Raw genomic sequence first — 55899 nt, 5'->3', positions numbered from 1 at the left:
AAGAGACTGGATACAGCAGGTCGTTGGGGACAGAAACGGTAGGGATGTTATTCTCCTGACCCATCATAATCCAATCAGTTTTGATGGCCTGAAAAGAGATCACAAGTGGGGTGTGCTCGTTTGAAGCGGGCCAGATGAATATGTAGGTGCTGCGGTACCAGATACTCTGCAAACCCGACGCGCAGCATGCTTTGCTCCTTGGGCGCAGAAACGCTCAACACAGCCTCATCAGCCAACTCCAAAATCTTTCGAGCATAGCCGATAAAAATCTCACCTTCGCTGGTTTGGGAAAGAGAACGGCTCGTACGCTCAAATAGTTTCACATCCAACCGCTCTTCCAGCTTGGCAATTTGCAGGCTGATCGCCGATTGCGTCCGCCCCACTTTTTCTGCTGCAGCGGAAAAACTACCCTCCTCAATGACAGCGATCAAAGAGCGAAGCACAGTCAGGTCCGTATCAAGTCGGAAGGGAGATCTATTGGCGTTGCTCATAGGACCTGTTTATTTTTCTAGTTTTACTAATCGATCGTGTTTAGCCATATGTCTCATAGAACGCCAATAATCAATAAGGAAATCTTATTCATGCTAAAATCTGTGCTGGCAGCCTCTGCTCTGTCTTTCCTCTCATTATCTGCTGTAGCTGGCGAGCCGCTCCAGCTGGAAGAAGTGGCAAAATTCTCTGAAACCCGCCCGGGTAACATCACCGTAACGCCAAACGGACGCATGATGGCCCTGTTGCAAATATTGCTTTGAGTTAAATATTTACCTCAGCGCCGTTTATCAAGCGGCCCATGCCTCAATTTCGGCACGGTGATGATCAAAGAGCTCCGAGAACATGTCCGCCCCTAAGCCAAATGTACGCTCGATAAGACGGACCTCGCCCTTGATCCCAGGTTGGATCTGGAACGCTTTGGCTTGGCCCTTTTTGAGGGCACGCATCACCTCAAAACCCTTGATCGTGGCGTAGGCTGTTTTACGTGATTTGAAGCCTAGTGTGGGCTTTATTAGCCGCTTCAACTTGCCATGATCGGCCTCAATCACGTTGTTGAGATACTTAACTTGGCGGTGTTCTGTGTCCGCTGGACATTTGCCCTCGGCTTTTAATGCCCCTATCGCCGGTCCGTATGTCGGGGCTTTGTCGGTATTGATCACGCGTGGTTTTTCGTAATCCTTCAAACCCCTTAATRCTTTACCCAAAAAGGTTTTTGCGGCCTTTGTGTTGCGCGTTAGAGAGAGGTAGAAGTCGATTGTATCGCCCTGTTTTGTAACCGCGCGATAAAGATACATCCATTTTCCTTTAATCTTGATGTAAGTTTCGTCGACTTGCCAACTGCCATTCCAAGATGGCCGCCGCCAATGCCAACGAAGCCGCTTTTCCATCTCGGGTGCATAGTGCTGAACCCAGCGATAAATCGTAGTGTGATCGACATCAACACCGCGCTCTTCAAGCATGTCTTCCAAATCACGGTAGSTAATCCCGTAGCGACAATACCACCGCACAGCTCACAGGATGACTTCCCCACGATAATGCCGCCATTTGAAATCACCGCTCACTGGAATACCTCTTGCTTTACCCAAACATCCGGCATCCGAATAGTATTTGCAACAGGGCCGGCCACACCTGCTCCGCCTCTTTTTACCAGTGAATAGAGCACGGGATAGGTGCCTAAACTGGAAATCAAGATCGGCTGCTCTAAATTTGAAGTAGAGGGTCGCGTCAGCTCGCTCACATTAAATAAAGTTTACGTAAACGTAATTTGACTTTAAGTGATTTTCTGAAAAATTTCTCACAATTTCAGCAAATTAAAATATGACTACAAAACTCAAGATAATAAACTACCAGATTCTTGTTACTTGATCGGGTAGAAACCAACAAAATTTACACCGCAAAATCTAATCATTTCGGCCAATTTTAAGGGCAAACCTAGTAGAAAAAGCATTTAGTCGCATAGGATGCTTTGACGCACCCCGAAACTGAAGGTATTAGAACCTCATACAACGCCTTGTTTTGTTACGTTTACGTAAGCGTAACTGTAACCAGGGACGGGAGAGAGATTTATGGCGAACGCTGACCTCAAGGCCAACCGGCCATTATCGCCCCATCTTCAGATCTATAAGCCGATCGTGACGATGGTGATGTCCATTCTACATCGCATCACCGGGGCGGCGCTTTATTTTGGAACGATTTTGATGGCGTTCTGGCTCATCTGCGCAGCAGCAGGTCCTGAGTCCTATCAATTCGCAATGGACGTTTTCGGTTCCTTCCTGGGCCGTCTGGTCCTCTTCGGCTTCACATGGGCACTTGTGCACCACATGATTGGCGGTTTGCGTCACTTCATCTGGGACATGGGGCATGGCTTTGAATTGTCTGCAGCGAACTGGATGGCTCGCGCGACAATCGTAGGCTCTGTTGCTCTTACCGTGATCCTCTGGATCATCGGTTTCATCGTCGCTTAAGGAGAGATCAATGACCGATATGCGCACTCCGCTCGGGAAAGTTCGCGGCCTTGGCTCAGCTAAGGACGGCACGTCGCATTTCTGGCGCCAGCGTTTGACCGCTGTAGCAAATGTGTTCCTTATTTCCTTCTTTGTTATCCTCGTCATCGCGCTGCAAGGTGCTGATTATGCGAGTTTCACTGAAGCACTTCAAAACCCGATCATCTCCACCTTGCTGCTTTTGGTGATCTTGGTCGGCTGCCTGCACATGAAGCTGGGCATGCAAGTCATCATCGAAGATTACTTCCATTCAGAAGGGCTCAAGCTTCTTCTTCTTATGGGAAACATTTTCTTCGCTTCTTTTATCGCACTCGCTTCCGTGGTTGCAGTGCTTAAAATCAGCTTCGGAGGCTGATCTAGATGGTTGAACAGACCGGTGTATCGACAGCGCCAAGCCAGAGCGGCAAGGCCTATGAGTTTGTAGACCACAAGTTTGACGTTGTGGTTGTAGGTGCTGGTGGTGCTGGCCTTCGGGCAACGCTCGGTATGGCTGAGCAGGGATTGAAAACAGCTTGTATCTCCAAGGTGTTTCCAACTCGCTCCCACACTGTGGCAGCACAGGGTGGTATTGCAGCAAGCTTGAAGAACATGACGCCAGACTGCTGGCAGTGGCATATGTATGACACTGTTAAAGGCTCTGATTGGCTCGGTGACACGGATGCGATGGAATACCTCGCGCGTGAAGCACCAAAGGCAGTTTATGAGCTTGAGCACTACGGTGTGCCTTTCTCCCGTACGGAAGAAGGCAAGATCTATCAGCGCCCATTCGGCGGCCACATGCAGAACTACGGTGAAGGTCCCCCGGTACAGCGCACCTGTGCTGCTGCTGACCGGACTGGTCACGCGATCCTGCATACGCTGTATGGTCAGTCTCTGCGCCACAACGCTGATTTCTTCATCGAGTACTTCGCACTTGATCTGATCATGTCAGAAGAGGGCGTATGTGAGGGCGTGATTGCCTGGAACCTCGATGACGGCACAATCCACCGCTTCTCTGCGAAGATGGTTGTTCTGGCCACTGGTGGTTACGGGCGTTCGTTCTTCTCCGCAACATCTGCCCACACCTGTACAGGTGATGGCGGCGGCATGATCGCTCGTGCGGGTCTGCCTCTGCAGGATATGGAGTTCGTTCAGTTCCACCCAACCGGTATCTACGGCTCAGGCTGTTTGATCACGGAAGGTGCGCGTGGTGAAGGCGGTTACCTCGTAAACTCCGAGGGTGAGCGCTTCATGGAGCGTTATGCTCCTTCCGCGAAAGACCTTGCCTCTCGTGATGTTGTTTCCCGTTGTATGACGATGGAAATTCGCGAAGGTCGTGGCGTTGGCAAAAACAAAGACCACATCTTCCTGCACCTGGATCACCTTGATCCAGATCTGCTGGCAGAACGTCTTCCAGGCATCTCCGAAAGCGCACGCATTTTTGCTGGTGTTGACGTGACTAAGGAGCCTATCCCGGTTCTGCCAACTGTTCACTACAATATGGGTGGTATTCCAACCAACTATTGGGGTGAAGTGCTGAACCCAACCAAAGAAGATCCAAACGCTATCGCGCCGGGTCTGATGGCTGTTGGTGAAGCTGGGTGTGCGTCCGTTCACGGTGCAAACCGCCTCGGTTCAAACTCCCTGATCGATCTTGTTGTGTTTGGTCGTGCGGCTGCTATCCGCGCTGGTGAAGTTGTTGATCGTGAAGCTCCAATTCCAGAGCCTAACGAAGCTTCCAGTCAGAAAATCATGGCTCGCTTCGATAAGCTGCGCTTTGCTAAGGGCTCTACCCCAACTGCTGAGTTGCGCTCCAAGATGCAGAAGACCATGCAGGAAGATGCGGCTGTGTTCCGTACTCAGGAAAGCCTGGAGCAGGGATGTAAGCGCATCTCCGCTATCTGGGATGAAATGAGCGAATTGCACGTTTCTGACAGCTCCATGATTTGGAACTCTGATCTGGTCGAAACGCTTGAGCTTGAAAACCTTATGGCCAATGCAATCACCACTGTTTACGGCGCTGAAGCGCGTAAAGAGAGCCGTGGTGCACATGCTCGTGAAGACTATAAAGATGGTCCTCTCGGTGGTCGTAATGATGACGAGTGGCGCATGCACACCATCTCTCACCTCTCTGAGGATGGTAAGGTGACCTTGAGCTATCGTCCGGTTGTTCTTGAGCCGCTGACTACCTACGATCAAGGTGGCATCGACATGAAGAAGATCGCACCGAAAGCCCGCGTCTACTAAGGCGCCGAAATCTGGAGTAACTGTTATGGCTGAATTTAAACTGCCACAAAACTCCCGGATGGGAGAGGGCAAAGTCTGGCCAAAGCCGGAAGGCGCCACTAACACCCGTGAGTACCGCATCTACCGCTGGTCTCCGGATGACGGACGCAATCCACGCATCGACACCTACTACGTTGATGCGGACGATTGTGGCCCAATGGTGCTGGACGCGCTCATCTACATCAAGGATAAGGTCGATCCAACATTGACCTTCCGCCGGTCTTGTCGTGAAGGGATCTGCGGATCCTGTGCGATGAACATCGACGGAACCAACACACTGGCATGCACAAAGGGTGCTGACGAATGCTCTCACGAGATCGTCAAAATCTACCCTCTGCCACACATGCCTGTTGTGAAGGACCTTGTGCCGGATCTGACACGTTTCTACGCGCAGCATCGCTCTATCGAGCCATGGTTGAAAACCACGACACCTGAGCCTGAAAAAGAATGGCTGCAGTCCTACGAAGACCGCCAGAAACTGGATGGTCTTTATGAGTGCATTCTGTGTGCTTGCTGCTCCACCTCTTGCCCAAGCTACTGGTGGAATGGTGATCGTTACCTCGGCCCTGCAGTCCTTCTGCAGGCTTACCGTTGGTTGATCGACAGCCGCGATGAGGCAACTGGTGAGCGTCTGGACAATCTGGAAGATCCGTTCCGTCTGTACCGCTGCCACACCATCATGAACTGCTCTCAGGCATGTCCAAAGGGTCTGAACCCTGCAAAGGCAATTGCTGAGATCAAGAAGATGATGGTCGAGCGTCGCGTTTAATCAGCGTGTGAGCACGTTATAAAATCAAGAAAAGCCGCCTCACTGAAATGAGGCGGCTTTTTTCATTTGAGGCTAATAGCCTAAAACTTATAGGAAACACCGATCCGGATCGCGTCGCTGTCAATGTCTTCCTTGAAGCGCGTTCCACCAACGGTAAAGCTACGACCGGGAAAGACAATGCGCTCATAGTCCAGGCGTACAATCACTCGCTCGGTGACGAACATCTCAAGGCCAGCACCGCCAACCCAGCCAAGCATGGTATTGCTGTCGGAGCCAGGACCGAAATTCGGGTTAGAGGCACGGAAGGTGGAAACAGCTGCACCACCAGTCACATACGCCATGAACCAATCGTAGGTGATGCCGGCCCGGATCTTTGCGGCAGCGAAGTAATCAGAGCGCAATGACATTTCACCGCGAGAACGCTCACCAAAAGACCAGTAAGCGCCTTCGCCTTCTACGCCGATCAGAATATTCTGATAAGTGTAGTTGTAGCCGCCATATAACCCAACGGTCCCGCCGTTATACTGCGTACCACTGTTGTTGAAGCGGTTCGTGCCATGAAGGCGGGCCCAGCCACCCTGCACACCGAGATAGAAGCCATCCCAGTCATATTGAGGTGGGGTGATCAGCCCATCGACAACTTCTTCCTCGTAAACCTCATAGGGCTCTTCCACCTCTACACCAGGCGGATATTCAACAGCATAGGAATGGCTGCTGAAGCCGAGCAATCCCAATACCGCAAACGCAAATACTCTTAAGCGACTCATTGGTTCCCCCAAAATACGCAAGAGGATGACACGGCTAAATAATCAGACGTGATAGGTAACTTGATACAAATAAGTCTAGAACTGTGATCTTTATAAATGCTTGATTTTAAAAAGGAAAATTTGCGTTAAGGCTAGTTGAAATTGACAAGCGCTGATGTGCTGATTTCTTAGTTTCAAGGGGTAAATATCTGCAATCCCTACGAAACCGTCAATGAGCTCATGGTGGGTTTACAAAAAAGTCAGCAACTCTCTAGCGTCGCTCAACGCCTCGCAGAACCAGCTTGATAACGCCAATGCATTCTTTGCGCTGTATCTCATAGGGTTCGTGGCTGTGCAGTTGAGGAAAGCGGAACTTCATCGTCGCAGCGTGAATGTGTCTTGCCACCTGACTGACTTCTCGCAGGTCAAATTCCTCAGCAAGGTTGCCAGAATGCAGGATGGTGTGCATTGGTTGTCGCACAAGCCGGAACAGTTCTTCAAAGTCTTCCGGGCGCTTCTGTTCCAGCACCTGCAAGCAGTCTGCCAGACCCTTGTTGAGTGCCAGCAGGCGATAAGTCTCTTCAAATTCCATCATGAGAAACTTGCTCAGACGTGCTGAGGCACTGGCGTTGGGGTCAGTCGCTGTTTCAAGGCGCGCAACCAGCTTCACCACCTCTGCAGCGACAACAGCACAGGCAAGGTCTATCTTGCTTGGGTAGAAGTTATAGATGTGTGCCATTGAGATACCTGAGGCATCTGCAATCTCGCTCACCGAGGTTTTCTTGTACCCTTGGGTGAGGAATGCATCACGGGCGGCAGCGAGCAGGTCAGCAGCACGGCCCTTTGCAGTCAGGATTTCTGCGATGGACATATCAATTTCCGAAAATGAAAAAACGAGAGTTCCTTCAGTAATCATAGCTGAGTAGAGATTGCAATGACGTATGCGTCATATTAACGGACAAATTATGTAAAAACACGAATGATATTAATGCGCTAAGCGCAATTTCTTTGATTTTAGTCATTGTTGGATTTTTGCGAATTATTAGTATTAGTAATATCTAATATAAAAGGAGTCGAAGCATGGCTGTAGAAAATTGGCAAGAATTCCTCACCCAAACGGATGGTCGCATCGCTGAACTGCGCCCGGGTATTCCTGGTGTGATGAAGGGATTTGGTGAGATCGCGAAGAGTGCGATTGGAACCGGTGCTCTGGAACCAAAGCAAAAAGAGCTCATCGCGATCTCCATCGGTGTTGCTGCACGCTGTGATGCTTGCCTTGGATACCATGCAAAAGCCTGCATCAAGTATGGTGTAACCCGCGAAGAGTTGATGGAAGCTCTCGGTGTTGCTGTTTACATGGGTGGGGGGCCTTCTCTCATGTACGCAGCAGAAGCGCTCAGTGCATTTGATGCTCTGTCTTCAGAAGCAAAGTAAGAAGTGACGTATCTTCACCCAATCTCTCTGTTTTCCTAAAACTTAGAGAGCAAACTGCTTGCGTGCACTTGCCCTGAATTGCGTTCAAGGGTAAGTGCAACGAGGGGAAGCCTCTTAGATTTCAGGTAGGCAATATTGGTGGGTGCACCTTCACAGGTTGGTTCGGAAAGCTCTTCTGTTTTTATGGAGCTGGAAAAGAACTTTCGTGATTTGGAAAACGAAAGAAATCTGCGTGTTCTGCACGCGGGCGATCTTTCGCACCTGTATCTTCATAAAAAATCTGAAGCTCACTACGCCAATTGTCGGTTCATCTACATTCGATCAATTGAACACTACCTTTCCCTTTTTCCGGTCGATGAGACGGTAGACGTTGATGTGAATGTCCCGGCAAATGTGTCTGGCTGGGACTTGAAAAAAACGCTCATTGCGCTGTTAAAAGGCAATCCTGAACCGCTTGATTGGGTTCAGTTGAAGGATCCATATGCGGGGCATGACGAATTTCCGAAGTCGTTGATCTCCTTTGCCCTTGAGCATTGTGACCCGGTTCGCTTCGCGCTTTATCATTACAATCGGATTGAGCGACAGAAACACCGGTTTGATGGTGTATCACTCGGCGAGATCGTACCTGAACGCTTGTATGACCTCATCCGCTCATCACTGGTGCTGCGCTGGTACAATCAGAACCGCTATCAGGGTGTTCCGCCTTCTCGCCTCTCAGATATTGCCGAGGCGACCTTTATTCGCCCTGTGCTACGTGGTGAGATTGAGGAGTTGGTAGAACGTAGCGAGGCTGGGATGATCAAGGATGTCGTTCGCCCTGCTGGCGCTATCAACGATCTGATCCTGGCTGAATTGGAGGCTGGCCCTGCATTGCTGGCCCGCCGTCGTCGCCAGTTTACTCAGGAAACGGCTGCCCAAGCTGATCGTTTCTTCCTGAAATGGGCGGTCATCCCCAAAAACTAAGGGTCTCACAAGGCCTTCTGTTTACTTCTCTCACCTGTAGTCCTGCAGAAACAGCAGAACCGTGCCAGTTTGCGTGAGAAAGATCTTTACCTTTCTCACAATACCTTGAAATCGCGGGGATTATGACCCCCAGCGCTTGCTGTTATGACCACGCCGGAGACGTGAACAGCGCAACAGCGCAAATCAAACCAACGAACCAGACAAGAGAACGCAGGGTGGCGCGGTTAAGCCAATAGCATGCGACGTACAGCACGCGCATTGCGATGAACAAACCGCACAGTCTTTCAATCCAGTCTGGGTCACCGCCATAGGCGAGGGCAACGAGCACAGATACTGCATAAAGAGGGAAAGCTTCGAGGCCGTTGATCTCTGCGGAGCGCGCGCGCAAGCGAAATCCTTCTTTCCAATATTCTGGGTCTCTTGGGTTTGAGTTGTCGAACTTGCGGGAAAATTTGGCAGGAAGAACAGAAAGCCATGGCATCAGGCCGGCAATCAGTATGGTCCATAAAGGGAAAGACATTGTGCAGCTCCAAATAAACTCAGAAAAATCGGAGCCTTTATACAGGCATAAAGAAGCAAAGTGAACTGAGTTCACTTAGGTTTGAAGCCTCCATTGCGAATATTTCCGCACTTTGGCTTCGCTCGTTCCAATTCTAATCGCAATTATTTTAAGCGCATCGTCTGGTTGTCATCGATCCGAAGAAAAAGGGCACTATGAAGTGCTGGAATCGAGTGACACCGAATGATTGGACATTGTCCGGCGCTCCAGTGGAGACGTGCCTATGACTAAGGCAAATGTACTGTTTGTTTGCGTAGATAATTCATTTCTGAGCCTGGCTGCGGAAGCCTACTTAAACCATACTTCCATGGGAGAGTTGCGTGCCTTCTCTGGTGGCCCCTTGCCACGAGAGGAAATGGTTTCGCTCACCAAGAAAGTTCTTTTCGCCAACGGTATGGATGAGGGAGGATTGCATCCGAAGCCCTGGACGATTTTTTCGCTGCCCCATGCGCCTCAACCTGACTACATAATAAGACTTCAGACGAGTGTGCTTCTTGACAAGCAACCAATGTGGCCTGGTCATCCAGTAAAGTTGAACTGGGATATCTGTCTAGATGAAGATGTTCCACGAAACATAAAAGAGGCAACAGATGCATTCCACAAAATTAAAGAATCTATAGATCTTGCAACCTCCTCTAAGGTTTTTTCTAGTGATTCTCTAAATTGGCGTGCTGCTTGTTAAGGTTGGCTGGCCCAATGCTTTATGAGAGTTGTCAGATTTTCCCATGTTTCCCTTAGGAAATAGGGGTTTCAGTGGGAAACTCACATTTTTTTGAGTGGTAAACCTTTCACCTGCCTTGTTTTAGGGGCAGTTTCTTAAGGTCTTTATGGTTAATACGCCTTAATTCACAAGGCTGGGATGACACCACTATGAATCGTAGTTTGACGATTGCATTTGTTTCTGTAATTGCACTTTCCACAATAGCGTGCCAACGGACGACGTATACCCGTAGCTATGTCTCTCCGTTGCCTGCTTCTCCGATCTCACCAATCGAAGGTCAGACCCTGTCGCCGATCACTCCTGGTCAGCCAGGCTCTGAAGGCCAGATCTTGGTTGACGGTCAGGACGCGAACGCTAATTCGCAGGTTGTTTCTGCACCTCCTGCTCCAAACGTCAATGCAACAGGTGGCTCTGTGGGCCGTACTGATCTGCTTGGCGGCTGGAGCGTTTCTTCAGGTGGCGACAATTGTAAGCTCTTCATGACGCTGACCAAGTGGAGCGGCGGCTACCGTGCGAACACACGCGGCTGTAGCGATGCAACGCTCTCTCAGATCTCTGCATGGAATCTGAATGGCAGTCAGGTTGTCTTGAAAGACGCTGGCGGCGGAAATGTTGCGACGCTCTCTGGTGCTGGAACCAACTTCTCTGGTCAAACAGCGAACGGTGCTCCAATCAACTTCGCCCGCTAATCATCATCTGATGATTCTATAAATTTCGAAGCGTTGCGCCAATATCAGGTGCAGCGCTTTTTGTGTTTGCTTAAGTGCGCCGCAGAAGTTGATCAGATGTGAGACGTTGGTTTTACGAATAAACCCTATTGTACTTGCGTCTGGGTAGCGCTCTCCTTTATGCCATGGGCAAATATAGCCCATCGGATCGGCGTGATTTGCCCTCTGAAATACAGCTTAAGGAATGTGAGCTCCGTGCTTGAGAATACGTCTAACCTAACAACCGTCCTTGCCCACTACGAAGCGATGGTCGCGCGGGGCGACCTGGAAGCCGATCCAGCGCAAATTCAGGTGGCAAAGTCTCTGGATGCTTTGACGGCAGAAATGGCGCAGCGGAAGCCAGAAGAGAAAAAGGGGCTGTTAGGTCGCCTGTTCGGAAAAGGCAAAGAAGAGCCCGACTACATCAAAGGTCTGTATGTTTGGGGTTCTGTAGGGCGTGGCAAAACCATGCTCATGGATTTGTTCTACGATCTAAGCCCTGAACCTAAAAAGCATCGTTCTCACTTCCATGAGTTTATGGAGGAGATCCATGATCGCATATTCATGGTCCGTAAGCAGATCAGTGCTGGAACGATCAAAGACCGCGATCCGATCATCCCGGTTGCTGAGGAGATCATCAGCACAACGCGTCTCCTGTGCTTTGATGAATTCACTGTAACCGACATCGCCGATGCTATGTTGCTCGGACGGCTTTTCGGCAAATTGTTCGAGGCTGGCGTTGTCGTCGTGTGTACCTCAAACGTGGTGCCGGATGAGCTCTATAAAGACGGACTGAATAGAAATCACATTCTTCCATTTATCCGTTCTTTGAATGAGCGAATGAGTGTCATTCACTTGGATGCGCCAACCGATTACCGCCTTGAGAAGCTCTCCGGCTCAGATACGTACCTCGAGCCGCTTGGTCCTGAGAGCCTCCAGAAGATGGAGAAACTTTGGGCCAGCATGACCTACGGCCTTCAATGCCATCTTGTTGAGTTAGAGAACAAAGGCCGGAAAATACCAGTAAGCCGCACTTGTAGTGCGATCGCCTGGTTCACATTTCAGGAATTGTGCTGCACCCCGCTAGGGCCCTCTGATTACCTGCGTATTGCACATGCTTTCAACACAGTTTTCCTCGAAGGTGTGCCCGTACTGGACAAGGCGCGCAGGAACGAAGCAAAGCGATTCATCAACCTGATTGATACGCTTTACGACAATCACGTTCATCTCGTGATTCAGGCAAGCGCAGAGCCGCAGGACCTCTATGTTGCCTCATCTGGAACCGAAGCATTTGAGTTTGATCGAACAGCTTCGCGCCTGATCGAAATGCGTTCGGAAGAGTACCTGATGCGTGAGCATAATACCGAAAACTGAAAAAATTTAAATTTATTCAGAAATGACGTATTGAGAGCTTATCCAAACTGCTAAAAAAACGTCATTTTACGGAAAATAACGCGGATGTGTGTTTCATTTGGGTTGCGCACATCCGTCAAAACCGCTACCCACTGCGACAAATAGGCACCATATATCATGGTTCTATGTTACGTAAAGGGGAGCTCCTCATGGCGCGCAACAAGATTGCTTTGATTGGATCCGGTCAGATTGGTGGCACACTTGCACACCTCGCTGGTCTGAAAGAACTGGGTGATATCGTTCTGTTCGACATCGCTGAAGGTATGCCTCAGGGCAAAGCTTTGGACTTGGCAGAATCTTCTCCAGTTGACGGCTTTGACTCTGGTCTATCTGGCACAAACACCTATGAAGGCATCGCTGGTTCTGATGTCGTCATCGTGACTGCAGGTGTTCCTCGTAAACCTGGCATGAGCCGTGATGATCTGCTTGAAATTAACCTGAAGGTTATGGAGCAGGTTGGCGCTGGTATTAAGAAGTACGCTCCAGACGCATTCGTAATCTGCATCACCAACCCGCTCGACGCGATGGTTTGGGCTTTGCAGAAATTCTCCGGTCTTCCAGCAAACAAAGTTGTTGGCATGGCTGGCGTATTGGATAGCGCTCGCTTCCGTTACTTCCTCGCTGAAGAATTCAAAGTATCCGTAGAAGACGTAACCGCATTCGTTCTTGGCGGTCACGGCGATACAATGGTTCCACTGACACGCTACTCCACTGTTGCTGGCGTTCCACTCACCGATCTGGTGAAAATGGGCTGGCTCACTGCAGAGCGTCTCGAAGAAATCGTTCAGCGCACCCGTGATGGTGGCGCAGAAATCGTTGGTCTTCTGAAAACTGGTTCCGCATTCTACGCACCAGCTGCATCTGCTATCGCAATGGCAGAAAGCTACCTCAAAGACAAAAAGCGCGTTCTTCCATGTGCTGCATACCTTGACGGCCAGTATGGTCAGAAAGACATGTACCTTGGCGTGCCAACTGTTATTGGCGAAAACGGCATCGAACGTATCATTGAAATTGATCTCAATAGCGATGAAAAAGCGATGTTCGACAAATCCGTTTCTTCTGTAAACGGCCTTGTTGACGCTTGTAAGAAAATCCAGCCTGCTCTGGCATAAGCCACGCAAGCTATGATCTGAAAGACTGGCAGCACTAGGCGTTGCCAGTCTAGCTCCCTGCTTCGGCAGGGCCCCTTAGAATGGGAAGGGCAGATGAACATACATGAATACCAGGCCAAACAGGTCCTGAAGGAATACGGCGCACCTGTTGCTGAAGGTGTTGCAATTTTCTCCGCTGATGAAGCTGAAGCTGCTGCAAAAAGCCTTCCAGGCCCGTTGTGGGTTGTGAAGTCTCAGATCCACGCAGGTGGTCGCGGTAAGGGTAAGTTCAAAGAACTCGGCCCGGAAGCAAAAGGCGGCGTTCGTCTTGCATTCAACTTGGATGAAGTAAAGTCCCACGCTGCTGACATGCTCGGCAACACTCTGGTGACTGCACAGACCGGTGATGCTGGTAAAGTCGTAAACCGTCTTTACATCGAAGACGGTGCGGACATTGACCGCGAACTGTACCTCTCTTTGCTCGTCGACCGCACATGTGGTCAGGTTGCTTTCGTAGCATCCACTGAAGGCGGCATGGATATCGAGGAAGTTGCGCACAATACGCCAGAGCTTATCCTCACTCTGCCAATCGATCCGCTTCAGGGCGTGACCGAAGACAAAGCATCTGCTCTTTGTGACACCCTCAAGCTTGAAGGTGAAGCACGCGCGGATGGTATGAAGCTGTTCCCAATCCTCTACAAAGCATTTGTAGAAAAGGATATGGCGCTTCTCGAAATCAACCCATTGATCGTTATGGAAAGTGGTCGCCTGCGCGTTCTGGATGCGAAAGTATCCTTCGACGGCAACGCACTGTTCCGCCACGAAGACATTGTTGCCCTGCGCGATAAGACCGAAGAAGACGAAAAAGAGATCGAAGCTTCCAAGCACGACCTCGCTTACGTTGCTCTCGACGGTAACATCGGCTGCATGGTGAACGGTGCTGGTCTGGCAATGGCGACCATGGACATCATCAAGCTGTATGGTGCTGAACCTGCAAACTTCCTTGATGTTGGTGGCGGCGCTACCAAAGAGAAAGTAACCTCTGCGTTCAAGATCATCACGTCCGATCCAAACGTTCAGGGCATTCTGGTCAACATCTTCGGTGGCATCATGCGCTGTGATGTGATTGCAGAAGGCGTTCTGGCTGCTGTTAAAGAAGTTGGTCTTCAGGTTCCTCTCGTTGTGCGCCTCGAAGGCACCAACGTTGAGCTTGGCAAAAAGATCATTAGCGAAAGCGGCATGAATGTTATTCCTGCTGACGATCTCGACGATGCAGCTCAGAAAATCGTGGCTGCTGTGAAGGAGGTCGCATAATGTCTATCCTCGTCGACAAAGACACCAAAGTCATCGTTCAGGGTCTGACCGGTAAAACCGGCACATTCCACACTGAGCAGGCACTGGCATACTTCGGCACCCAAATGGTTGCTGGCGTACACCCTAAAAAAGGCGGCGAAACCTGGTCTTCCGGACTTGAATCAGCTGCTGAACTGCCAATCTTTGCTTCCGTTAAAGAAGCAAAAGACGCAACCGGTGCAAACGCTTCTGTTGTTTACGTCCCACCAGCAGGTGCAGGCGCAGCAATCATCGAAGCTATCGACGCTGGCATTCCTTTCATCGTTTGTATCACTGAGGGTATCCCGGTTGCAGACATGGTGAAGGTTAAAGCTCGCCTCGACGCATCCGACAGCCGTCTTCTCGGTCCAAACTGCCCAGGCGTTCTGACACCTGAACAGTGTAAGATCGGCATTATGCCAGGCTCCATCTTCCAGAAGGGCTCTGTAGGTATTGTTTCCCGTTCAGGTACACTTACTTATGAAGCAGTCTTCCAGACTTCGCAGGAAGGCCTCGGCCAGTCCACTGCAGTCGGCATCGGTGGTGACCCTGTAAAGGGCACTGAGTTCATCGATATGCTGGACCTGTTCCTGGATGATCCAGAAACAGAATCCATCATTATGATCGGTGAGATCGGTGGTTCTGCAGAAGAAGAAGCAGCTGAATGGCTCAAAGAACAGGCTGCAAAAGGCCGTTCTAAGCCAATGGTTGGCTTTATTGCTGGTCGTACAGCGCCTCCAGGCCGTACCATGGGGCACGCAGGTGCTGTGATCTCTGGCGGTAAAGGCGGAGCGGACGACAAGATTGCTGCAATGGAAGACGCGGGCATCCGTGTATCTCCATCCCCAGCTAAGCTTGGCAAGACCCTTGTTGCTCTTCTCGAAGAGTTGAAGCAGGGTGCTTAAAAATTACACCTCCTATACCATTTAGGAGGCATACTAAATCGACTGTCGGTGAATCACTTTCATCGACAGTCTTGAGAAGGCAGTAAGTCCCCAGGCTTGCTGTCAGTCGCGGGACCCAAGGGTATGTGGTGTGTGACACCCGCCCAAAGAAAGTAGGGCGGATCAACAGTCCGCTTAAAAACGATGGCTCGGCAGGACGCGAACAACGTATTCGCGCTGACGTCGTTTCTTTACGGCGCCAACGCTCCTTATATTGAAGAGCTTTATGCTCAATATCAGGAAAACCCGAATTCACTCGACCCCGAGTGGAAAGAATTCTTTTCTTCGCTTCAGGACAATCCAGAAGACGTAATCAAGGAAGCTCGCGGAGCAACCTGGCAGCGTTCTGATTGGCCAATTCCAGCAAATGGTGAACTGGTTTCAGCTCTTGATGGCGACTGGCCCGCTGAAAAAGAAGTCAGCAAAAAGATCAAGTCCACGGCCAAGAAGAATGGTGTTGAGCTAACCGAAGATCAGGTGCTGCAGGCAACTCGCGATAGTGTTCGTGCGATCATGATGATCCGTGCTTACCGTATGCGCGGCCACTTGCATGCTGATCTTGACCCGCTCCGCCTTGCTGTTCCTGGTGACCATGAAGAGTTGCATCCCGCGACCTATGGCTTCTCTGAAGCGGACTGGGATCGGAAGATCTTCCTGGACAATGTTCTGGGTATGGAATTTGCCACTATCCGTGAGATGCTGGAAATTCTGAAACGGACCTATTGCTCCACCCTTGGTGTTGAGTTCATGCACATCTCTGATCCTGCTGCAAAAGCATGGATCCAGGAGCGCATTGAAGGTCCGGACAAGCATGTTGCCTTCACACCAGAAGGTAAGAAAGCGATCCTCAATAAACTTGTTGAAGCCGAAGGCTTTGAGAAGTTCCTTGATGTAAAATACACCGGTACAAAGCGTTTCGGTCTGGACGGTGGTGAAGCACTGATCCCGGCGCTGGAGCAGATCATCAAACGGGGTGGTGCTCTTGGTGTTAAAGACATCGTTCTGGGCATGGCACACCGTGGCCGTCTGAACGTTCTGTCTCAGGTGATGGGCAAGCCACATCGCGCGATCTTCCATGAGTTCAAGGGCGGTTCATACGCTCCTGATGATGTGGAAGGCTCCGGTGATGTGAAGTACCACCTCGGTGCTTCTTCTGACCGCTCCTTCGACAACAACAACGTTCACCTGTCTTTGACTGCGAATCCGTCTCACCTTGAGATCGTAAACCCGGTTGTTCTGGGTAAGGTTCGTGCCAAGCAGGACCAGCTTTCTGATTGGAAAGAGACATCGGAAATTGATCGCAGTAACGTCCTCCCATTGCTTCTGCATGGCGATGCTGCGTTTGCTGGTCAGGGTGTTGTTGCTGAATGTTTCGGTCTGTCCGCACTTCGTGGTCACCGCACTGGTGGTTCGATCCATGTGATCATCAACAACCAGATCGGCTTTACAACCAACCCACGCTTCTCACGGTCTTCACCTTATCCTTCTGACGCCGCGAAAGTGATCGAAGCGCCGATCTTCCATGCAAATGGTGATGATCCGGAAGCTGTTACTTTTGCTGCAAAGATTGCAACTGAATATCGTCAGAAGTTCGGACGTCCGGTTGTGATTGATATCATCTGTTATCGCCGCTTCGGCCATAACGAAGGTGACGAGCCTGCGTTTACGCAGCCAATCATGTACCGCAAGATCCGCAAGCATGAAACAACCCTTCAGATCTATGCTGACAAGCTGGTCAAAGAAGGTCTGATGTCTGCTGAGGACGTTAATAAAGCAAAAGCTGACTGGCGTTCGCATCTGGATCGTGAATTCGAAACAGGCCAAACCTACAAGCCAAACAAAGCCGACTGGCTTGATGGCCGTTGGTCTAAGATGAAGGTTGCGAAGGAAGTTGACGAGCCGCGTCGTGGTTCTACCGGTCTTCCAATGGATGAACTCAAGGAACTTGGCGGTAAGCTGACCAATGTTCCTGATGATTTCAATGCACACCGCACGATCCGCCGCTTCATGAACAACCGTGCCAAAATGATCGAGACCGGAGAAGGTATCGATTGGGCAATGGGTGAGGCAATGGCATTCGGTGCATTGCTGAAAGAAGGCCATTCCGTTCGCTTGTCCGGTCAGGACTGTGAGCGCGGTACCTTCTCTCAACGTCACTCCGTTCTTTATGATCAGGAAGACGAAGGCCGTTACATCCCGCTGAACCATGTTGGTGAAAAGCAGGGCCGTTACGAAGTCATCAACTCAATGCTTTCTGAAGAAGCAGTGTTGGGCTTTGAATACGGTTACTCGCTGACAGAACCAAATGCGCTGACCATGTGGGAAGCACAGTTCGGTGACTTCGCAAACGGTGCGCAGGTACTGTTCGACCAGTTCATCTCCTCTGGTGAGCGTAAATGGCTGCGTATGTCCGGTCTGGTCTGCTTGCTGCCGCATGGCTACGAAGGTCAGGGTCCTGAGCACTCCTCAGCACGCCTTGAGCGTTTCTTGCAGATGTGCGCGGAAGACAACATGCAGGTAGCCAACTGTTCGACACCGGCTAACTACTTCCACATCCTTCGCCGTCAGTTGAAGCGTGACATTCGTAAGCCACTCGTTCTGATGACGCCAAAGTCTCTGCTCCGCCACAAGCGTGCAGTTTCCAAACTGGAAGACTTCGGCGCAGACGAAAGCTTCCACCGTCTCCTTCACGATGATGCTCAGACGAACCCGGGTTCAACTGTTGAGCTGAAGAAGGATGAAGACATCCGTCGCGTGATCCTGTGTACAGGTAAGGTCTACTATGACCTGCTCGAAGAGCGTGAGAAACGTAACATCAATGATGTTTACATCCTCCGTGTTGAGCAGCTCTACCCGTTCCCGACCAAGTCCTTGTGCGTAGAGATGGGCCGCTTCAAGAATGCAGACGTAGTCTGGTGTCAGGAAGAGCCAAAGAACATGGGCTCATGGTTCTTCATTCAACAGTACATTGAATGGGTTCTGGAGCATGTGAATGCAAAAGTGCATCGCCCGCGTTACGTTGGCCGTCCACCAGCTGCTGCAACAGCAACCGGCTTGATGTCAAAGCACTTGGCTCAGCTACAAGCTTTCCTCGACGATGCATTCGCCGAGTAAGTACCTCGTAATCAGGTAAGTCCGACAGGCCTTTCAGGGGCCCTGAAACGAAAAGAGATAGAGACAATGGCGACGGAAATTCGAGTACCCACTCTGGGTGAATCCGTAACCGAGGCAACAATCGCTCAATGGTTCAAAAAACCGGGCGATGCGGTGAATGCAGATGAGCCACTGGTTGAGCTGGAAACAGACAAGGTAACTGTTGAAGTACCTGCGCCTGTAGCCGGTAAACTGGACAGCATTGATGTGAAAGAAGGCGATACTGTTGAAGTTGGCGCCCTTCTAGGTTCCATCGCAGAGGGCGCAGCTGGTGCTGTGTCCGCTCCTGCTGCCGAAGCTGCACCGGCTGCTAAAGCTGCGCCTGCTGCAGCTGCTGAAACAGTTGAAGTTCTGGTACCACACGCTGGTGAAAGCGTTACCGAAGCTGAAGTTGGCGAATGGTCAGTTAAAGTTGGTGACGTTGTAAAGGCTGACGATATCCTCGTTGAGCTGGAAACAGACAAAGCTGCTCAGGAAGTACCTAGCCCAGTTGCTGGTACCGTGGTTGAAATCGCTCAGGCAACTGGCGCAACTGTTGAGCCGGGTAACCTGCTCTGCAAAATCGCAAAAGGCGACGGCGCAGCTGTTGCTGCTGCTCCGGCAGCTGCCGCTCCTGCACCAACCGTTTCTGGCACAAGCATGCCAGCAGCACCTTCTGCAGCAAAGATGATGGCTGAAAAAGGCCTCTCTGCTGATCAGGTTGCAGGCTCCGGCAAGCGCGGTCAGGTTCTTAAAGGTGACGTTCTCGCAGCTGTTGCTGCTGGCGTTTCGGCTGCTCCGGCAGCTGCTCCGGCTCCTGTTGCAGTGCGCGCCGTTTCAGCTCCGACTGACGAAGTGCGTGAAGAGCGTGTTCGCATGACCAAGCTGCGCCAGACAATTGCGCGCCGCTTGAAAGATGCGCAGAACACTGCGGCTATGCTGACCACTTACAACGAAGTGGACATGAAGCCGATCATGGACCTGCGCAAGCAGTACAAAGATATCTTTGAGAAGAAGCACGGCGTAAAGCTTGGCTTCATGGGTTTCTTCACCAAAGCAATTACCCATGCTCTTAAAGAAATCCCGGCTGTAAACGCTGAGATCGATGGCACTGACATCATCTACAAAAACTACGCTCACATCGGTGTTGCTGTTGGCACGCCTAAAGGGCTCGTGGTTCCTGTTGTTCGTGATGCAGACCAGATGTCTATTGCTGAAATCGAAAAAGAAATCGGCAACCTCGGTCGTAAAGGCCGTGATGGCAAGCTCTCCATGGCAGACATGCAGGGTGGTACCTTCACCGTTTCCAATGGTGGCGTCTACGGTTCCCTGATGTCCTCTCCAATCCTGAATGCACCGCAGTCCGGTATCCTCGGCATGCATAAAATTCAGGAGCGTCCGGTTGCGATCAACGGTCAGGTAGAAATCCGTCCGATGATGTATCTGGCTCTGTCTTACGATCACCGTATCGTTGACGGCAAAGAGGCAGTGACCTTCCTGGTTCGTGTTAAAGAGAGCCTTGAAGATCCACAGCGTCTGATTTTGGACCTCTGATATAAACGTGCCCGGCACTGGCCGGGCACATTTGTTTTAAGGGAAATTGGCGCACTTCTCTTCGTTGCAGCCTTCTCCCGTCTACTTACAGGGATTTGCAAATGTCCTACGATCTCGTCGTCATCGGTACCGGCCCAGGCGGTTATGTTTGTGCAATCAAGGCAGCTCAGCTCGGCATGAAAGTTGCTGTGGTTGAGAAGCGTAAGACCCATGGTGGTACCTGCCTGAACATCGGTTGTATTCCATCCAAAGCTCTGCTGCATGCCTCTGAAATGTTCGAGGAAGCAAACCACAGCTTTGAAGCCCTTGGCATCAAAACTTCCAAGCCAAAAGTGGACTGGAAGGCAATGCTGGCGCACAAAGATAAAGTGATCGACGGCAATGTGACCGGTATCGATTACCTCTTCAAAAAGAACAAGATCGACGTTCACTTTGGTACTGGCCGCGTGCTGGGTGCTGGTCGCGTAGAAGTAAAAGCTGAAGACGGCTCAACTTCCATCGTGGAAACCAAGAACATTGTTATCGCAACAGGTTCTGACGTGATGCCTCTGCCAGGTATCGAGATCGATGAGAAAACTGTCGTCTCTTCAACTGGCGCCCTGTCTCTGGATAAAGTGCCGAACCGTATGACTGTTGTCGGCGCTGGCGTTATTGGTCTTGAGCTTGGTTCCGTCTATGCCCGTCTTGGTGCTGAAGTGACCGTTGTTGAGTTCATGGACAAGATCCTTGGCCCAATGGATGCAGACGTTTCCAAGCAGTTCCTGCGCATGCTGAAAAAGCAAGGCCTCAAGTTCAAGCTGTCCTCCAAGGTAACTGCGGTTCAGAAAAAAGGCCGTGCTCTGGAAGTGACCGTTGAGCCAGCAGCTGGTGAAGCCGCCGCCGCAACTCTGGATGCGGACGTGGTTCTCGTCGCGATCGGTCGCCGTCCATATACGGAAGGTCTTGGTCTGGCTGAAGCAGGTGTTGAGCTGGACGAGCGTGGCCGCGTGAAGACAGACAATCACTACAAAACCAATGTTGACGGTATCTTTGCTATCGGTGATGTGATTGCAGGCCCAATGCTTGCGCACAAAGCTGAAGACGAAGGCGTTGCAGTTGCAGAAATGCTCTCAGGTCAGGCTGGTCACGTAAACTATGACGTCATTCCTGGCGTTGTTTACACCTCTCCTGAAGTGGCCAGCGTCGGCAAAACTGAAGAAGAGCTGAAAGCTGCTGGCATCAAATTCAAGTCCGGCAAGTTCCCGTTTTCCGCAAACGGTCGTGCAAAAGCAATGCTGCACACCGACGGTTTCGTGAAAGTTCTGGCTGACGCTGAAACAGATCGTGTGCTCGGTGTTCATATCGTTGGCTTCGGTGCTGGCGAGATGATCCACGAAGCATGCGTTCTGATGGAATTTGGCGGATCCTCTGAGGATCTGGGTCGCACCTGTCACGCGCACCCAACCATGTCCGAAGCAGTGAAAGAAGCCGCTATGGCAACATTCGCCAAGCCAATTCATATGTAATCTGGAATTTCTGGATTAAGAAAGAGCCGCTTCAGGAAACTGAGGCGGCTTTTTTTGCTACTGGCGAACAAGGATGTAGCTGCGGGTCTTATTGGGAATCGTTGGATCGTGGTTTTCGGTGCGGACATATGCCTGAATGCGCTCACCCATTGGCCGCAGCTCAATATACTGGGCTTTGAAGAAACCACCAAACCGGAACGTGAGTACGCCAGAAAAGCTAAGCTGTCCTGCAGCCCAACCCCATTTGCAATCGCGAGGAGAGCAGCTGGTGAAAGCACGAGCACGCACAATCAGTTGGCCGTCAAGGCATTGCCCTTCAACTTCAATCTGAGAGAGCTCTTTCAAACGTGCTTTGGGATTTTCCCAATCCCCCAGCTCCGCCATTTCTGATTTGCGGACTTCACAGGCGGTTTGCGCTTGAGCTGCTGAAACAAGAAAAGCAAACGTGCAGAAGAACATGCACAAAAATGATGTTTGTCTAAGTTTCATGACTAAAAGCTCCCCGCCTAGTCCTCTCATATATCAATGTAGATGGGCTCTGCGAGGAGTAAATGCGTGTTTTATCCTATCACCCTAGGTCTTTTACGCTTTTGACGATGTCTTGAAGCTTGCGCGTAGCTGCGGATGGACTGGATGCCCCACAGATTGCTGAAATAACTGCAATCCCATCAGCTCCAGCTTTGATCACCTGATCCGCATTAGCAAGTGAAATTCCGCCAATTCCAACCACAGGCAACTGAGATTGAGCCGTTAAACCGGCAAAGCTCTCCATGCCCATATCAGCCGCATCATCCTTACTGTTCGTCGGGAAACAGGCGCCTATGCCAAGGTAATCACAGGCAGAAATATCCGCAGTATCCAGCTCGTCCTGAGTGCTGACCGAAAGACCTAGCAGCTTATCTGAGCCGATCAGCTCCCGGGCTTTCGTGGCATCCATATCATCCTGCCCAACATGAACACCGTCCGCATCAACCGCTAAGGCAACATCTACACGATCATTGATGATTAGCGGCACATTCAGCGGCTTCAACGCTTGCATCAACCGCTCTGCCAGCTCAATTTGCTCGCGCGTGCTGCCAGTCTTGTCACGAAGCTGCACAACAGTAGCACCGTTTTGTGCGGCTGCGATTGCTATGTCGACGGGGTCCTGACCGGGGCAGTCTTGCGGCCCCAGTACCAGATAAACGGAAAGATCAAGCAACGGTTTCATGCATTTTAACCCGTGCTGTTGCGTTGAGGATATCGCTGTTCAGCTGATAGAGGCCGTTAATGATATCCAGCTGCAAGCTTGCTGGTCCTGCTGAATTTTTTGCAGCAATCTCACCAACAACCCCGAGAAAGACCATTGCATCAACAGCAGCATCAAACGGGTCATCGCAAACAGCCAGTGTTGCGCCAGTCAAAGCTGTTGCCGTGCAGCCAAGACCAGTCACATAAGGCATCATCTTATCCCCGTTGGCGACTTCAGCAGTGCGCGCACCATCAGTGATAAAATCAACCGGACCAGAGACGACAACAACAGCGCCTGTCTGCTTCGCCAGTTCTTTCGCTCCTGCCAGTGCAGCCTGAGAGCTATCCGTGCTATCAACGCCTTTTCCACCTGCACCCTGACCAGCAAGTGCCATGATTTCAGAGGCATTGCCACGAATGACGCTCGGCTTGTTCTCCAGCAATTCACCAGCAAGCTTGGTGCGGAAGGTCAGCGCTCCAACAGCCACCGGGTCCAGTACCCAAGGGCGACCAGCTTTGTGGGCAGCAGCAGTTGCCAGCTTCATCGCCTCTGCCTGAGCTGGGGTAACCGTGCCAACGTTGACCACTAATGCACCTGCAACACTTGCAAGTTCAGGGGCTTCTTCCGGGCCATCCACCATGGCAGGGGAGGCGCCAATGGCCAGCAGGGCGTTGGCTGTGGTGTTCGCCACCACGATGTTCGTCATGTTATGGACGAGTGGACTGTTTTCACGAATTGCGGAAAGAGTTGCGCAAGCGCTTTCGACACGACCCATTTTTATCCTCGGTCTTGTTGTGCGAAAGAGAGCTGGTATCAGGGACTTGGCAAACTGCCAGACAATCTATCCCCCAATACGGCGTGAGTGCTCCCTTCGCTGGAATTATCCAGAGCAGGTTCTTCGAGTATGATCTCAGCCACAACACACGTGTCGGGCACCCCGTTTCACATCGACGAACCTAGGGGATCTGCTAAGGGAGATCAAGGTGATGTGAGGGAGGGGGACAACCTATCAACGACGCGGGTGTGCCTTGTCATAAGCGTCCAACAGCTGTGCACTGTTCACTTCCGTATAAATCTGTGTGGTAGAAAGGCTTGCGTGGCCCAGTAGCTCCTGAATGCTCCTCAAATCCCCGCCTTCAGACAGCAAATGAGTCGCAAACGAATGTCGTAAAGCGTGAGGGGTTGCGGTATCTGGCAGCCCAAGAGCACTGCGGATTTTTTGCATGGCCAGCTGGATCATGCGCGCATTCAACGGACCGCCGCGAACGCCGCGAAACAGCGGTGAGCTGCCCGACAGATCGTAAGGACACTGCTTTTTGTAGGCCTCAATAGCTTCTATTACCACTGGCAGAACCGGAACAAGCCGTTCTTTGTTGCCTTTACCGCGAATCTTCAGCGACTTATCCCCCTCCTTCGGTGCTGAGGCCGATGTCAGAGACAGCGCTTCAGAGATACGGAGACCGCAACCGTAGAGCAGTGTGAACACCGCTGCGTTGCGGGATTCAACCCAGGGAGTGTCCTCAAAAGCGAGATCGTTGCTGACAATCGCTTTGGCTTCCTCAACGGGGATAGGCTTGGGCAGGCTGCGGGGAAGTCTCGGCGTACGAACAGCTGCAGCACCAGCCGCATTCACCTCACCGCGCTCCTCCAGAAACGAGAGGAAGGAGCGGATGCCCGCCAGCCCGCGGGCAAGCGTCCGCGTCTGCGCGCCATCCCTCCGACGCGTCGCCAGAAATGCGCGAAAGTCCTTTGGTTTCAAAGACTCCAGATGCCGCAGGGCAACCGGTTCACCTTCATAACTGGTCATGAAGCGCAGGAACTGACGGGTATCGCGCTCATACGCTTCCAGTGTCCGTTCAGCCAGTCGCCGTTCAGAGCCCAGATGATCAATCCAGTCTTCAATCGCTGCGGTAACATCTGGTTTGCAGATGATGAGTAAGTCTTCGCCGCTATCAAGGGAATTTGCCATTCGCAAAGTGTAAGCGCCAAATCTGGCTGAATGGTTACCAAAAGATAAACATACACGCCTTTACGAAAGGCCTGCGCAAATTTAGTTGATGACGATTGGCTGCCCATGATCACTGATGATCCGGTCAATCTCTTGCCGTGCTGCCATCGCAAACCGTTTCTGGTTCTCGGTTGGCACCACAGAATCCCCCAGAACGACGATGTTCTCGTCATTAAACCGGTTCGCTGGTCCTGTGTAATTGAAGCTGCCGACAATCATAATGCTATCATCAATCACCATAAGCTTATGATGAAGCTTACCAATTCGGCTTGAACCGCGAACGAAATGCAAATCAGCGCCAGCTTCTGCTAAAGGCTGAGTGGCTGCCCAGTCCTGTCCGCCTTGCCGGGCATCAAGCGCACCACGCACCTTTCGCCCGGCCTCCATCAGCAGCAACATGGCATCATCAATGCCGGAGCTTTTGGAGAAGGTGAAGATAGCAAAGTCCACCCGTTCCTTAGCTTTTGTCATCTGTTTGGTGACTTCCATCTCTGGTGCGTGGTCTGGTGCAAAGCAAACTTTCACGCGGATGTCGTCAACAATCACTTCTCTCGGTGTGTTCTCGGCTTCGTTCTCATCAACGCTGTATCGGCCAAATCGCCCGCGTTTAATCTCCCTGAATTCCCGTTCAAAGATATCGGCAACCTTCTCATTCTTGATGATGAGAAGATGGTTCAGGTTGCGATGTGTGCCGGTTTCAGTGAAGTTTGTGGAGCCGGTCAGAACAGCACTGCCATCGCGAATGATGAATTTCTGATGGAATATCCGTGGGTTAAAGTCAGTCCGAACCCACACTTTAGAGCGCAGCAACGCCGCATGAAGTTGCCGGTTCACCTCGTTCTCAACACGAGGATCGCTTGAGTGCGGGTCGTCTGCTGGCTCATCAACGCTCAGGTAATCTGCCTCGGATACCACTCGCACCCGCACCCCGCGCCGCTTTGCGTTGATAAGTGCGTTGGTTATGCGTTTATTGTCTATTTCTTGAATTGCTATGTCGAGCGAGCGCTCTGCAGCATCAATAAACCCGATAATCTCGCCCTCAAGATCATCCAGCGGATTATCCGGTAAATGATCGAGGACTGTCTTCGGACCAACAAGGAATTTCAGATTCTCAGTTTCAACTGCCATTGTACCCTCCCACCGTCATAGCACCTTACCCTAGGGTAGATGATGTGTCGGTACACAATTATGACGGTAGGAAGCGAAAAGAGGACCTGGTTAGAAACCAACTGAGATGAGTGGATTGGTGTTACCCTGAATTTCCAGGATGCGCGCATCACGCAGCTGCTCTTCTTCAGAGACCGGATCCTCTGCCATCCACTGGTTGAACATCTCGACCTCAGTCTCTGTCAAAGGCATGCCATAGGTGGTCTGCATGTACAGATAGATCCGCGCAATATCACCACGGGTCTCTGCCATTGGCTCGGCAACTTTCCGGCTGCTATCAATCTCAAAATCACAAGCGCCATAAGTCCGGTCTTCGCCGGTGATAACGGCCATGCGATAATTGGAGCGGTCCCCGTTTAACTCACCAACGGCTGGAACGAGGTTATGGAGATCAGCTTCCATGCGCTTGAAATCTGCATCAACTTTAGAGCAGCACCGGCGGCCCTTATAGGATTTGCCCTTCTTCGTGGTACAGGCGGGGTCACCTTCACTCCAACAGGCGCGTGTTTTGCCAAAACGGGATGCCGGAACAATGTGCTCCCATTCAATCCGCTTGCCGCGCTTGGCGTTTTTGCGCGGGGTATACCCGCAACTGTCCGCATCAACCTGCTTCTTTCCATTGTAGGTGCAACCACAATAGAAAGTCTCGCGATACTCTTCTGATGGATAAATATGCTTCTCCAACAGACGCTTGGCCTGAGAGAAGCTGGTTGGCGGTGCAGAAAAGGCTGCAGTTGTCCAGATGCAAGCCAAAAGGGCAGCAGAGAATACGATGAGGTTACGCATGAAGAAGTCTTTCGCAAGCGTATCCCTGAAAAGTGGTCTCCGGTTTTCAGGTGAGGATACGCATTAATAAAGATCTTGAATGAGGCGCGTGAATGAAATGCACGCGACATATTCAAGATCACCATCAGAAACTGGCGAGGGAGAGTTAAGAAACCCCTGCCAACACTGTTTGACGCGGTGGATACTGGTTTGTGCCGTTCCACTTTGACCGAATGAATGGGTGTGAACCTTGCCAAGAGTGATGAGGGGAGGGGAAAACACAGGCAAACAAAAAAAGCGCTAAGAGGCTTTGTTTGAGGGCACTTTCGGGAAATACTACCTGCTTCTCATTTTGAATAGGGAGCAGTGAGAGCTAAGTGACGAAATACAATGAATTTTTGCAGAGGGTAATTTCAAAGAACAGCTTGTTGACGCTTCCGCAGATTTATCACCACGTGCGAAACATCCCATATGGATCGACGGGGAACCGTGACCCGAGGATTGTCTACACAAGCAATTTAGGGTCCTGCTCGGGGAAGCACATTTTGTTGAGAGACCTGCTCCGAGAGGCTGGATATCGGGCGGAGATCGTCACGATGTTTACATACTTTAATGAAAGCACGCCTATAGATGAAAGCTTCCCGGAAGAGCTTAAAGCAATTGCGACGCATGAACGGGTCCCGGATTTTCATCATTACCTGCGAGTTTTCGAACAGGAAACATGGTTGAATTTGGATGCGACTTGGCACGACGCACTCATGAACTTCGGCTTTAGAGTGAATCATGATTGGGATGGCTCTACCCATACCAAGCTTGCTGCAGTCGCAGAGCAAGAATATCCCGTTACAGAAAACATAATTGATTTGAAGACCCGCCTTGTTGCGAGCCTCTCACAAGACCAGCAAGAATTGCGCGGGAAATATTTCCAGCTTGTGACTGAGTGGATTTCAGAGAACGCAAAGTCGAGCCCATAAAAAAACGCGGACCCAAAGGTCCGCGCTTAATATCATCGCGATATGCGAAAAAACAAAGAGCTTAAACGATGCTCTGACCGGTTGCTGCCCAGTCCTTCATGAATGCTTCCAGACCTTTGTCGGTCAGTGGGTGCTTCACGAGGCCCTTCAGTGTTGAAGGTGGGATAGTTGCAACATCAGCGCCGATAAGAGCGCAGTCTTTTACGTGGTTTGCGCTACGGATAGAAGCTGCAAGAATTTCGGTGGTGAAGCCGTAGTTATCATAGATCTGACGGATTTCAGCAATCAGGTCCAGGCCTTCAATGTTGATGTCGTCCAGACGGCCGATGAATGGAGAGATGAAGGTCGCGCCAGCTTTTGCAGCCAGAAGAGCCTGGTTTGCAGAGAAGCAAAGGGTCACGTTGGTCTGCACGCCTTTGTTCGCCAGAACGCGGCAAGCCTTCAGGCCTTCCAATGTCAAAGGCAGCTTGATGCAGATGTTGTCTGCAATTGCGATCAGCTCTTCAGCTTCTTTCAGCATGCCTTCAGCGTCAGTTGCAACAACTTCAGCAGAAACAGGACCATCCACAAGCTCGCAGATCTCTGCGATGACTTCTTTCATTGGACGGCCAGATTTCATGATAAGAGATGGGTTAGTGGTAACACCATCGAGAAGACCGGTTGCAGCCAGCTCTTTAATGTCGTTGGTGTCAGCAGTATCAACGAAGAATTTCATGCCGGAAAGGCTCCTGATTTCTTAGTAGCCTCTCGTAGGGTACCGGAGGCCTAGGGGGGAATTCCGGTATGTGTTTAGCCCAGAGTGTATAGAAACAACAAGAGTAAAACCCGCTAAAGCGTATTCCCGAAAACTGGATTTCGGTTTTAGGATAAGAATGCGCGGCAAAACCAGCAAGTGCTCAACAGGGAATGGAGTTTCGTGAGTCAGCAAACTGAGTTTTTTGGCAACGGCCAGATGTGTGAACCAGAGGTTATCGTACCTGTGCTGGTTCCTGTCGCTGTCGCAGGTGCATATTCCTATAAAGTACCAGCTGACATGGACGTACGCCCCGGTTCCATCGTGCGTGTGCCTCTTGGCCCGCGTGAGGTGATCGGTGCCGTTTGGGATGGAGAACCGGACACAAAGGTTAATCCCAAAAGGCTGAAAAGCATCCTGCATGTCTACGATACGCCCCCAATCGCTGAAGATCTTAGGAAATACATAGACTGGGTTGCCGCATGGACGCTGGGCGCTCCCGGCATGGTTTTGCGCATGGTGCTGCGTTCTGAGGAGGCTTTGGAACCAGAAACGCTGCTCTCTGGTGTGCGCTACATTGATGGCATGCAGCCGGACCGCATGACACCTGCGCGCTCAAAAGTCATGGAACTCGTCGAAAATGGCATGGCATGGACTCGCCCTGGCTTGGCGGGAGCCGCTGGTGTCAGCTCCTCGGTCATCGACGGCCTTAAAAAGCAAGGCGTGCTGGAAGAAGCAATGCTGCCAGCAACCCCGCCACTGCCTGATCCTGATCCATCTCTTCCGGGCAGAAAGCTGACGGATCTTCAGGAAGGCGCCGCGAATCAGTTGTGCGAATCCATCGGAAAAGGCTTCAAAGCCTTCCTTATCGATGGGGTGACAGGGTCAGGAAAGACCGAAGTTTATTTCGAAGCCGTCGCCGAAGCTCTCAGAAACAACGAGCAGGCTCTGGTTCTCATCCCCGAAATTGCGCTCACCAACCAGTTTTTGGAGCGGTTTGAGCAGCGATTTGGGGTCAGACCAGCCGAATGGCACTCGCAAGTACCTCCAAAACGACGCGCAAGAACGTGGCGGGGAGTCGCAAATGGCGAAGTAAAGGTCGTTGTTGGTGCGCGGTCAGCACTTTTCCTTCCTTTTCACAGGCTAGGTTTGCTGGTCGTGGATGAAGAGCATGATACAGCCTACAAGCAAGATGATCGTGTTCCCTACAACGCTAGGGATATGGCCGTTGTTCGGGGGCATATCTCTGGTTTCCCTGTCGTGCTTGCCAGTGCAACACCATCTGTGGAAAGTCAGGTAAATGCAAAGCTGGGCCGATACACGAAAATCGTGCTTCCAGTGCGTGCTTCCGGTGCGGAAATGCCGACAATCAAAGGCATTGATATGCGCTGCGATGGGCCTGAGCGAGGCAAATGGCTGGCACCTGCACTGGTCAATGAGATTCAGGAAACACTGACCAACGGTAATCAGGTTCTGCTCTTTTTGAACCGTAGGGGTTATGCCCCACTGACCCTGTGCAGAACCTGCGGCCATCGGTTCCATTGTGAAAACTGCTCAGCTTGGCTTGTGGAGCACCGCTTTAAGGGCAAATTAGTGTGCCACCACTGCGGCTATTCACAGCCTATGCCAGATAAATGCCCCGAATGCAGCAAGCCTGATACGCTGGTTGCGTGTGGTCCTGGCGTGGAACGAATTGCTGAAGATGTCTCAGCGTTATTTCCCGAGGCGCGCGTCCTTGTTCTCTCCTCGGATTTGCCGGGCGGAACAGAGCGCATAAATCGCGAAATGAAGCTCGTTGAAACGGGCGAAGTTGACATTGTCATCGGCACGCAATTGGTCGCCAAAGGGCATAACTTTCCATTAATGACCCTTGTAGGGGTGGTTGATGCTGATTTGGGCCTCGCAAATGGCGATCCTAGGGCAGCAGAGCGCACTTTCCAGCTTCTGGCTCAGGTGACGGGACGTGCTGGCCGAATACACGGAAAAGGCAGGGGATTGCTGCAAACTTACAACCCTGACCAGCCCGTTATAAAGGCGCTTCTCTCCGGAAATCCCGAGGAATTTTACGCTGCGGAAATCGAGTCGCGAGAAAACGCCGGCCTGCCTCCATTCGGGAGACTCGCAGCATTGATTATCTCTGGAGCGGATAGAACTCTCACCGAAAAATTTTCCAAAACTCTTGCAGTAAATAGTCCTAGTTCGGAAGGCGTTCAAATCCTCGGTCCGGCAGAGGCTGCAATGGCGCTGGTGAGGGGCCGATATCGGTTCCGTTTGCTCGCAATCGCGCCCCGGAGTGTTGATTTACAAGGCTTTCTGAGAAACTGGTTGTCTGCCGCTCCCAAGCCAACTGGCGGTATCAGAGTGCAGGTTGATGTTGACCCCCAAAGTTTCATGTAGTGCTGCGCAGAAAGTTTGATACCTCAATGTATGCGTTGGAATACCTACGCCATGTTGCAAGGTGTTCAAGCGTGTGCTATGCGAAGCGCGGCTTTATCGGCACGGTTATCTCAGATTGTGCCATTCAAATTGAATTAGACGCGACTTATCAAGGATTTGGATTTCCGGCGAGCCAGCCGCCAGAATCTTGTATGCGCGGGAGAGCACGGATCCAGTGACTGACAACGTATCTCTCATTTCGGGCGTGGCCTTGCGTTATGCTTCTGCGCTGTTGGACCTTGCTGAGGAGCAGGGTGCGACGGCAGAGGTGGAGAAGGGTCTCGACCAGTTTGAGGCACTCTTGAACGAGAGTGCTGATCTTGATCGTCTTATCAAGAGCCCCGTTTTTAGTGCAGACGCTCAATTAAAGGCGATCTCTGCTATTTTGGAAAAGGCCGGAATTTCCGGCCTGACCGCAAATTTTGTGAAGTTGGTTGCCCAAAACAGGCGCCTCTTTGCCGTTCCAGGCATGATTCAGGGTTTCCGTGAGCAGCTTGCTGCAAAGCGTGGAGAAGTTACTGCTCTAGTAACCTCTGCAACGGAATTAAACGCTGAGCATGTCGCAGCTCTTAAAGAAGCACTCAACGCTTCTACGGGCAAGAATGTGAAGATTGTAGTGAAGGTGGACTCATCCATTCTTGGTGGTTTGATCGTGAAGATCGGCAGCCGGATGATTGATACGTCACTGCGAACCAAGCTCAACTCTCTTAAGTTCGCGATGAAAGAGGTCGGCTGATGGATATTCGGGCCGCGGAAATTTCCGCTATCCTCAAGGACCAGATCAAGAACTTCGGCCAAGAAGCTGAAGTGACTGAAGTTGGTCAAGTACTTTCCGTAGGCGACGGCATTGCCCGCGTTTACGGCCTGGACAACGTCCAGGCGGGTGAAATGGTTGAATTCCCAGGTGGTATCCGGGGAATGGCATTGAACCTTGAAACTGACAATGTCGGTGTTGTTATCTTCGGTAACGACCGTGACATTAAAGAAGGCGACACGGTAAAACGTACCGGCGCTATTGTGGAAGTTCCAGTAGGTAAGGGTCTGTTGGGTCGCGTTGTCGATCCACTCGGTAACCCAATCGACGGCAAAGGTCCGATCGAATCTACTGAACGTCGTCGTGTTGACGTGAAGGCACCAGGCATTCTGCCTCGTAAGTCCGTTCACGAGCCAATGTCTACAGGTCTTAAAGCGATTGATGCTTTGATTCCAATCGGACGTGGTCAGCGCGAATTGGTGATTGGTGACCGTCAGACCGGTAAAACCGCTATCATCCTCGACACCTTCCTCAACCAGAAGCCTTTGCACGCATCTGACGACGAACACGAAAAGCTGTACTGCATCTATGTTGCGGTTGGCCAGAAGCGTTCAACTGTTGCTCAGTTCGTGAAAGCTCTGGAAGACGCTGGTGCTCTGGAATACTCCATTGTTATCGCTGCAACCGCATCTGATCCTGCTCCATTGCAGTATCTGGCGCCGTTCGCAGGCACTACAATGGGTGAGTACTTCCGTGACAACTCCATGCACGCTGTGATCGGTTATGATGACCTTTCCAAGCAGGCTGTTGCGTATCGCCAGATGTCCCTGTTGCTCCGTCGTCCACCAGGACGTGAAGCTTACCCAGGTGACGTGTTCTACCTGCACTCCCGTCTGCTCGAGCGTTCTGCGAAGCTGAACGAAGATCACGGCCTCGGTTCTCTGACCGCGCTGCCAGTGATCGAAACTCAGGGTGGTGACGTTTCTGCGTTTATTCCGACCAACGTGATTTCCATCACCGACGGTCAGATCTTCCTTGAAACCGATCTGTTCTTCCAGGGCATTCGTCCAGCGGTTAACGTTGGTCTGTCAGTTTCTCGTGTGGGCTCTTCCGCTCAGATTAAAGCGATGAAGCAGGTTGCTGGCCCGGTTAAGGGTGAGCTGGCTCAGTACCGTGAAATGGCTGCGTTCGCGCAGTTTGGTTCTGATCTGGATGCAACCACTCAGAAGCTTCTGAACCGTGGTGCACGCCTGACCGAATTGCTGAAACAGCCGCAGTTCTCTCCGCTTAAAACGGAAGAACAGGTTGCAGTGATCTTCGCTGGTGTGAACGGCTACCTGGACGATCGTCCGGTTGGCGAGGTTCGCGACTTTGAAGCTGGCCTGCTGCGCTTCCTGCGTGCAGAACATGCAGACCTTCTCTCCGCTATCTGGGAGAAGAAGGCACTCGACGCCGATTTGACAGACAAGCTGAAAGCTGCAGTGGAAGCTTACGTCAAGACCCTCGGTTAATTCGAAGCAACGGGATAAGGAACGAGAGCGCCCATGGCGAGCCTCAAGGACCTAAAAAACCGCATCGCTTCGGTCAAAGCGACGCAGAAAATCACCAAGGCCATGAAAATGGTGGCCGCGGCGAAACTGCGTCGTGCCCAGGATGCTGCAGAAGCAGGTCGTCCCTATGCTGAACGCATGGGGACAGTACTTGGCAATCTTGCAGCTGGGTTCGAAGGTCGGGATGATGCGCCGAAGCTGATGACGGGTACAGGACGGGATCAGACACATCTGCTCCTCGTCTGCACAGCAGAGCGTGGCCTCTGTGGTGGTTTCAACTCGTCGATAGCACGTCTGGCACGTGAGCACGCAGACAAACTTCTTTCCGAAGGTAAGACGGTCAAGATCGTCACCGTTGGTAAGAAGGGGCATGACGCCCTGAAGCGTGGCTACGGTCAGTACATTGTAGAGAATATCGAACTACGCGGCCTGAAATCTGTTGAATTCAGCGACACAAAGCACATCGGCGATCTCGTCATGGAAATGTTCCAGGATGAGAAATACGATGTTTGCACACTGTTTTACGCGCAGTTCCAATCGGTAATCAGTCAGGTTCCGACCGCCAAGCAGCTCATCCCAGCTCAGTTTGAAGCGAAAGATGAAGCTCAGGACGGTTCCTCTGAGGACGCGCTTTATGAATACGAACCAGGTGAACAGGAGATCCTTGAGACTCTTCTGCCACGTAACGTCGCTATTCAGATTTACAGCGCAATCCTTGAAAACGGTGCCTCCGAGCAGGGCGCGCGCATGGCCGCTATGGACAGTGCAACGCGTAATGCCGGCGAGATGATCGACAAACTGACAACGACGTACAACCGTCAGCGTCAGGCACAGATCACGACGGAACTGATTGAAATTATTGCGGGCGCGGAAGCGCTCTGACCGAGTTGAGACGAGGATTTAAGTGATGGCTGACACGAAAGTCGGACAGATCACGCAGGTAATCGGCGCTGTTGTCGACGTTCACTTTCCAGGTGAACTCCCTGCAATTCTGAACGCTCTGGAAACTGACAACGGCGGTAACCGTCTGGTTCTCGAAGTTGCTCAGCATCTGGGCGAAAATACAGTACGTACAATCTGCATGGACGCGTCCGAAGGTCTCGTTCGTGGTCAGGAAGTACGCGACACTGGCGAACCTATCGCAGTTCCTGTTGGTGACGGAACTCTGGGCCGCATCATGAACGTGATTGGTGAGCCTGTTGATGAAGCTGGTCCAATTGAACATGATGCCAAACGCGGTATCCACCAGGAAGCTCCGGCATTTGTAGAACAGTCTACAGAAGCTGAGATCCTTCCAACCGGCATTAAGGTTGTTGACCTTATCGCTCCTTACGCAAAGGGTGGTAAGATCGGCCTGTTCGGTGGTGCGGGCGTTGGTAAAACCGTTCTCATCATGGAATTGATCAACAACGTTGCTAAAGCACACGGCGGTTACTCCGTATTCGCTGGTGTTGGTGAGCGTACTCGTGAAGGTAACGACCTTTACTGGGAAATGATCGAATCCGGCGTGAACAAGGAAAAAGGCGGCGAAGGTTCTAAAGCTGCTCTTGTTTACGGTCAGATGAACGAACCTCCAGGAGCACGTGCACGTGTTGCTCTGACAGGTCTGACCATCGCGGAAGACTTCCGTGATAAAGGCCAGGACGTTCTGTTCTTCGTGGACAACATCTTCCGCTTTACGCAGGCTGGTGCTGAAGTGTCCGCACTTCTCGGCCGTATTCCTTCTGCTGTGGGCTACCAGCCTACACTTGCTACCGATATGGGCGGCATGCAGGAGCGTATTACGACCACATCTAAAGGTTCTATCACTTCCGTACAGGCCGTTTACGTTCCTGCGGATGACTTGACTGACCCTGCACCTGCTTCCACATTTGCTCACTTGGACGCGACTACGGTTCTTAACCGTGCGATCGCTGAAAAAGGCATCTATCCTGCAGTGGATCCACTGGATTCCTCCTCTCGTATGCTTGACCCGCGCATCATCGGTGACGAGCACTACGAAGTTGCGACCCAGGTCCAGGAAACACTTCAGCGCTACAAAGCACTTCAGGACATCATCGCCATCCTTGGCATGGATGAACTTTCTGAAGAAGATAAGCTGGTTGTTGCTCGCGCACGTAAGATCGAGCGCTTCATGTCCCAGCCGTTCTTTGTTGCTGAGGTCTTCACTGGTTCCCCAGGTAAGCTGGTTGCGCTCGAAGACACCATCAAAGGCTTTAAAGGCCTTGTTGCTGGTGAATACGACCACCTGCCAGAAGCTGCATTCTACATGGTTGGCTCTATGGAAGAGGCAATCGAGAAAGCGGCTAAGCTGGCTGAGGACGCTGCTTAATCTCGGTTCTTTTGAACCGGTGACTTCTTTGGGTGACGCTTTTGGCGTCACTCTTAGAAACGGATAGAGGATGAGCTAAATGGCTGAAGCATTTCAGTTTGAGCTGGTTTCACCAGAGCGCCTTCTGCTCTCGGCAAAGGTTACTGATGTAATCGTGCCAGGCACTGAAGGTGAATTTGGTGTTGGCGCTGGTCACTCGCCGTTCTTGTCAACCATGCGTCCGGGTGTTGTTAAAGCGCTCAGCGAAGATGGTTCCAAGCACGAATACTTCGTGCGGGGTGGTTTTGCTGACGTTTCCGCGTCTGGCATGACTGTTCTGGCGGAACAGGCGATCCCGATGGCCGATCTTGATGCAGGTTACATCGCACAGCAGATTCAAGATGCGAGTGAAGATGTAGCTGATGCTAAGGACGAAGATGCACGTCAGGCTGCACGGCTGGTACTTTCCCAGCTGCAAGAGCTGCAGGCAGCTATCAAAGCTTCCTGATTGCAACTTCGATGCCAAGAAAAACAAAAGCCTCGGCAGTGCCGAGGCTTTTTTGTATCTGCCTATGCAGAAAGCAGGCTCTTTAAACCGTTAGTGGGAGAAAAGAGCACAGGATGAACGAGCAGCCCAGTCGATTAGGCTGCAAGTCTCTTTTTATTTGCTGCTGCGTTTGCAGCGCGCATTTCCTCAGCACGCGCTTTGCGCTGCTCAGGTGTCTCGTAAACTATCGTGCGATGGTGGTCGCAATAAGAGCCATTTTCAGCGCGGTTCTTGCAAGGGAATGTATAGCTCCCGCTGTCACCTTCAGTCCACTTACACTGGCCCGCCTTAGGCATAACTGGTGCTTTCATTTACCTACCCTTGTTCTTTGGAGCCAGTCGATCAACACTTGCATGCACGCGGGAGGAGCGTGAATACCATGCTCGCCGTTGGATCGTTGGAACCATTTTTGATTATGGGATCACCGGAATTTTCTTTTGCTACATTAAAAGCAAACAAATTTACCGGACGGGAAAAAGATTATCTCTCCCCTTTCCAAATTGCTAGATATTTTTAGCTGTGTAAAAATGCTTACACAAGAAAATCTGGATAAAATATTTTTCTGATTTTTAATTGTGTAAGTAAAACAAATAGATAACAGAGTGGATGTGTATGCACCAATATTAACCACCACGTGAATTCTGCTGAATTGTTGTGGTTACTGCACCAAATTGATTCATCAATTGTGGCGAATTATGGTTTTTCAGAGTGCCTTCCCAGCACACCGCCGGCATTGTGAAGTGCTTCGGGATCATCCAAATCACGTCGCGCCGCTTCTCCAAGCTCCACGGTGTAAACCACCGAAGGGTTCTGCTGAATGATTGGTTTGCCGCCAATATCACCTCGCAGACTAAGGAGATCATCAAAAAACGCACGATCCCAAAGCACTGGATTGCCTCGTTTGCCATGCGTTGTGGAGACGCCGATCAGCTGATCCTGCATGGAGTCGTGATTCTCCAAAAGCTTGTTGATGTCATCCGTGGATACGAAAGGCATGTCACCGAGCAGAATGAGTGCAGCCTGTGATTGGTCGTTGACGCTCTCGATTCCCTTTTTGACGGAGGATGAAATACCTTCATCGTACTCAGCATTATGTCTGAACCGGATCGGCAACCCGGAAAGCGCCTCTTCCACCTTAGAGGCCATCGCTCCTGTGACGACAATCAGCTCATTCAACTCACTCGCAAGCGCATGCTCGGCAACGAGCCGGACGACAGGCTTCCCATCAATAAGCGCCAGCAGTTTGTTGTGGTCTCCCATGCGAGAGGAGTTACCTGCGGCAAGTAGAATACCGCTGCAGGTGGCTTTGTCAGCCTCCTCAGAGAGAGGATGGTCTCGGGGCTGAGGACGACTATGGATTTCTTTCAAAAGCCCGCCAACCCCCATCGACATGATGTCTCTGCTGGTAACGCGGATATTGGCCAGCAAGCGCTGCAGGATCCAGTCAAACCCGTTCTCTTGCGGACTACGCGCACATCCTGGCGCACCAATAACTGGGATGCCATTCAGCTCCCCAAGTACGAGCAGGTTGCCCGGATCAACCGGCATCCCAAAATGGATGAGCTCCCCACCAGCTGCTTGAAGAGCAGCAGGAATAACATCCCCTTGATCCACCACGGCTGAAGCGCCAAACACAACAATCAGATCAGCGTCCTGCACTTGCTCTGTGCCAAGCGCATTCGTGAGAGCCTCTTCTTCATGGGGCACACGCACATCCGCAGCAATCGTACTTGCTGCAATGTCCAGCCGCTCCTGCAAAACACGAAGGCTCTTTGCAATGACTGTCTCTTTCAGATGCGGAAGCGTCGTGGAAATAACTGCAACCGATTTCGGCGCATAAGCAGCCACGGAGATAGCCTCGGAAATCTTATTTGCAGCGCTCTGTGCCAGCTTCTGATCAACAGCCAACGGAATAATCTTCGCAGTCGCAAGCATGCGCCCTTCGCGAACTTCTGTGAACGGAGGCAAGCAGGCAAACGTGATGGCCGGATCAATCAGATTGGCTTCTGTCACTTTCTCAGCATCTACCTGCAAAATCCCGCTTTGCGAGGCATAAAGGTTGGACCGTCCTGTAAAGGGGGTAGAAGCAGAAACAGCTGTGCCGCAAGCATGGTTGGCCAGCAAAGCAGCGGCGTCATCTTCGTGCAGATCAGTTGCCTCAACTTGTGCAACAATAACCTCCGCAAACCCTGCTGCAATCAACTGGCTCACATCCGCATCACTGAGCTGATGTCCTTTGGAGAGGGAGAGGCCATTATGTTTGATGGAGTGGGCAAGGTAACATCCTGCACTCTCTGCGGCTGATCTGCTTCCAAATTTCACGTCAGCCCGCCTTCTTCTGGTCTGCCTTGGTCCCACGCAAGGTCACAATGATCTCTGCGAGCACGGCCACCGCAATCTCGGCTGGGTTGGCAGCGCCAATATCAAGACCGATTGGCGCTTTGATACGGGCAAGGTCCTCTTCGCTCATACCAGCCGCGAGAAAGCGCTCACAGCGCTTTGCATGTGTCTTGCGGCTTCCTAAAGCGCCAACATAAAAGCAGCCCGCTTTCAGCGCTTCCATCAGCGGCACATCATCAATTTTCGGATCGTGGGTCACCGCAGCAACGGCGGTGAAAGGATCAAGCTTCAACTGCGCCATCACATCTTGCGGCCATTCAGCCAGCAACGGCACCTCAGGGAAGCGCTCTTCAGAGGCAAACGCAGTGCGTGGATCGACTATCGTAATGTCAAACCCTGCCGTTTGCGCAATTGGAACCAGCGCCTGTGTAATGTGAACAGCGCCCACCACCACAATCCGCGTGGCCGGAACCTGCATGCTCAGGAAGTACTCTTCGCCGTCTTGCGCCTGCACCCGCCCTGATTTGCCACTGCGAACACCGTTTTCAAAAGCAACGGCAATGGCACCATCCTCTGCATCATCTCCATAAAGCATCACAGAGGACAGACCGGTTGCCAGATTAGTGAGCAGCGCTGCAGGTTGGCGTGCAGCTCTGGAAGTGTTCAGCAAGCGAACATGTCCGTGATCCGCCTCTGATGTTAGAGGCTCCAGATAAACGCCAATCTTGCCACCACAGGAAAGGCCAACGCGCCACGCAGTTTCATCGGCGACACCAAACTCAATCTTCCGCGCCTTGCCATCTTCCAGCACATCCATGGCTTCAGCAACCACTGCGCCTTCCACACAGCCGCCGGACACTGATCCCTCGAACTCTCCACTTTCATCAATGATGAGATGGCTGCCAACAGGGCGCGGCGCTGAACCCCACGTCTCAATCACCGTCGCCAGCACCAGTCTGCGCCCCTCTGATTGCCAGCGCTCAGCAACACCAAGGACGTCGAGGTTTTTGGAAAGCTCTTGAGGCAAAGTGGAAACAGACATGACAGGCTCGCAAATAAACAGGGTCCCTAAGCGTCCTCCTATGCGAAAAACCTGAGAGATCTCGCGTAGGACGATGCCCTAATAGAATGAGGAGCCTAGCCTGCTTGTTCAAGGGGATGCAACAACAGAACAGTGTTCAGTAAAACAAAAAAGCGCCGGGGCTTTCGCTCCAGCGCTCTCTTCGGGGGACTGATGATTACTATTCAGCAGCAATTTTGGTGATCGGGCCTGCATGAAGGACCAGATCATCAACGTGATCCTGGAAGATTTGGAAGTTCGCAGCGAACATGTCGACAAGCTTGCTCGCCTGCACGTCATATTCAGCCGGATTGCTCCAGGTGCTCCGTGGATCAAGGATACTGGTATCAACACCTGGCACCGCAACAGGAACCATAAAGCCGAAGTTCTCATCCTTGCGGAATTCAGCGGTGTTCAAAGAGCCGTCCAATGCAGCACGAAGCAGGGCACGGGTTTCTTTGATTGGCATACGGTGACCAACGCCATACGCACCACCGGTCCAACCGGTATTCACCAGCCAGCAATCCACGCTGTGCTCACGGATCAGATCTTTCAGCAACGCACCATATTCTGATGGATGACGCGGCATGAACGGTGCACCAAAGCAGGTGGAGAATGTTGCCTGCGGTTCAGTGACCCCACGCTCTGTGCCAGCAACTTTCGCGGTATAACCGGAAAGGAAGTGGTACATCGCCTGAGCGTCGCTGAGCTTCGCGATTGGAGGCAAAACACCAAACGCATCAGCCGTCAGCATGATGATGTTCTTAGGGTTCGGCGCGCGGCCACTTTCACTTGCATTCGGAATGAAGTGAATAGGGTAGGAGCAACGCGTGTTTTCCGTTTTGGAACCATCGTCAAAGTCTGGAACACGAGCCTCATCCAGCACAACATTCTCAAGAATGGTGCCGAAGCGCTGCGTGGTCGCAAAAATCTCTGGCTCGGCTTCTGCAGAAAGGCGAATGGTTTTTGCGTAGCAGCCACCTTCAAAGTTGAAGATGCCTTCTGGCCCCCAACCGTGCTCATCATCACCGATCAGCGTGCGGGCTGGATCAGCGGAAAGCGTGGTCTTGCCGGTGCCGGACAGGCCGAAGAAAACAGCGGCATCGTCGTTATCGCCAACATTCGCGGAGCAATGCATTGGCATCACACCGTCTTCTGGCAACATGTAGTTCAGCATGGAGAAGACGGACTTCTTCATTTCACCGGCGTAGGCAGTACCGGCGATCAGAACGATCTTGTTGGTCAGATCACAAGCAATAACCGTCTCGCTCCGGCAACCATGACGCTCTGGGTCAGCCTTGAAGCTTGGCAGATCGATGATGGTCATCTCTGATTCAAAGCTATTCAGGTCTTCGCGGGACGGGCGAAGAAGCATGTTGCGGATAAAGTGGTTATGCCATGCCAGCTCGTTATAAACGCGAACGTTCAACTGATGCGCAGGGTCAGCGCCTCCATAAAGGTCCTGTACATACAGGTCCATGCCTTCAGCGTGGGCCAGCATGTCTTGCAAAAGAACATTGAAGTTCTCCGGGCTCATCGCCCCACTGTTGTCCCACCAGATCGTATCTTCGGTCTTGGTATCACGAACAACAAACTTGTCTTTTGGAGAGCGTCCTGTGTGAGCACCTGTTTCGGCACAAAGAGCACCGCCAGCGGCGATCTGTGCTTCACCGTTCCTGATAGCATGCTCATAAAGTTCAGCTTCGGTCAGGTTCCAGTACACACTGTTGAGGCCCTTCAGTCCGAAGGTGTCACACCCAAACGCGGAATTCCGTAGTCCGAACTCGTTCATGTTCAGTAGTCCTTAATCGGCTCACTATTTAGCTTGCGTCATTCAATGGCACTGCGCCAGTGAATTTAGCGATAACGCCCCTTGGATGGGACAGTCATGCTTACAAAAGCAAGACCAGAAATCCTGCGTTTTTCTATTAAACCGATTGAAATACGACCTTTTGCTGGCATAGATTTATTTTGCTTATAAAAATAAACTCTACACAAACTTGGTTTTCACTTTTAAGCGTTTAACGATACACTTCATGAAGAACACGTGGCACTTGGCAGGCGAAACCTTGTCAAAAGTAGCGCTAAATAAGGAATTTTTCCGAGTATCTTGCTAAAACAGGGTTTTGCCTTATTTCGAGGTTAGGGATCGCGCAAGTTAATCTCAAATCCCAACTAAGTAGCGAAACGTGCAAGAGAGGAATAAGGTCTCTGATATGCCAACGATTGCTCTGGTCGATGACGACCGTAACATTTTGACATCCGTCTCAATAGCTTTGGAGGCCGAAGGATATCGGGTCCAGACCTATACAGACGGAACAGTCGCACTGGAAGGGCTCCAGGCCGACCCGCCGGATCTTGCCATCTTTGATATCAAGATGCCGCGTATGGATGGAATGGAGCTGCTGCGCCGTTTTCGCCAGATGTCCGATCTGCCTGTAATCTTCCTCACGTCTAAAGACGACGAGATTGATGAGTTGTTTGGCCTGAAAATGGGCGCTGACGACTTTATCCGTAAGCCATTCTCCCAGCGCCTGTTGGTTGAGCGTGTGAAGGCTGTTCTGCGCCGTGCTGCACCACGAGATGCCGCAAGTGCTGCGACTGAGACCTCCAAACTGCTGGAGCGTGGCAACCTTGTCATGGACAAAGAGCGTCATACCTGCACATGGCTTGCAAAGCCGGTCACGCTGACAGTGACGGAATTTCTAATTCTCTTTGCTCTCGCTCAGCGTCCGGGCGTTGTGAAAAGCCGTAATGCGCTCATGGATGCTGCCTACGATGATCAGGTCTATGTTGACGATCGCACCATCGATAGCCATATCAAGCGCCTTCGCAAGAAGTTCAAAGTGGTTGATGATGACTTTGATATGATCGAAACACTCTACGGTGTAGGTTATCGCTTCCGCGAGAACTAATCTTAAGCAGCTCGTACAGGGCTGTCTGAAGGTTGGAAAAACCTGAGAACACACGTTCCTGAGAATTCGATAAGAGCGAATGTCGGAAAATAAAGAAGAACAAAAGCGGGAAGACATCGAAGCAGACGACGCTTCTGATACTCTTGACCCGCAACATACAGGTGCGTTCCGTTGGCTGGGACGCAGGCAAGTGCGCCAACGCGTCTTTACGCGCTGGATCTCGCTCGCCGGTATCTATGCCTTTTCTTCTTTGACCCGCCGCATTCTGGTGCTCAACCTCGTCGGCCTTCTGGCGATGGTGATCTCCATTCTGTACTTGAACCAGTTTCAGGCCGGTCTGATCGATGCACGCGTTCAGTCACTGCTGGTCCAGGGTGAGATCATTGCAGGCGCCATTGCCGCGTCCACCACGAGCGATGGCGATTCTCTTATGGTTGATCCGGAGATGCTGCTGCGTCTGGAAGCTGGAGAATCCACCAGTGCTCGCTCAACGCTGGGAAGTCTGGACTTCCCGATCAACCCTGAGATTGTCGGACCTATTCTCCGGCGACTGATATCGCCCACCAAAACACGGGCCCGAATCTACGACCCTGAAGGCATGTTGATGCTGGATTCACGCCAGCTCCATGCCCAAAACCAGATTTTCCGCTTCGACCTGCCACCGCCGGACGAAAGCAAGGATCCCTTCTTCCAGAAAATGTGGGAGGAGTTGAAACTCTGGATCCGCCGTGGTGAGTACCCGCCATATAAAGAAGTCGGACGGACGGAAGGGCGCGAGTACCCTGAAGTTGAAGCTGCTTTGGCAGGTTCCCCTGCATCCGTTGTACGTGTTGGCGCAAAAGGCGAAATGGTTGTCGCCGTGGCTGTGCCAATTCAACGCTTCCGCGGTGTCCTTGGCTCTTTGCTCCTGTCAACACAAGGCGGAGACATTGATGATATCGTCGCCGCAGAGCGCAATGCGATCCTGAAGATTTTCCTCGTTGCTGCTGTTGTGGTGATGATCCTGTCTGTACTGCTTGCTGGCACCATCGCAGGGCCAGTCCGCCGCTTGTCTGAAGCGGCGCAAAAAGTGCAGTCTGCGATCAACACCCGGGAAGAAATCCCTGAGTTTGAAGATCGTTACGATGAGATTGGTCATCTGGCGCGTGCGCTGAGGAATATGACCAAGGCTCTGTATGGCCGTATGGATGCGATTGAGAGCTTTGCCGCAGATGTGGCACATGAGCTGAAAAACCCGCTGACATCCCTTCGAAGTGCCGTTGAAACCCTGCCATTGGCGAAGAACGAGCGATCACGCGAACGCTTGCTGGAAGTCATCCAGCATGATGTGAAACGCCTTGATCGCCTGATCACGGACATCTCTGAAGCATCGCGGATTGATGCGGAAATGTCTCGCGCAGAATCTCACGATGTTGATATGGCAACGCTGTTGCAGGCTGTCGTATCCATTGCCAATGAACGCGCTTGTGATGATATCGCCCATGTCGATTTGAAGTTTGAGCCATCCAAAACAGACAAGAATTTCCAGATGCACGGCAATGACCAGCGTCTCGGTCAGGTCATCAATAACCTGATCGACAATGCGCGCTCATTTGCACCAGAAGGAACTCCTGTTACAGTTACGGCGAAGCGCAAGAACAACCAGATTATCATCTGGGTCGAAGATTCTGGTCCTGGTATTAAAGAAGAACTCCGCGAACGCGTCTTTGAGCGCTTCTATACGGATAGACCGGAATATGAGGGCTTCGGAAACAACTCTGGCTTGGGTCTCTCGATCTGCCGCCAGATTATCGAAGCACACCGGGGTGAAATCTCGGTCATGAACCGAACCTCTGAGGAAGAGGGGCAAGAGCCGAAAGTGCTTGGTGCCCGGTTCGTGATCAAACTGAGGGCCAAAACAACCTCATGACGACACTGGATCAGAAGCAAAGTGTTCAGGCAGCAGAAGGTCAGGCGATACATGCGACCTGTCTGGTGGTTGGCACGAAAGGCATTCTGATCCGTGGCCCCTCTGGAACCGGCAAATCAGCGCTGGCGCTGGAATTGATACAGCGCGCGCATCTTAAAGGCAGTTTTGCAGCCCTCGTTGCTGATGATCGTGTCTACATTGCTGAGAAAAATAGTCGCTTAATAGGGTCTTGCCCAAATCCAATTAAGGGAAAGGCCGAGCTGCGAGGCTATGGCGTTGTCGATGTTCCTTACCTCGATACTGCAGTAATCCATATGGTTCTGGATCTGGAAGCCCGAGAGGAAATCGATAGATTGCCGGAGGAGCAGGTGCAGACCTGTGAACTTTGCTCAGTCAAATTAATTCGACAACAAGTACCTAAAGAAGATCATTTAGCCGCTCTTCGGCTCGCGAATGCACTTATTTTTACTAATCCAGTGCACAACTATTAGCCCTCTGTGTATGAGCATGCTGATTTTTCTTGCACTGCAGCGTGTCCTTCAACAAAGTAGGATTGGAATAACCTAAGAGTAGACACTCTGTTAGTTCGCGGGAAATATATGATTGGTCTAGTTCTTGTCACCCATGGTCGGTTGGCAGAAGAGTTCAAATCGGCTCTTGAGCATGTTGTAGGTCCACAGGACCGGGTAGCAACCATTAGCATCGGCCCAGATGACGATATGGAACAACGTCGTCAGGACATCCTGCGTTCCGTTGAAGCTGTCAACGACGGCTCTGGCGTTGTCCTTCTTACCGACATGTTTGGCGGTACGCCTTCTAATCTCGCTATTTCTGTGATGGATGGTGGTAGCGTTGAGGTCGTAGCTGGTGTAAACCTGCCGATGCTCATAAAACTGGCAAGCGTTCGAAACGAAAAATCGCTCGCCGAAGCGGTAGAAGAAGCCCGCAGTGCAGGACAGAAGTATATCTCCGTAGCTTCGCAGGTCCTGTCCGGGCAAGGCTAAGAAAATATGGATGAATGCACAGTGTTAGCTCGCGATCTGACCATCGTGAACACCCGTGGTTTGCACGCGCGCGCCTCAGCTAAGCTGGTCAAGCTGGTTGAGACTTTTGATGCCCATGTAAAAGTTTCCAAAGACGGCCAAACTGTTGGTGGAACCTCCATCATGGGATTGATGATGCTTGCAGCCAGCACAGGCTGCTCGATCCATGTTGTCGTAACCGGCAATCAGAAAGAAGAAGCCATTTCCGCAATTGCGCATTTGGTGGAAGACGGTTTCGGTGAAAGAGACTAAATAAGTCAAGCCTCTAGAGTATCTCATGAAAAAGCGGCCAGCTTCACGTTTGTTGGTGGTTGATCCTCAAGACCGAATTCTCCTCTTCAATTTCAAGTTCGATAAAGGCCCTCTCAAAGGCCAGGACTATTGGGCCACCGTTGGCGGTGGTATTGAGCCGGGTGAGAGTTTTAAAGAAGCCGCCCGCCGCGAACTTCTGGAAGAAACCGGAATCTCCGAACCTGTCGGTGAGGTGATCCATGTTGGAAGAGCGGTGTTTCAGACACCATCCGGTGAGATGGTAGATGCTGAAGAACATTTTTTCTTTGTCACCGTTTCCGACTCGAAAATCGACTATTCCAACCACACAGAGATAGAAACTCAGGTAATGAGAGAGCATCGCTGGTGGACGCGGAAAGAACTCGAGACAACATCTTTGACAGTCTTCCCTGAAAATATCCTAGAAATTCTAGAGCCTTATCTACCCAGACGCACATAAAGCATTCTGCACGCCTGCATTTGTTTGCATTTTAGGCTGATATAAAGAAACCTTTATATCTTTATTGCTTTCTGACTTCTCTGTGATGTATAACAGCATACAGTGAGCGTTCATTTTGCGAGCACTCATCAATCACGCGGGAGGGGACTATGGGCCCGGGCTTTCAGGAAGATTTAATGACTGCGTCTAACGATTACTACGTCAAAGACATCTCACTTGCAGAGTGGGGTCGTACTGAAATTGAAATTGCCGAAACCGAAATGCCAGGCCTGATGGCTTGTCGTGAGGAATATGGTGCAAGGAAACCTCTCAAAGGCGCACGCATCGCTGGTTCCCTGCACATGACCATCCAGACAGCAGTTCTGATTGAGACCCTCATTGAGTTGGGCGCAGAAGTTCGCTGGGCATCTTGTAACATCTTCTCCACGCAGGATCAGGCTGCAGCCGCAATCGCAGCAGCTGGTATTCCGGTGTTCGCTGAAAAAGGCGAAACCCTTGATGAATACTGGACCTATGCGGACAAAATCTTCGATTGGGGCGACGGCCAAACCGCAAACCTCATTCTGGATGATGGCGGCGACGCAACTCTGATGATTCTTCTCGGCGCAAAAGCAGAGAAAGACCCATCCGTCCTCGACAATCCGTCTAATGAAGAGGAAACCGCTCTCTTCGCAGCGATCAAGCGTCGCCTCGAAAAAGACCCGGGCTTCTACTCTAAAGTTAAGGGCAACATCCAGGGCGTCTCCGAAGAGACAACCACGGGTGTTATGCGCCTTTACGAAATGCAGAGGAAGGGCGATCTACCATTCCCTGCAATCAACGTGAACGACTCTGTCACCAAGTCCAAGTTCGACAACCGCTATGGCTGCCGTGAATCTCTCGTAGATGGTATCCGCCGTGGTACTGATGTCATGATGGCTGGTAAAGTTGCTGTTGTCGCTGGTTACGGCGACGTTGGCAAAGGCTCTGCGCAGTCTCTGGAAGGCGCTGGTGCCCGTGTGATCGTGACTGAGATCGATCCGATCTGTGCGCTTCAGGCTGCGATGGATGGCTATGAAGTGAAGACGATGGAGCAGGCCATCGGTGAAGGCGATATCTTCGTCACCACCACCGGCAACAAAGACGTCATCACAGCTGACCACATGCGCGACATGAAAGACATGGCGATCGTCTGCAACATTGGTCACTTCGACAACGAGATTCAGGTTGCTGCACTGCGTAACTACAAATGGCGCAATGTGAAGCCACAGGTCGACCTGATCGAGTATCCAGATGGCAAGCGTCTGATCCTTCTCTCCGAAGGCCGTCTGGTTAACCTTGGCAATGCGACAGGTCATCCATCCTTTGTGATGTCCGCCAGCTTCACCAACCAGGTTCTGGCGCAGATGGAGCTGCATACCAAAGGCGATGACTACAAAAACGAAGTCTACGTGCTGCCGAAGCATCTGGATGAGAAAGTTGCGCGCCTGCATCTTAAGAAGCTCGGCGCAACCCTGTCTGAACTGACGGACGATCAGGCCAACTACCTTGGTCTCGACAAATCCGGTCCGTTCAAGGCAGAGCACTACAAGTACTGATACGCGTCCGTCGCAATTGCTGTTAACGCTAAGGGACTTAGCGTTAACAGCTCCATGAATTCTACTAGGCCCAATAAACACACTTTCAATATATTGGGGGTGCGCTTGTTGGGCTTACTACAGATTGTAGTGGATGATTATTTCGCCCACAGAATTTGTTTACTTTTTGTAAAGATCCTCTTCTTCCCAAAAATCAATCAGGTTATGTTGATTGTCGAATCAGTCGTTAAGTTAGGCAGTTGAGCGACTTATTCGCGATTCGTGACACCAATGCGGCGTGTGATGCGAATCTGAGGCGGCGAAGAAAGGGGCACAACATGCCAGCATCCTGGCATAAACACGCGCGTGTTAACGTGCTGTGGCGTAGAAGGTTTAGACTCGTTCTGAACCTGATGGGCGTTGCTGTGTTTGCTCTCCTGGGTGCTGCTGGTTTCTCTCAGGCTATGGATATTCTGCCAGCTCTTTCAGGTAGTTCAGTTGACGCCTTCAAGGTTGTCTGGGTCGCGGCAACGGCCGGCATCGCCTTGTACGCAGTCGCAGCCTCCGTTGTGCTTGTCCGCATCCGCAGGAATGACTCTTTGTCCATCCTGCAATTGCGTCAGGACCGAGCCGATGCGATGGCGCGCATTGACCGCCTAGAAAGCTTGCTGGAAACAGAAGACAGTCTCCTTTTAGTCTGGGATGGTGAGGCCAAACATCCCGGTGTTGCCGGACATCTACCTGAAAACCTTGAACTCGCAGGCGGCCTTTCGCAGCTCGTCGAGTTCGAGACATGGTTGGACGTCAAATCCGCCGAGGCCCTGCGCGCTTTTCTGGAGCATTTGCGCGGCCACGGCGAAGTCTTCCGGTTAACCTTAACGACCACCGACGGGGTCTATCTGGAAGCATCCGGCCATACCGCAGGTGGACTGGCAGTCCTGCGCCTGCGTGATCTGACCGGAGACCGTCAGCTCAGCGCCCGCCTTGCTGAGCAAAACAAAGAACTGCGCGAGCAGATCTCCTCGCTTCATAGCCTGTTAGACGCATTGCCGGGGCCTGCATGGCAACGCGACAACCATGGCCAGCTTGTCTGGGTCAACTCAGCCTATGTGGATGCTGTCGAGGCCGAAAGCACCCGCACTGTGGTTGATGAGCAGATTGAGCTGCTGGAAGCAAAAGGCCGCAACAAACTCAACATGATGCGCCAGACCGACGGTGTCTATCATTCGCCAATGCCGGTTGTGGCTGCGGGTGAACGGCGTGTCTTTGAGTTGACTGACGTGAATTCTGAGCATGGCAATGCCGGTCTTGCTCAGGATATTTCCGAGCTTGAACGTGTACAGGGACAGCTTCGCCGCACACTAGAGTCCCATACGCGTACGCTCGATCAACTTCAAACTCCTGTAGCCGTGTTTGGTGCTGATCATCGTCTCCAGTTCTATAATGCAGCCTATCGCTCCCTATGGGATATTGATCAGAGCTTTCTGGAGACCAAGCCGGAAGAAGGTGAGCTGCTCGACGCCCTGCGCGCAGCTCGTAAACTGCCAGAGCAGGCTGACTATCGTGGTTGGAGAACCAAGCATCTGGAATGCTACCACGCCTTGGATGCACAGGCGTATTGGTGGCATTTGCCAGATGGACGGACACTCCGCGTGATCGCCAGCCCGCATCCGCAAGGTGGTGTGACGTACTTCTACGAGAACGTGACCGAGCAGCTGGATCTGGAAAGCCGCTTCAACGCACTGACCCGGGTACAGCGGGAAACGCTTGACCACCTGACAGAAGCTGTCGCCGTGTTCGGCTCCAACGGACGCATGCGCCTGTCCAACCCGGCCTTTGCTGAGGTCTGGGGCCTGTCTCAGGAGTTCCTCGAAGGTGATCCACACGTCAACGACCTGCTGGACACCTGCAAGGAGCTGATGGGCGAATCCGACCGTTGGCAAGAGCTTGCCCGTGGCGTAACAGGCCTGTCCGACAACCGCACCAGCGTTTCTGGTCGCATGGAGCGGGTCGACGGGTCTGTCATCGACTACGTCACCGTACCGCTGCCAGATGGAGGCACGCTGCTCACCTTCGTGAACGTCACTGATACGGTCAACGTGGAACGTGCCCTCCACGCCACCAATGATGCGCTTCAGGAAGCTGATCAGCTCAAGAACGCCTTCATTCAGCACGTGTCCTACGAGCTGCGATCCCCGCTAACCACCATCATCGGCTTTGCGCAGTTGTTGGGTGATGCCAAGTTTGGTGATCTGTCTCCGAAGCAAGAAGAGTACACCGACTACATTCTGTCCTCTTCGTCTGCTCTGCTGCACATCATCAACGACATCCTTGATCTGGCAACTGTCGATGCCGGTATCATGGAGCTCGAAATCTCCGAGGTCGATGTTGCGCAGACGGTATCTGAGGCTGTCGAAGGCCTGAAAGATCGCCTGGTCGAATCCGACATCACGCTCCGCACCCACATGCCTGAGGGCATAGGCCATCTCAAAGCAGATGAACGGCGACTGCGTCAGGTTCTCTTCAACCTGCTGTCCAACGCGATCAGCTACTCCGACAAGGGCGGCTTGGTAGACATCAGCTGCCAGCGTGATGAAAACGAAATCCGCTTCCGCATCAAAGATCATGGTGCAGGCATCCCTCAGGAGATGCTGGACCAGGTCTTCTCGCGCTTTGTAGGCCGCGGGGCTGGTGGAAACCGTCAGGGCGTTGGCCTTGGCCTCTCGATCGTGAAGAGCTTTGTCGAGCTGCACGGCGGTACAGTCGATATTTCCTCCGCCGAAGGGCAGGGCACCACAGTGGATTGCACCTTCCCGCTTGAGCCGCATGTCCATTCGCTGGAAGCGGCGGAATAACTCATCCTTCAGTTTTCGGTCAGATAAATGCCTCTGGGGCTTGAGTTCCTTTGCTGGTTTTGGCAAGTGCTTACTCTTGAAGAATTCCGGGGGCGTCGTGTGTCGTTAAATGAACGCGGCCTGCTCTAATAGATTGGTACGTATCCTTGGTAAGTAAGTTCAGTCTTGCTTTGAGGGTACGCTTGGAAAGTATAGATTAGAGCATTCTGCGTGAGCGCGACTATGTGCAGCTGCTCTTGAGGCGAATTGTATGAAGGTACTTCTCGACAATCAGAGAGCAACTGAGCTCTTTGCTGCGGATTTGGCTGAGCTGCTGAAAGAGGGAGACGTACTTGCTCTTTCCGGAGATCTTGGCACAGGCAAATCCACCTTGAGCAGAGCACTGCTGCGCCATCTGGCAGCTGACCCTCATCTGGAAGTCCCAAGCCCCACCTTCACGCTCGTTCAAACCTACGACCTGCCAAGAATGTCCGTCGCTCATCTCGACCTCTACCGCATTGAAGAACCGGAAGAGCTGGAAGAGCTTGGGCTCGACGAATATCTGGAAACCGGTGTCGCGCTGATTGAATGGCCAGAGATGGGAGACCCATCCTACTGGCCGGAAGCGCTGGACCTGAAACTGACAGAAGGCACCGAGCCAGACACCCGCGAGATCACCCTCACAGCCAACTGCGAAAGCTGGCAGAACCGCCTTGATCGCCTCGCTGCCCGCCGCGCTCTGCTGCAAAAATCCGGCTGGATTGATGCCGGGCGTGAGCATGTGCAGGGCGATGCCTCCATGCGGACCTATTTTCGACTTCACAAAAACGGTGAGACAGTCGTCTTTATGGATAGTCCGCCAACTGGGCCAGAGCCGCGTCTGCCCACTGGCAAAACCTACGGCGAAACCGTACATCGCGCCAGGGACGTTACTGCCTTCTTCGCCGTCGGCAACGCCTTGGCGGATCATGGGTTCCGCGTACCAAAACGACTGGCCGCCGACCCGGAAAACGGATTGGCGCTGCTGGAGGATTTCGGCGACCAGATCATCACCGAAAACGGTGAGGCGGTCAAAGAGCGCTACGAGCTGGCCATTGACGACATTGCCCGGCTTCACAGCTGCGACTGGCAAACAGGATTGCAGGCGGATGGCAAACCCCATCAGCTGAAGCCTTGCGATTTCGAAGTGCTGATCACGGAGGCAGACCTCTACCTCCAATGGTATCTGCCTTACGCCAGTGGAGCACCAGCAACAGAACAGCAAGGCCGCGGCTATGTTGAAGCGTGGCAAGAGCTGCTGGAGCCAGTCCTCCAGGGCGAGCTAACTCTGCTTTTACGGGATTACCACAGCCCGAATATCATGTGGTTGCCAGAAGCATCAGGTCTCAATAAGCTGGGTCTTATTGACTACCAAGATGCAATGATGGGCCCCGCGGCCTATGATGTTGCCTCGCTCGTGTACGATGCACGCGTGGATATGCCAGCCGACCTGCAGGAGCATTTGCTGCAGAGATATTGCGACTTGGCAAGAAAACATAAACCCATTTTTGATGAAATGGCGTTTCGGAATGCTGTTGCTGTGTTGGCGTTGCAGCGCAATGCCAAGATCCTTGGCGCGTTTGTACGTCTTGATAAGCAGCTCGGAAAACCTAAATACATGGAGATGCTTCCTCGCATCCGCAATTACGTGCGGCAGTGCTTTGCACAATTAGGGGAAGTAAAACTCAAACCCATGTTCACTGTCATACTCTCGTCAAATGAGACGAGCCAAAGTGGCGACTGAAACAAGAGAACAAAACGACAGAGACAACGAGATGCCTAAAGAAATTTCCTTCCACCCTAAATCGGCAATGGTTTTGTCCGCAGGGCTGGGTAAACGTATGCGGCCCCTGACGGCGACAACCCCAAAACCTCTCATCGAGGTGGACGGTAAGTCAATGTTCGCGCGCGCAGCAACACGTTTGAAGGATGCTGGCCTCGAAACCTGCGTTGTCAACGTGCATTACCTTGCCGACCTTGTAGAGGCCCATGCCCGCAGGTTTGAAGGCTTGGATGTCAAGATCTCAGATGAACGCGAAGAGCTTTTGGATACCGGTGGCGGCATAAAAAAAGCCCTGCCAATTCTGGGCACCGATCCGTTCATCCTGAAAAACTCCGACAGCTTCTGGCTGGAAGGGGTAAAGCCGAACCTGGATCTCCTCGTAGAAACCTGGGATGACCATCAGATGGATATGCTGATGCTGCTCGCACCAGCCGTCAATGCGGTTGGTTATGACGGCAAAGGCGACTTCCTGATGGACGATGAAGGCAAGCTGGAACGCCGCGATGAGCGTTCTGTGGCACCTTTCATCTATTCCGGTACCGCGATGATCCATCCACGGCTGTTCAAGGATACGCCGGAAGGCCCATTCTCCCTCAATCTGCTGTTCGACAAAGCGATTGAAAATGGCCGCCTCTTCGGTGTCGAAGGCGATGGCCTTTGGCTGCACGTTGGAACGCCCCAAGGCCTCGATGACGCCGAACGCGCCATCGCCAACAGCGCAAACTAATCTAAAAAATAGGACAGGCCCGCCAAATTGTGCGGGCCACCTCAGCCAACCTCCCCCTTAGCTGATGCGCCAATACTCAATGCATTTGGGTAACTTCCACAAACATCTGGGCTCTGGATACCGGATCACCTCTCCGCTCGTCCGGCATGACGGCAGAGGATAAATCGTGGGACTGAGTGATTTCCATTCAGAAAATGCACCCTCTATGACGTCATCCCGGCCCCCGATGTACATACCGGAGACATAGGTTACAGGTGTTCGGAGAGATGGTTGACACATTAACATGGCATTCAGGGAGGGACCGGGATGCCTTGGCAAGAGTGTTCAACAATGAAACTTCGAGAAGAGTTTGTCCGACTTGCAGATCAGGACAATGCTAATTGGCGTGCCTTGTGTCGCCGGTTCGGTATCAGCCCACAAACAGGCTATAAATGGCTGAGGCGGTGGCGTGCGGGAGAAGACTTGAATGATCTCTCCCGCCGGCCCAAAACATCTCCTAGACGTTCACCACAGGAGGTGGAGCAGAGGATTTTATCAGTGCGTGATACTTACCCGGCTTGGGGTGCTCGAAAGATCCGCGCTTATCTGCAGCATAAAGGCATTACAATTCCAGCAAGCTCCACGGTGCACGCCATTCTACAGCGCCATGACCGTATTGAACCGAAATCAACCCCAAGGTCCCCGGATTGGCAGCGATTTGAAGCTCCTCTTCCTAATCAACTCTGGCAAATGGATTTTAAAGGTTGGATCAGGCTGGAAGATAACACTCGTTGCCATCCTCTCACGGTTGTCGACGACCACTCCCGGTTTGCGACCTGCCTTAAGGCTTGCCCAGACCAACGCACCAATACAGTTAAAACGGCTTTAGAAGAGAGCTTTAAGCTCTACGGCTTGCCGAGAGCCTTTCTGGTTGACAACGGTTCCCCATGGGGGACAGCTCTTACCGATCAGCGTTGGACACCATTGCGGATCTGGTTGGCTCATCTTGGTGTCCGCCTGATCCATGCCAGACCTTTTCATCCTCAAACCAAAGGCAAGAATGAGCGGTTTAACCGAACCCTGAAAGAGGAGGTTCTGGCATACAGAACATTTCGCAGTCACCGCACTATGCAATCGGCCTTTGATCAATGGAGGCGGATTTATAATTTCCATCGCCCGCATGAAGCACTTGGATTAGCGCCACCTATCAGCCGCTATACAATCTCACAGCATATCTTTCCCAAACACCTTCCAGATATCAGCTATCCCAAAGGAACAATGGTCCGAAAGGTACCCAGAACAAGAGCGGAAATCAGCTTTAAAGGCAGGCTCTGGTATGTCCCCAAATGCTTCCGTGGCTACACTCTCGCCATACGTCCCTCAGACAAACCTGAGATCTTCAACGTGTGTTTCGCCGCTAACACTGTCGCAAAAATCGACTTAACATCATAACATGACCGTCACCCATGTCCCCGAACAAACGTCAACCATCTCTCCGGGACAAACAACTTCGCCCGGGATGACACCGGGGGGAGCCGACTGGCTGAAGAGCAAGAAGCCCGCCCACCATTGTCTTTCCAGCCCCCGAGCCCGGACCTATACGATAATTGCTGCATAGCGCTAGCCTAGCGTTTGCCGTCAGGCACTCATGGGTCCCGGGTCTCCGCTACGCTCCGCCCGGGATGACAGTGGGGGAAGCAAATTGGTTAAAGAGTAAGCCCACTTATCTGCGGGCACATGAAAATCAGCCGAAAACTACGCCCACCGCCTTCTCTTCACGCAATCACCCTCCCTCGTCATCCCGGACAAGCAACGCGCAGATCAGGGATCCAGAGCCACACCCATCAACGCATCTAAAAACACACACGAAGATGCTGGCCTGCGGGCACACTTCGCCCGGCCGCAGACCAGCAGGACACCCATGAAGGGCTGTGCAAGGGTGGTCGAGGCCAGCCCTTGGAGTGCCGTTCACAGTGATCTAATCAAGAGACACAGTTTTAGAATTGACCAATGTTGGAGAGGCGACGCTGCGTGTCGCGTGACCGGAAAATCCTTTAGGGAAGAACGTGCCGGATAACGCATCAGTTAAAGTTCCGCAGGTCTTATCAAGTGCCTCTAGGCGGTCAGATAATGCATGGTGCAAAGTGAAGAGAACGTCACGCTCACTGCTGTTCTTCATTCGCTCGCTCAGCACCAGATGCTGCATATAAGCAAGGTTCTGAAGATCAGAAACAGCAAAGTTCACGTCGTCAATTTCATTTTGAAGAGTATTTGTGGCGCCACAGGCGCATGCAGTGTCGTCCATAATCAAAGCCCTCACGTGGTTGGCTGTTGAATGAACCGCACGACATTGGGCTTTCGAAGGCCCGCTGGCGAGCGGGAGGTTCGAAACCTGACCACGGCAGGCGAGTTTATTCCCTCCCGAAGGAAGTATTGTATTCACCGCCCTCCCGCTCATATCAAAGGGTTTGCGCCTTTGGAAAAAGGCACAAAAAATCCGCTAGTTACGGGAGCGGGTACCGCGTGGAAAGAGGTTTCGAAGCCTCACATATGAATGTGGAATGCAACCGCCCACCTGTCAACGAAGAGTTGCAGCCGGGAAAAAGGTGTTGCTGCGGGGTTACGCCGGGTGAATGGACAAAAGGGCAATTATTGCCAATAGCCACTTGTGGTGGCTTATGTTGGTTACTGGGAACTCTTTAAAAAATTAGGCTGGAAAATGAGAAGTRAGCTGCCAACACAAGGTTGGCAGCAAAAATTTTGGTTTACTACGCTAGTAGGTCCATAGCTTCAGTTGTTGCTGTAGCTGCGGCTGACAAGTTGTACAGATCTGCACCAGAGAACTGATCTGTAGAAAATCCATCCAACACAGCAAAAG

At 51.9% G+C, this 55899-nt stretch carries 50 protein-coding genes and 1 pseudogene; 34 read left to right on the top strand and 17 right to left on the bottom strand.

Annotated features, from left to right (window positions below):
• Nucleotides 1-74: 74 nt before the first annotated feature.
• Entirely contained in the window at nt 75-491 is a 417-nt protein-coding gene (locus DHN43_RS26320) for a LysR family transcriptional regulator (RefSeq protein ID WP_108820624.1), read from the bottom strand.
• Between the two features lie 90 nt (nt 492-581).
• Here DHN43_RS26320 and DHN43_RS27140 point away from each other — a divergent pair, with 90 nt between their 5' ends.
• Nucleotides 582-752 carry a hypothetical protein gene (locus DHN43_RS27140; RefSeq protein ID WP_159096994.1) on the top strand — a complete coding sequence of 57 codons (171 nt, stop codon included), beginning with the start codon at nt 582-584 and terminating at the stop codon, nt 750-752.
• Nucleotides 753-779: 27 nt separating this feature from the next.
• On the opposite strand, the gene DHN43_RS26315 is transcribed toward DHN43_RS27140, so the two are convergent.
• Entirely contained in the window at nt 780-1499 is a 720-nt protein-coding gene (locus tag DHN43_RS26315) for an IS6 family transposase (RefSeq protein WP_244307027.1), read from the bottom strand.
• A gap of 558 nt (nt 1500-2057) precedes the next feature.
• On the opposite strand from DHN43_RS26315, the gene sdhC reads away from it, so the two are divergent.
• Genes sdhC through DHN43_RS26295 form a run of 4 tightly spaced genes read left to right on the top strand, consistent with a single transcriptional unit; the run spans nt 2058 to nt 5529 of the window.
• Nucleotides 2058-2456 (top strand): succinate dehydrogenase, cytochrome b556 subunit, encoded by a 399-nt coding sequence (gene sdhC, locus DHN43_RS26310; RefSeq protein WP_057462994.1) that lies wholly within the window; start codon nt 2058-2060, stop codon nt 2454-2456.
• A 10-nt stretch (nt 2457-2466) separates the two neighbouring features.
• On the top strand, nt 2467-2850 hold the full coding sequence (sdhD, locus tag DHN43_RS26305; RefSeq protein ID WP_063286405.1) for a succinate dehydrogenase, hydrophobic membrane anchor protein: 384 nt from the start codon (nt 2467-2469) through the stop codon (nt 2848-2850).
• A 5-nt stretch (nt 2851-2855) separates the two neighbouring features.
• Nucleotides 2856-4721, top strand: coding sequence for a succinate dehydrogenase flavoprotein subunit (gene sdhA, locus DHN43_RS26300; RefSeq protein ID WP_108820623.1), 1866 nt, complete (start codon nt 2856-2858; stop codon nt 4719-4721).
• A 25-nt stretch (nt 4722-4746) separates the two neighbouring features.
• Nucleotides 4747-5529: a succinate dehydrogenase iron-sulfur subunit gene (locus DHN43_RS26295; RefSeq protein ID WP_057462991.1), complete on the top strand. Its 783-nt coding sequence runs from the start codon at nt 4747-4749 to the stop codon at nt 5527-5529.
• 80 nt (nt 5530-5609) lie between these two features.
• Here the strand turns inward: DHN43_RS26295 and DHN43_RS26290 are convergent, their stop codons facing one another.
• Together DHN43_RS26290 and DHN43_RS26285 are read right to left on the bottom strand one after the other, a co-directional pair.
• On the bottom strand, nt 5610-6296 hold the full coding sequence (locus DHN43_RS26290) for an outer membrane protein (RefSeq protein WP_108820622.1): 687 nt from the start codon (nt 6294-6296) through the stop codon (nt 5610-5612).
• Between the two features lie 250 nt (nt 6297-6546).
• Nucleotides 6547-7146 (bottom strand): TetR/AcrR family transcriptional regulator, encoded by a 600-nt coding sequence (locus tag DHN43_RS26285; protein ID WP_063294250.1) that lies wholly within the window; start codon nt 7144-7146, stop codon nt 6547-6549.
• A gap of 209 nt (nt 7147-7355) precedes the next feature.
• Here DHN43_RS26285 and DHN43_RS26280 point away from each other — a divergent pair, with 209 nt between their 5' ends.
• Together DHN43_RS26280 and DHN43_RS26275 are read left to right on the top strand one after the other, a co-directional pair.
• Entirely contained in the window at nt 7356-7709 is a 354-nt protein-coding gene (locus tag DHN43_RS26280; RefSeq protein ID WP_057462989.1) for a carboxymuconolactone decarboxylase family protein, read from the top strand.
• 138 nt (nt 7710-7847) lie between these two features.
• Nucleotides 7848-8672: a DNA polymerase beta superfamily protein gene (locus tag DHN43_RS26275; RefSeq protein ID WP_208986389.1), complete on the top strand. Its 825-nt coding sequence runs from the start codon at nt 7848-7850 to the stop codon at nt 8670-8672.
• A gap of 142 nt (nt 8673-8814) precedes the next feature.
• On the opposite strand, the gene DHN43_RS26270 is transcribed toward DHN43_RS26275, so the two are convergent.
• Entirely contained in the window at nt 8815-9192 is a 378-nt protein-coding gene (locus tag DHN43_RS26270; RefSeq protein ID WP_057462987.1) for an MAPEG family protein, read from the bottom strand.
• 262 nt (nt 9193-9454) lie between these two features.
• On the opposite strand from DHN43_RS26270, the gene DHN43_RS26265 reads away from it, so the two are divergent.
• The 9 genes from DHN43_RS26265 (at nt 9455) to lpdA (ending at nt 21630) form a co-directional block, all read left to right on the top strand.
• Nucleotides 9455-9913, top strand: a complete 459-nt coding sequence (locus DHN43_RS26265; RefSeq protein ID WP_108820621.1) for an arsenate-mycothiol transferase ArsC — start codon at nt 9455-9457, stop codon at nt 9911-9913.
• A gap of 188 nt (nt 9914-10101) precedes the next feature.
• Nucleotides 10102-10641 carry an AprI/Inh family metalloprotease inhibitor gene (locus DHN43_RS26260; protein WP_057462985.1) on the top strand — a complete coding sequence of 180 codons (540 nt, stop codon included), beginning with the start codon at nt 10102-10104 and terminating at the stop codon, nt 10639-10641.
• A 234-nt stretch (nt 10642-10875) separates the two neighbouring features.
• Entirely contained in the window at nt 10876-12033 is a 1158-nt protein-coding gene (gene zapE, locus DHN43_RS26255) for a cell division protein ZapE (protein WP_108820620.1), read from the top strand.
• A gap of 188 nt (nt 12034-12221) precedes the next feature.
• The gene (gene mdh / locus DHN43_RS26250) at nt 12222-13184 is read left to right on the top strand and encodes a malate dehydrogenase (RefSeq protein WP_057462983.1); all 963 of its coding nucleotides are present in this window, start codon (nt 12222-12224) and stop codon (nt 13182-13184) included.
• Between the two features lie 93 nt (nt 13185-13277).
• Nucleotides 13278-14477 carry an ADP-forming succinate--CoA ligase subunit beta gene (gene sucC / locus DHN43_RS26245; RefSeq protein WP_057462982.1) on the top strand — a complete coding sequence of 400 codons (1200 nt, stop codon included), beginning with the start codon at nt 13278-13280 and terminating at the stop codon, nt 14475-14477.
• Complete coding sequence (sucD, locus tag DHN43_RS26240; RefSeq protein WP_057462981.1) at nt 14477-15400, top strand: succinate--CoA ligase subunit alpha; 924 nt, start codon at nt 14477-14479, stop codon at nt 15398-15400. Before sucC ends, sucD begins: the two co-directional genes overlap by 1 nt.
• A 183-nt stretch (nt 15401-15583) precedes the next feature.
• Nucleotides 15584-18553, top strand: a complete 2970-nt coding sequence (locus DHN43_RS26235) for a 2-oxoglutarate dehydrogenase E1 component (protein WP_108820619.1) — start codon at nt 15584-15586, stop codon at nt 18551-18553.
• A gap of 66 nt (nt 18554-18619) precedes the next feature.
• Entirely contained in the window at nt 18620-20125 is a 1506-nt protein-coding gene (gene odhB / locus DHN43_RS26230; RefSeq protein ID WP_108820618.1) for a 2-oxoglutarate dehydrogenase complex dihydrolipoyllysine-residue succinyltransferase, read from the top strand.
• Between the two features lie 101 nt (nt 20126-20226).
• The gene (gene lpdA, locus DHN43_RS26225) at nt 20227-21630 is read left to right on the top strand and encodes a dihydrolipoyl dehydrogenase (RefSeq protein ID WP_063294244.1); all 1404 of its coding nucleotides are present in this window, start codon (nt 20227-20229) and stop codon (nt 21628-21630) included.
• Between the two features lie 57 nt (nt 21631-21687).
• Here the strand turns inward: lpdA and DHN43_RS26220 are convergent, their stop codons facing one another.
• From DHN43_RS26220 to DHN43_RS26195, 6 genes are all read right to left on the bottom strand, one after another.
• A complete protein-coding gene (locus tag DHN43_RS26220) occupies nt 21688-22119 on the bottom strand; it encodes a hypothetical protein (RefSeq protein ID WP_108820617.1) in 432 nt (143 codons plus the stop codon).
• Nucleotides 22120-22198: 79 nt separating this feature from the next.
• Complete coding sequence (gene thiE / locus DHN43_RS26215) at nt 22199-22840, bottom strand: thiamine phosphate synthase (protein WP_108820616.1); 642 nt, start codon at nt 22838-22840, stop codon at nt 22199-22201.
• Nucleotides 22824-23636 (bottom strand): hydroxyethylthiazole kinase, encoded by an 813-nt coding sequence (thiM, locus tag DHN43_RS26210; RefSeq protein WP_108820615.1) that lies wholly within the window; start codon nt 23634-23636, stop codon nt 22824-22826. Before thiM ends, thiE begins: the two co-directional genes overlap by 17 nt.
• A 234-nt stretch (nt 23637-23870) precedes the next feature.
• Nucleotides 23871-24830, bottom strand: a complete 960-nt coding sequence (locus DHN43_RS26205) for a tyrosine recombinase XerC (protein ID WP_108820614.1) — start codon at nt 24828-24830, stop codon at nt 23871-23873.
• An 81-nt stretch (nt 24831-24911) separates the two neighbouring features.
• Complete coding sequence (locus DHN43_RS26200) at nt 24912-25997, bottom strand: phospholipase D-like domain-containing protein (RefSeq protein ID WP_108820613.1); 1086 nt, start codon at nt 25995-25997, stop codon at nt 24912-24914.
• A gap of 90 nt (nt 25998-26087) precedes the next feature.
• Nucleotides 26088-26822, bottom strand: a complete 735-nt coding sequence (locus DHN43_RS26195) for an endonuclease (RefSeq protein WP_108820612.1) — start codon at nt 26820-26822, stop codon at nt 26088-26090.
• A gap of 356 nt (nt 26823-27178) precedes the next feature.
• On the opposite strand from DHN43_RS26195, the gene DHN43_RS26190 reads away from it, so the two are divergent.
• Nucleotides 27179-27775, top strand: a complete 597-nt coding sequence (locus DHN43_RS26190) for a transglutaminase domain-containing protein (protein WP_108820611.1) — start codon at nt 27179-27181, stop codon at nt 27773-27775.
• A gap of 61 nt (nt 27776-27836) precedes the next feature.
• On the opposite strand, the gene fsa is transcribed toward DHN43_RS26190, so the two are convergent.
• A complete protein-coding gene (gene fsa, locus DHN43_RS26185; protein WP_057462970.1) occupies nt 27837-28490 on the bottom strand; it encodes a fructose-6-phosphate aldolase in 654 nt (217 codons plus the stop codon).
• 237 nt (nt 28491-28727) lie between these two features.
• On the opposite strand from fsa, the gene DHN43_RS26180 reads away from it, so the two are divergent.
• The 6 genes from DHN43_RS26180 to DHN43_RS26155 all read left to right on the top strand — a co-directional run bounded on the left by DHN43_RS26180 (nt 28728) and on the right by DHN43_RS26155 (nt 36067).
• Nucleotides 28728-30905 carry a primosomal protein N' gene (locus DHN43_RS26180; RefSeq protein WP_063306192.1) on the top strand — a complete coding sequence of 726 codons (2178 nt, stop codon included), beginning with the start codon at nt 28728-28730 and terminating at the stop codon, nt 30903-30905.
• A gap of 214 nt (nt 30906-31119) precedes the next feature.
• Nucleotides 31120-31680, top strand: a complete 561-nt coding sequence (locus tag DHN43_RS26175) for a F0F1 ATP synthase subunit delta (protein ID WP_082830495.1) — start codon at nt 31120-31122, stop codon at nt 31678-31680.
• Entirely contained in the window at nt 31680-33209 is a 1530-nt protein-coding gene (gene atpA, locus DHN43_RS26170; protein ID WP_108820610.1) for a F0F1 ATP synthase subunit alpha, read from the top strand. Before DHN43_RS26175 ends, atpA begins: the two co-directional genes overlap by 1 nt.
• Nucleotides 33210-33242: 33 nt before the next feature.
• The gene (locus tag DHN43_RS26165) at nt 33243-34130 is read left to right on the top strand and encodes a F0F1 ATP synthase subunit gamma (protein ID WP_057462967.1); all 888 of its coding nucleotides are present in this window, start codon (nt 33243-33245) and stop codon (nt 34128-34130) included.
• Nucleotides 34131-34155: 25 nt separating this feature from the next.
• Complete coding sequence (gene atpD, locus DHN43_RS26160; RefSeq protein WP_057462966.1) at nt 34156-35580, top strand: F0F1 ATP synthase subunit beta; 1425 nt, start codon at nt 34156-34158, stop codon at nt 35578-35580.
• A 79-nt stretch (nt 35581-35659) separates the two neighbouring features.
• On the top strand, nt 35660-36067 hold the full coding sequence (locus DHN43_RS26155; protein ID WP_057462965.1) for a F0F1 ATP synthase subunit epsilon: 408 nt from the start codon (nt 35660-35662) through the stop codon (nt 36065-36067).
• 134 nt (nt 36068-36201) lie between these two features.
• Here the strand turns inward: DHN43_RS26155 and DHN43_RS26150 are convergent, their stop codons facing one another.
• From DHN43_RS26150 to DHN43_RS26135, 4 genes are all read right to left on the bottom strand, one after another.
• Nucleotides 36202-36417, bottom strand: a complete 216-nt coding sequence (locus DHN43_RS26150) for a hypothetical protein (RefSeq protein ID WP_057462964.1) — start codon at nt 36415-36417, stop codon at nt 36202-36204.
• Nucleotides 36418-36799: 382 nt separating this feature from the next.
• The gene (locus DHN43_RS26145; protein ID WP_108820609.1) at nt 36800-38428 is read right to left on the bottom strand and encodes an NTP transferase domain-containing protein; all 1629 of its coding nucleotides are present in this window, start codon (nt 38426-38428) and stop codon (nt 36800-36802) included.
• Between the two features lies 1 nt (nt 38429).
• The gene (locus DHN43_RS26140; protein WP_108820608.1) at nt 38430-39488 is read right to left on the bottom strand and encodes an XdhC family protein; all 1059 of its coding nucleotides are present in this window, start codon (nt 39486-39488) and stop codon (nt 38430-38432) included.
• A gap of 199 nt (nt 39489-39687) precedes the next feature.
• Nucleotides 39688-41298, bottom strand: coding sequence for a phosphoenolpyruvate carboxykinase (locus DHN43_RS26135; protein WP_108820607.1), 1611 nt, complete (start codon nt 41296-41298; stop codon nt 39688-39690).
• A 424-nt stretch (nt 41299-41722) separates the two neighbouring features.
• Here DHN43_RS26135 and DHN43_RS26130 point away from each other — a divergent pair, with 424 nt between their 5' ends.
• The 11 genes and pseudogenes from DHN43_RS26130 to DHN43_RS26075 all read left to right on the top strand — a co-directional run.
• Nucleotides 41723-42421, top strand: coding sequence for a response regulator transcription factor (locus DHN43_RS26130; RefSeq protein ID WP_037036395.1), 699 nt, complete (start codon nt 41723-41725; stop codon nt 42419-42421).
• Nucleotides 42422-42500: 79 nt separating this feature from the next.
• Nucleotides 42501-44330, top strand: coding sequence for a sensor histidine kinase (locus DHN43_RS26125; protein ID WP_093516617.1), 1830 nt, complete (start codon nt 42501-42503; stop codon nt 44328-44330).
• Entirely contained in the window at nt 44327-44821 is a 495-nt protein-coding gene (locus DHN43_RS26120; protein WP_108820606.1) for an HPr kinase/phosphorylase, read from the top strand. The genes DHN43_RS26125 and DHN43_RS26120 overlap by 4 nt, the downstream gene beginning before the upstream one ends.
• A gap of 108 nt (nt 44822-44929) precedes the next feature.
• Complete coding sequence (locus tag DHN43_RS26115) at nt 44930-45334, top strand: PTS sugar transporter subunit IIA (protein ID WP_057462958.1); 405 nt, start codon at nt 44930-44932, stop codon at nt 45332-45334.
• A gap of 6 nt (nt 45335-45340) precedes the next feature.
• The gene (locus tag DHN43_RS26110; RefSeq protein ID WP_057462957.1) at nt 45341-45625 is read left to right on the top strand and encodes an HPr family phosphocarrier protein; all 285 of its coding nucleotides are present in this window, start codon (nt 45341-45343) and stop codon (nt 45623-45625) included.
• A 25-nt stretch (nt 45626-45650) separates the two neighbouring features.
• The gene (locus tag DHN43_RS26105; protein WP_108820605.1) at nt 45651-46103 is read left to right on the top strand and encodes an NUDIX hydrolase; all 453 of its coding nucleotides are present in this window, start codon (nt 45651-45653) and stop codon (nt 46101-46103) included.
• 176 nt (nt 46104-46279) lie between these two features.
• Nucleotides 46280-47680, top strand: a complete 1401-nt coding sequence (gene ahcY, locus DHN43_RS26100; RefSeq protein ID WP_208995639.1) for an adenosylhomocysteinase — start codon at nt 46280-46282, stop codon at nt 47678-47680.
• 317 nt (nt 47681-47997) lie between these two features.
• Nucleotides 47998-50514 carry a PAS domain-containing sensor histidine kinase gene (locus tag DHN43_RS26090; RefSeq protein ID WP_208995638.1) on the top strand — a complete coding sequence of 839 codons (2517 nt, stop codon included), beginning with the start codon at nt 47998-48000 and terminating at the stop codon, nt 50512-50514.
• Nucleotides 50515-50764: 250 nt separating this feature from the next.
• Nucleotides 50765-52276, top strand: a complete 1512-nt coding sequence (gene tsaE, locus DHN43_RS26085; protein ID WP_108820602.1) for a tRNA (adenosine(37)-N6)-threonylcarbamoyltransferase complex ATPase subunit type 1 TsaE — start codon at nt 50765-50767, stop codon at nt 52274-52276.
• Nucleotides 52277-52307: 31 nt separating this feature from the next.
• Nucleotides 52308-53042, top strand: coding sequence for a nucleotidyltransferase family protein (locus DHN43_RS26080; protein WP_108820625.1), 735 nt, complete (start codon nt 52308-52310; stop codon nt 53040-53042).
• 306 nt (nt 53043-53348) lie between these two features.
• Nucleotides 53349-54522, top strand: a pseudogene (locus tag DHN43_RS26075) (IS481 family transposase); the annotation flags it as partial.
• A gap of 477 nt (nt 54523-54999) precedes the next feature.
• On the opposite strand, the gene DHN43_RS26070 reads toward DHN43_RS26075, so the two are convergent.
• Entirely contained in the window at nt 55000-55326 is a 327-nt protein-coding gene (locus DHN43_RS26070; RefSeq protein WP_108819871.1) for a hypothetical protein, read from the bottom strand.
• Nucleotides 55327-55899: the final 573 nt, after the last annotated feature.

This window comes from Pseudovibrio sp. Alg231-02, from assembly GCF_900143565.1.
Classification (GTDB): Bacteria; Pseudomonadota; Alphaproteobacteria; order Rhizobiales; family Stappiaceae; genus Pseudovibrio.
This window is presented reverse-complemented; position numbering and strand designations above follow the sequence as displayed.

What these genes read in the sequence shown, in the direction of transcription:
- thiM (WP_108820615.1), bottom strand. Translation starts at nt 23,636, where the DNA reads ATGGGTCGTGTCGAAAGCGCTTGCGCAACTCTTTCCGCAATTCGTGAA.
- DHN43_RS26295 (WP_057462991.1), top strand. Translation starts at nt 4,747, where the DNA reads ATGGCTGAATTTAAACTGCCACAAAACTCCCGGATGGGAGAGGGCAAA.
- mdh (WP_057462983.1), top strand. Translation starts at nt 12,222, where the DNA reads ATGGCGCGCAACAAGATTGCTTTGATTGGATCCGGTCAGATTGGTGGC.
- ahcY (WP_208995639.1), top strand. Translation starts at nt 46,280, where the DNA reads ATGACTGCGTCTAACGATTACTACGTCAAAGACATCTCACTTGCAGAG.
- DHN43_RS26260 (WP_057462985.1), top strand. Translation starts at nt 10,102, where the DNA reads ATGAATCGTAGTTTGACGATTGCATTTGTTTCTGTAATTGCACTTTCC.
- DHN43_RS26165 (WP_057462967.1), top strand. Translation starts at nt 33,243, where the DNA reads ATGGCGAGCCTCAAGGACCTAAAAAACCGCATCGCTTCGGTCAAAGCG.
- thiE (WP_108820616.1), bottom strand. Translation starts at nt 22,840, where the DNA reads ATGAAACCGTTGCTTGATCTTTCCGTTTATCTGGTACTGGGGCCGCAA.
- sdhD (WP_063286405.1), top strand. Translation starts at nt 2,467, where the DNA reads ATGACCGATATGCGCACTCCGCTCGGGAAAGTTCGCGGCCTTGGCTCA.
- DHN43_RS26120 (WP_108820606.1), top strand. Translation starts at nt 44,327, where the DNA reads ATGACGACACTGGATCAGAAGCAAAGTGTTCAGGCAGCAGAAGGTCAG.
- DHN43_RS26150 (WP_057462964.1), bottom strand. Translation starts at nt 36,417, where the DNA reads ATGAAAGCACCAGTTATGCCTAAGGCGGGCCAGTGTAAGTGGACTGAA.
- DHN43_RS26265 (WP_108820621.1), top strand. Translation starts at nt 9,455, where the DNA reads ATGACTAAGGCAAATGTACTGTTTGTTTGCGTAGATAATTCATTTCTG.
- odhB (WP_108820618.1), top strand. Translation starts at nt 18,620, where the DNA reads ATGGCGACGGAAATTCGAGTACCCACTCTGGGTGAATCCGTAACCGAG.
- sucC (WP_057462982.1), top strand. Translation starts at nt 13,278, where the DNA reads ATGAACATACATGAATACCAGGCCAAACAGGTCCTGAAGGAATACGGC.
- DHN43_RS26135 (WP_108820607.1), bottom strand. Translation starts at nt 41,298, where the DNA reads ATGAACGAGTTCGGACTACGGAATTCCGCGTTTGGGTGTGACACCTTC.
- DHN43_RS26220 (WP_108820617.1), bottom strand. Translation starts at nt 22,119, where the DNA reads ATGAAACTTAGACAAACATCATTTTTGTGCATGTTCTTCTGCACGTTT.
- DHN43_RS26130 (WP_037036395.1), top strand. Translation starts at nt 41,723, where the DNA reads ATGCCAACGATTGCTCTGGTCGATGACGACCGTAACATTTTGACATCC.
- DHN43_RS26110 (WP_057462957.1), top strand. Translation starts at nt 45,341, where the DNA reads ATGGATGAATGCACAGTGTTAGCTCGCGATCTGACCATCGTGAACACC.
- sdhA (WP_108820623.1), top strand. Translation starts at nt 2,856, where the DNA reads ATGGTTGAACAGACCGGTGTATCGACAGCGCCAAGCCAGAGCGGCAAG.
- fsa (WP_057462970.1), bottom strand. Translation starts at nt 28,490, where the DNA reads ATGAAATTCTTCGTTGATACTGCTGACACCAACGACATTAAAGAGCTG.
- DHN43_RS26105 (WP_108820605.1), top strand. Translation starts at nt 45,651, where the DNA reads ATGAAAAAGCGGCCAGCTTCACGTTTGTTGGTGGTTGATCCTCAAGAC.
- lpdA (WP_063294244.1), top strand. Translation starts at nt 20,227, where the DNA reads ATGTCCTACGATCTCGTCGTCATCGGTACCGGCCCAGGCGGTTATGTT.
- DHN43_RS27140 (WP_159096994.1), top strand. Translation starts at nt 582, where the DNA reads ATGCTAAAATCTGTGCTGGCAGCCTCTGCTCTGTCTTTCCTCTCATTA.
- DHN43_RS26070 (WP_108819871.1), bottom strand. Translation starts at nt 55,326, where the DNA reads ATGGACGACACTGCATGCGCCTGTGGCGCCACAAATACTCTTCAAAAT.
- DHN43_RS26235 (WP_108820619.1), top strand. Translation starts at nt 15,584, where the DNA reads ATGGCTCGGCAGGACGCGAACAACGTATTCGCGCTGACGTCGTTTCTT.
- DHN43_RS26090 (WP_208995638.1), top strand. Translation starts at nt 47,998, where the DNA reads ATGCCAGCATCCTGGCATAAACACGCGCGTGTTAACGTGCTGTGGCGT.
- sucD (WP_057462981.1), top strand. Translation starts at nt 14,477, where the DNA reads ATGTCTATCCTCGTCGACAAAGACACCAAAGTCATCGTTCAGGGTCTG.
- atpA (WP_108820610.1), top strand. Translation starts at nt 31,680, where the DNA reads ATGGATATTCGGGCCGCGGAAATTTCCGCTATCCTCAAGGACCAGATC.
- DHN43_RS26290 (WP_108820622.1), bottom strand. Translation starts at nt 6,296, where the DNA reads ATGAGTCGCTTAAGAGTATTTGCGTTTGCGGTATTGGGATTGCTCGGC.
- DHN43_RS26205 (WP_108820614.1), bottom strand. Translation starts at nt 24,830, where the DNA reads ATGGCAAATTCCCTTGATAGCGGCGAAGACTTACTCATCATCTGCAAA.
- DHN43_RS26115 (WP_057462958.1), top strand. Translation starts at nt 44,930, where the DNA reads ATGATTGGTCTAGTTCTTGTCACCCATGGTCGGTTGGCAGAAGAGTTC.
- DHN43_RS26200 (WP_108820613.1), bottom strand. Translation starts at nt 25,997, where the DNA reads ATGGCAGTTGAAACTGAGAATCTGAAATTCCTTGTTGGTCCGAAGACA.
- DHN43_RS26080 (WP_108820625.1), top strand. Translation starts at nt 52,308, where the DNA reads ATGCCTAAAGAAATTTCCTTCCACCCTAAATCGGCAATGGTTTTGTCC.
- DHN43_RS26140 (WP_108820608.1), bottom strand. Translation starts at nt 39,488, where the DNA reads ATGTCTGTTTCCACTTTGCCTCAAGAGCTTTCCAAAAACCTCGACGTC.
- sdhC (WP_057462994.1), top strand. Translation starts at nt 2,058, where the DNA reads ATGGCGAACGCTGACCTCAAGGCCAACCGGCCATTATCGCCCCATCTT.
- DHN43_RS26155 (WP_057462965.1), top strand. Translation starts at nt 35,660, where the DNA reads ATGGCTGAAGCATTTCAGTTTGAGCTGGTTTCACCAGAGCGCCTTCTG.
- DHN43_RS26270 (WP_057462987.1), bottom strand. Translation starts at nt 9,192, where the DNA reads ATGTCTTTCCCTTTATGGACCATACTGATTGCCGGCCTGATGCCATGG.
- DHN43_RS26125 (WP_093516617.1), top strand. Translation starts at nt 42,501, where the DNA reads ATGTCGGAAAATAAAGAAGAACAAAAGCGGGAAGACATCGAAGCAGAC.
- DHN43_RS26195 (WP_108820612.1), bottom strand. Translation starts at nt 26,822, where the DNA reads ATGCGTAACCTCATCGTATTCTCTGCTGCCCTTTTGGCTTGCATCTGG.
- tsaE (WP_108820602.1), top strand. Translation starts at nt 50,765, where the DNA reads ATGAAGGTACTTCTCGACAATCAGAGAGCAACTGAGCTCTTTGCTGCG.
- DHN43_RS26180 (WP_063306192.1), top strand. Translation starts at nt 28,728, where the DNA reads ATGTGTGAACCAGAGGTTATCGTACCTGTGCTGGTTCCTGTCGCTGTC.
- DHN43_RS26280 (WP_057462989.1), top strand. Translation starts at nt 7,356, where the DNA reads ATGGCTGTAGAAAATTGGCAAGAATTCCTCACCCAAACGGATGGTCGC.
- atpD (WP_057462966.1), top strand. Translation starts at nt 34,156, where the DNA reads ATGGCTGACACGAAAGTCGGACAGATCACGCAGGTAATCGGCGCTGTT.
- DHN43_RS26320 (WP_108820624.1), bottom strand. Translation starts at nt 491, where the DNA reads ATGAGCAACGCCAATAGATCTCCCTTCCGACTTGATACGGACCTGACT.
- DHN43_RS26285 (WP_063294250.1), bottom strand. Translation starts at nt 7,146, where the DNA reads ATGTCCATCGCAGAAATCCTGACTGCAAAGGGCCGTGCTGCTGACCTG.